Source organism: Paenibacillus sp. J2L1-98 (genome assembly GCF_056269405.1).
In genome coordinates this window covers 633,946-691,616 of sequence record NZ_JBWDNW010000001.1, presented here as the reverse complement: position 1 = coordinate 691,616, position 57,671 = coordinate 633,946, and the positions used below count along the sequence as shown (strand labels likewise).

The 57,671-nt window shown below is 49.8% G+C and carries 50 protein-coding genes and 1 pseudogene (2 of these 51 only partly in view); 45 read left to right on the top strand and 6 right to left on the bottom strand.

What is annotated here, in order from left to right; genetic code table 11:
* On the bottom strand, positions 1-470 hold the beginning of the coding sequence (gene arfA / locus AC0YNZ_RS03250) for an arabinosylfuranosidase ArfA (RefSeq protein WP_475825228.1). It extends 1,042 nt beyond the left edge of the window; only the first 470 of its 1,512 coding nucleotides appear in the window; it begins with the start codon at positions 468-470; the stop codon falls past the left edge of the window.
* A gap of 157 nt (positions 471-627) precedes the next feature.
* Here arfA and AC0YNZ_RS03245 point away from each other — a divergent pair, with 157 nt between their 5' ends.
* The 7 genes from AC0YNZ_RS03245 (at position 628) to lacZ (ending at position 11,374) form a co-directional block, all read left to right on the top strand.
* Positions 628-1,530 (top strand): ArsR/SmtB family transcription factor, encoded by a 903-nt coding sequence (locus AC0YNZ_RS03245; protein WP_475825227.1) that lies wholly within the window; start codon positions 628-630, stop codon positions 1,528-1,530.
* Between the two features lie 49 nt (positions 1,531-1,579).
* Positions 1,580-3,157, top strand: a complete 1,578-nt coding sequence (locus AC0YNZ_RS03240) for a response regulator transcription factor (protein WP_475825226.1) — start codon at positions 1,580-1,582, stop codon at positions 3,155-3,157.
* Positions 3,158-3,160: 3 nt separating this feature from the next.
* Entirely contained in the window at positions 3,161-4,936 is a 1,776-nt protein-coding gene (locus tag AC0YNZ_RS03235; RefSeq protein ID WP_475825225.1) for a cache domain-containing sensor histidine kinase, read from the top strand.
* A gap of 184 nt (positions 4,937-5,120) precedes the next feature.
* Positions 5,121-6,422, top strand: a complete 1,302-nt coding sequence (locus tag AC0YNZ_RS03230) for an ABC transporter substrate-binding protein (protein ID WP_475825224.1) — start codon at positions 5,121-5,123, stop codon at positions 6,420-6,422.
* 185 nt (positions 6,423-6,607) lie between these two features.
* A complete protein-coding gene (locus AC0YNZ_RS03225; RefSeq protein WP_475825501.1) occupies positions 6,608-7,441 on the top strand; it encodes a carbohydrate ABC transporter permease in 834 nt (277 codons plus the stop codon).
* Positions 7,441-8,265: a carbohydrate ABC transporter permease gene (locus AC0YNZ_RS03220; RefSeq protein WP_475825223.1), complete on the top strand. Its 825-nt coding sequence runs from the start codon at positions 7,441-7,443 to the stop codon at positions 8,263-8,265. The genes AC0YNZ_RS03225 and AC0YNZ_RS03220 overlap by 1 nt, the downstream gene beginning before the upstream one ends.
* Before the next feature lie 76 nt (positions 8,266-8,341).
* Positions 8,342-11,374: a beta-galactosidase, LacZ type gene (lacZ, locus tag AC0YNZ_RS03215; RefSeq protein ID WP_475825222.1), complete on the top strand. Its 3,033-nt coding sequence runs from the start codon at positions 8,342-8,344 to the stop codon at positions 11,372-11,374.
* A gap of 74 nt (positions 11,375-11,448) precedes the next feature.
* On the opposite strand, the gene AC0YNZ_RS03210 is transcribed toward lacZ, so the two are convergent.
* Together AC0YNZ_RS03210 and pdxR are read right to left on the bottom strand one after the other, a co-directional pair.
* The gene (locus AC0YNZ_RS03210; RefSeq protein ID WP_475825221.1) at positions 11,449-11,583 is read right to left on the bottom strand and encodes a hypothetical protein; all 135 of its coding nucleotides are present in this window, start codon (positions 11,581-11,583) and stop codon (positions 11,449-11,451) included.
* A gap of 23 nt (positions 11,584-11,606) precedes the next feature.
* A complete protein-coding gene (pdxR, locus tag AC0YNZ_RS03205; RefSeq protein ID WP_475825220.1) occupies positions 11,607-13,037 on the bottom strand; it encodes a MocR-like pyridoxine biosynthesis transcription factor PdxR in 1,431 nt (476 codons plus the stop codon).
* 241 nt (positions 13,038-13,278) lie between these two features.
* Between pdxR and AC0YNZ_RS03200 the strand changes: the two genes are divergently transcribed.
* Positions 13,279-14,106, top strand: a complete 828-nt coding sequence (locus AC0YNZ_RS03200; protein ID WP_475825500.1) for a uroporphyrinogen-III synthase — start codon at positions 13,279-13,281, stop codon at positions 14,104-14,106.
* A 21-nt stretch (positions 14,107-14,127) separates the two neighbouring features.
* Here the strand turns inward: AC0YNZ_RS03200 and AC0YNZ_RS03195 are convergent, their stop codons facing one another.
* On the bottom strand, positions 14,128-14,442 hold the full coding sequence (locus AC0YNZ_RS03195; RefSeq protein WP_475825219.1) for a hypothetical protein: 315 nt from the start codon (positions 14,440-14,442) through the stop codon (positions 14,128-14,130).
* Between the two features lie 119 nt (positions 14,443-14,561).
* On the opposite strand from AC0YNZ_RS03195, the gene AC0YNZ_RS03190 reads away from it, so the two are divergent.
* The 7 genes from AC0YNZ_RS03190 (at position 14,562) to AC0YNZ_RS03160 (ending at position 20,642) form a co-directional block, all read left to right on the top strand.
* Positions 14,562-14,873: a Dabb family protein gene (locus AC0YNZ_RS03190; RefSeq protein ID WP_475825218.1), complete on the top strand. Its 312-nt coding sequence runs from the start codon at positions 14,562-14,564 to the stop codon at positions 14,871-14,873.
* A gap of 119 nt (positions 14,874-14,992) precedes the next feature.
* Complete coding sequence (gene nikR / locus AC0YNZ_RS03185) at positions 14,993-15,442, top strand: nickel-responsive transcriptional regulator NikR (RefSeq protein ID WP_475825217.1); 450 nt, start codon at positions 14,993-14,995, stop codon at positions 15,440-15,442.
* A 162-nt stretch (positions 15,443-15,604) separates the two neighbouring features.
* Complete coding sequence (locus tag AC0YNZ_RS03180) at positions 15,605-17,218, top strand: ABC transporter substrate-binding protein (RefSeq protein WP_475825216.1); 1,614 nt, start codon at positions 15,605-15,607, stop codon at positions 17,216-17,218.
* A gap of 22 nt (positions 17,219-17,240) precedes the next feature.
* Complete coding sequence (locus AC0YNZ_RS03175; RefSeq protein ID WP_475825215.1) at positions 17,241-18,236, top strand: ABC transporter permease; 996 nt, start codon at positions 17,241-17,243, stop codon at positions 18,234-18,236.
* On the top strand, positions 18,233-19,093 hold the full coding sequence (locus AC0YNZ_RS03170) for an ABC transporter permease (protein ID WP_475825214.1): 861 nt from the start codon (positions 18,233-18,235) through the stop codon (positions 19,091-19,093). The genes AC0YNZ_RS03175 and AC0YNZ_RS03170 overlap by 4 nt, the downstream gene beginning before the upstream one ends.
* 36 nt (positions 19,094-19,129) lie before the next feature.
* Positions 19,130-20,053, top strand: coding sequence for an oligopeptide/dipeptide ABC transporter ATP-binding protein (locus tag AC0YNZ_RS03165; protein WP_475825213.1), 924 nt, complete (start codon positions 19,130-19,132; stop codon positions 20,051-20,053).
* Entirely contained in the window at positions 20,043-20,642 is a 600-nt protein-coding gene (locus AC0YNZ_RS03160; protein WP_475825212.1) for an ABC transporter ATP-binding protein, read from the top strand. Before AC0YNZ_RS03165 ends, AC0YNZ_RS03160 begins: the two co-directional genes overlap by 11 nt.
* 14 nt (positions 20,643-20,656) lie before the next feature.
* Here AC0YNZ_RS03160 and AC0YNZ_RS03155 read toward each other — a convergent pair whose 3' ends face one another.
* The gene (locus tag AC0YNZ_RS03155; RefSeq protein ID WP_475825499.1) at positions 20,657-21,499 is read right to left on the bottom strand and encodes a helix-turn-helix transcriptional regulator; all 843 of its coding nucleotides are present in this window, start codon (positions 21,497-21,499) and stop codon (positions 20,657-20,659) included.
* A 127-nt stretch (positions 21,500-21,626) separates the two neighbouring features.
* On the opposite strand from AC0YNZ_RS03155, the gene fabF reads away from it, so the two are divergent.
* From fabF to AC0YNZ_RS03125, 6 genes and pseudogenes are all read left to right on the top strand, one after another.
* Positions 21,627-22,871, top strand: a complete 1,245-nt coding sequence (gene fabF / locus AC0YNZ_RS03150; protein WP_475825211.1) for a beta-ketoacyl-ACP synthase II — start codon at positions 21,627-21,629, stop codon at positions 22,869-22,871.
* A 147-nt stretch (positions 22,872-23,018) separates the two neighbouring features.
* Complete coding sequence (locus AC0YNZ_RS03145; RefSeq protein ID WP_475825210.1) at positions 23,019-23,744, top strand: AraC family transcriptional regulator; 726 nt, start codon at positions 23,019-23,021, stop codon at positions 23,742-23,744.
* A gap of 1 nt (position 23,745) precedes the next feature.
* Positions 23,746-24,339: an ABC transporter substrate-binding protein gene (locus AC0YNZ_RS03140; protein WP_475825209.1), complete on the top strand. Its 594-nt coding sequence runs from the start codon at positions 23,746-23,748 to the stop codon at positions 24,337-24,339.
* Positions 24,340-24,507: 168 nt separating this feature from the next.
* Positions 24,508-24,981 (top strand): annotated as a pseudogene (locus tag AC0YNZ_RS03135) (FecCD family ABC transporter permease); the annotation flags it as partial.
* Between the two features lie 207 nt (positions 24,982-25,188).
* Entirely contained in the window at positions 25,189-26,268 is a 1,080-nt protein-coding gene (locus AC0YNZ_RS03130) for an AI-2E family transporter (protein ID WP_475825208.1), read from the top strand.
* 95 nt (positions 26,269-26,363) lie between these two features.
* Positions 26,364-27,194, top strand: coding sequence for a uroporphyrinogen-III synthase (locus tag AC0YNZ_RS03125; RefSeq protein WP_475825207.1), 831 nt, complete (start codon positions 26,364-26,366; stop codon positions 27,192-27,194).
* A 530-nt stretch (positions 27,195-27,724) separates the two neighbouring features.
* On the opposite strand, the gene AC0YNZ_RS03120 is transcribed toward AC0YNZ_RS03125, so the two are convergent.
* Positions 27,725-28,606 (bottom strand): helix-turn-helix domain-containing protein, encoded by an 882-nt coding sequence (locus AC0YNZ_RS03120; protein WP_475825206.1) that lies wholly within the window; start codon positions 28,604-28,606, stop codon positions 27,725-27,727.
* A gap of 160 nt (positions 28,607-28,766) precedes the next feature.
* Here AC0YNZ_RS03120 and AC0YNZ_RS03115 point away from each other — a divergent pair, with 160 nt between their 5' ends.
* The 24 genes from AC0YNZ_RS03115 to rsfS form a co-directional block, all read left to right on the top strand.
* Positions 28,767-29,846 (top strand): Gfo/Idh/MocA family protein, encoded by a 1,080-nt coding sequence (locus AC0YNZ_RS03115; protein ID WP_475825205.1) that lies wholly within the window; start codon positions 28,767-28,769, stop codon positions 29,844-29,846.
* Positions 29,847-29,874: 28 nt separating this feature from the next.
* Positions 29,875-30,717: a sugar phosphate isomerase/epimerase family protein gene (locus AC0YNZ_RS03110; protein WP_475825204.1), complete on the top strand. Its 843-nt coding sequence runs from the start codon at positions 29,875-29,877 to the stop codon at positions 30,715-30,717.
* Positions 30,718-30,981: 264 nt separating this feature from the next.
* Positions 30,982-33,372 (top strand): glycoside hydrolase family 95 protein, encoded by a 2,391-nt coding sequence (locus tag AC0YNZ_RS03105; protein WP_475825203.1) that lies wholly within the window; start codon positions 30,982-30,984, stop codon positions 33,370-33,372.
* Positions 33,372-36,200 (top strand): glycoside hydrolase family 3 C-terminal domain-containing protein, encoded by a 2,829-nt coding sequence (locus AC0YNZ_RS03100; RefSeq protein WP_475825202.1) that lies wholly within the window; start codon positions 33,372-33,374, stop codon positions 36,198-36,200. The genes AC0YNZ_RS03105 and AC0YNZ_RS03100 overlap by 1 nt, the downstream gene beginning before the upstream one ends.
* Before the next feature lie 156 nt (positions 36,201-36,356).
* A complete protein-coding gene (locus AC0YNZ_RS03095) occupies positions 36,357-36,707 on the top strand; it encodes a hypothetical protein (protein ID WP_475825201.1) in 351 nt (116 codons plus the stop codon).
* A gap of 177 nt (positions 36,708-36,884) precedes the next feature.
* Positions 36,885-38,687, top strand: a complete 1,803-nt coding sequence (locus tag AC0YNZ_RS03090) for a cache domain-containing sensor histidine kinase (protein WP_475825200.1) — start codon at positions 36,885-36,887, stop codon at positions 38,685-38,687.
* A 1-nt stretch (position 38,688) separates the two neighbouring features.
* The gene (locus tag AC0YNZ_RS03085) at positions 38,689-40,236 is read left to right on the top strand and encodes a response regulator transcription factor (protein WP_475825498.1); all 1,548 of its coding nucleotides are present in this window, start codon (positions 38,689-38,691) and stop codon (positions 40,234-40,236) included.
* A gap of 300 nt (positions 40,237-40,536) precedes the next feature.
* On the top strand, positions 40,537-41,496 hold the full coding sequence (locus tag AC0YNZ_RS03080; RefSeq protein WP_475825199.1) for an ABC transporter permease: 960 nt from the start codon (positions 40,537-40,539) through the stop codon (positions 41,494-41,496).
* A gap of 12 nt (positions 41,497-41,508) precedes the next feature.
* Positions 41,509-42,402: a carbohydrate ABC transporter permease gene (locus AC0YNZ_RS03075; protein WP_475825198.1), complete on the top strand. Its 894-nt coding sequence runs from the start codon at positions 41,509-41,511 to the stop codon at positions 42,400-42,402.
* 74 nt (positions 42,403-42,476) lie between these two features.
* Positions 42,477-44,186, top strand: a complete 1,710-nt coding sequence (locus AC0YNZ_RS03070) for an ABC transporter substrate-binding protein (protein WP_475825197.1) — start codon at positions 42,477-42,479, stop codon at positions 44,184-44,186.
* An 85-nt stretch (positions 44,187-44,271) separates the two neighbouring features.
* On the top strand, positions 44,272-46,296 hold the full coding sequence (locus tag AC0YNZ_RS03065; protein WP_475825196.1) for a beta-galactosidase: 2,025 nt from the start codon (positions 44,272-44,274) through the stop codon (positions 46,294-46,296).
* 351 nt (positions 46,297-46,647) lie between these two features.
* On the top strand, positions 46,648-47,139 hold the full coding sequence (gene spoVAC / locus AC0YNZ_RS03060; RefSeq protein WP_110769349.1) for a stage V sporulation protein AC: 492 nt from the start codon (positions 46,648-46,650) through the stop codon (positions 47,137-47,139).
* Position 47,140: 1 nt separating this feature from the next.
* Entirely contained in the window at positions 47,141-48,154 is a 1,014-nt protein-coding gene (gene spoVAD, locus AC0YNZ_RS03055; protein ID WP_475825195.1) for a stage V sporulation protein AD, read from the top strand.
* A 4-nt stretch (positions 48,155-48,158) separates the two neighbouring features.
* On the top strand, positions 48,159-48,509 hold the full coding sequence (gene spoVAE, locus AC0YNZ_RS03050; RefSeq protein ID WP_110769347.1) for a stage V sporulation protein AE: 351 nt from the start codon (positions 48,159-48,161) through the stop codon (positions 48,507-48,509).
* Between the two features lie 140 nt (positions 48,510-48,649).
* Complete coding sequence (locus AC0YNZ_RS03045) at positions 48,650-49,606, top strand: AAA family ATPase (protein ID WP_475825194.1); 957 nt, start codon at positions 48,650-48,652, stop codon at positions 49,604-49,606.
* 4 nt (positions 49,607-49,610) lie between these two features.
* Positions 49,611-50,858, top strand: a complete 1,248-nt coding sequence (locus tag AC0YNZ_RS03040; protein ID WP_475825193.1) for a DUF58 domain-containing protein — start codon at positions 49,611-49,613, stop codon at positions 50,856-50,858.
* On the top strand, positions 50,855-53,107 hold the full coding sequence (locus AC0YNZ_RS03035) for a DUF4129 domain-containing transglutaminase family protein (protein ID WP_475825192.1): 2,253 nt from the start codon (positions 50,855-50,857) through the stop codon (positions 53,105-53,107). Before AC0YNZ_RS03040 ends, AC0YNZ_RS03035 begins: the two co-directional genes overlap by 4 nt.
* Positions 53,108-53,236: 129 nt before the next feature.
* A complete protein-coding gene (locus tag AC0YNZ_RS03030) occupies positions 53,237-53,761 on the top strand; it encodes a YqeG family HAD IIIA-type phosphatase (RefSeq protein WP_110769343.1) in 525 nt (174 codons plus the stop codon).
* On the top strand, positions 53,758-54,885 hold the full coding sequence (gene yqeH, locus AC0YNZ_RS03025; RefSeq protein WP_110769342.1) for a ribosome biogenesis GTPase YqeH: 1,128 nt from the start codon (positions 53,758-53,760) through the stop codon (positions 54,883-54,885). The genes AC0YNZ_RS03030 and yqeH overlap by 4 nt, the downstream gene beginning before the upstream one ends.
* 37 nt (positions 54,886-54,922) lie before the next feature.
* The gene (gene aroE / locus AC0YNZ_RS03020) at positions 54,923-55,783 is read left to right on the top strand and encodes a shikimate dehydrogenase (RefSeq protein ID WP_475825497.1); all 861 of its coding nucleotides are present in this window, start codon (positions 54,923-54,925) and stop codon (positions 55,781-55,783) included.
* Positions 55,784-55,846: 63 nt separating this feature from the next.
* Positions 55,847-56,152, top strand: coding sequence for a ribosome assembly RNA-binding protein YhbY (gene yhbY, locus AC0YNZ_RS03015; RefSeq protein WP_056632661.1), 306 nt, complete (start codon positions 55,847-55,849; stop codon positions 56,150-56,152).
* Positions 56,153-56,286: 134 nt separating this feature from the next.
* Positions 56,287-56,859, top strand: coding sequence for a nicotinate-nucleotide adenylyltransferase (gene nadD, locus AC0YNZ_RS03010; protein ID WP_475825496.1), 573 nt, complete (start codon positions 56,287-56,289; stop codon positions 56,857-56,859).
* Positions 56,849-57,403, top strand: a complete 555-nt coding sequence (gene yqeK / locus AC0YNZ_RS03005; RefSeq protein ID WP_110769340.1) for a bis(5'-nucleosyl)-tetraphosphatase (symmetrical) YqeK — start codon at positions 56,849-56,851, stop codon at positions 57,401-57,403. Before nadD ends, yqeK begins: the two co-directional genes overlap by 11 nt.
* A gap of 21 nt (positions 57,404-57,424) precedes the next feature.
* On the top strand, positions 57,425-57,671 hold the 5' portion of the coding sequence (rsfS, locus tag AC0YNZ_RS03000) for a ribosome silencing factor (protein ID WP_110769339.1). 101 nt of this gene lie beyond the right edge of the window; only the first 247 of its 348 coding nucleotides appear in the window; its start codon is at positions 57,425-57,427; the stop codon falls past the right edge of the window.

The window sequence follows — 57,671 nt, the reverse complement described above, 5'->3', positions numbered from 1 at the left end:
GAAATACGCAGATCGCTGTAGTAAGAACCGGACGGATGGTTACAATATTCAACGAGATTTCTAGCCGCATCAACGCCGCGCGTACCCAGATTGACGGCCATCATGACCTCTGAGCCGACCAGCTTCGCCCAATCCGCGAATTCATTTGTCCCCACCTCATTCGTTTCCGTGGTCCACCATGCGAGATCGAGCAGTCGTTTCCGCTCCGCTTTAGGACCAACGCCATCCTCCCAATTATAGCCGGATACGAAATTTCCGCCCGGATAACGGATGATCGGAACATTCAAGGAACGAATCGCTTCCAGCGCATCGCGGCGGAAGCCGTTCTCATCTGCCGTGGGGTGACCCGGCTCGTAAATACCCCCGTAAACAGCGCGGCCCAAATGCTCGATAAAGGAGCCGTAGAGTCTAGGATCCACCGCCGAGACGGTAAAATTTTTATCGATAAGCATCGTTGATCGCATAGACATAGAATAAAATCCTCCTAATTGAATTAATGGATAAATTAATTCAAAATTGTTGAAATCATATATTATATTTATCATAATAGATAAATACATGCAACACGAAGAAAACGAAAATCGCAGAATTAACTAAATTACTAATTGTAGAAGCGGGTGTGCAAAAATGTATTTATCGACTGATGCGGAATCGCTGCGCGTATATGAGGCGCTGGCGAGTGAGGTGCGCTTGCAAATTATTGATTTATTATATACAAAGGAGATGCATATTAAAGAGCTGGCGTCTACACTATATTTAAGCAGCGCCATTGTGAGTACGCATGTGAACAAGCTGCAAAAAGCAGGGCTCGTCAGCTATAAAATGAAAAGGATCAACGGCGGAACCTATAAATTTTGTTCGCTGACTACTGAATATCTCCAAATCAAATTATCCCGTACGGCAGCTGCGGCAAGAAAGTACGTTGAGGTTTCAGTGCCTGTCGGCCACTATACCGATTTCGAAGCAGCTCCAACCTGCGGAATCGCAACGACCGAGAAGATGATCGGCCATTATGACAATCCGATTTATTTTTTGGATCCCGAACGTGTTCATGCAGGCATCTTGTGGTTTGCCAGAGGGTTTGTCGAATATAAAATACCGAACTATTTATTTAAGGATCAATCGGTGCAGGAAATCGAAATCTCCTTGGAGATCGGTTCCGAAGCGCCGCATATCGATGAAAATTGGCCTTCGGATATTCAGTTTACGATCAATGACCGGCTGCTTGGCGTATGGACAAGCCCGGGCGATTTCGGCCGGATGAGAGGCCGTTTGTCGCCAGACTGGTGGCATAGCGACGTCAATCAGTACGGTTTGATGAAGGTGCTGCGAATAAATGAAAACGGGACCTTCATTGATGGCCAGCAAATTTCAGGGATTACGATAAAGGATGTGCCTTGGAACAGCACGCAGTGGACGTTTCGTATCAGCGCGGAGGACATTGCACGCGGCCGGGGAGGGCTTACCCTGTACGGAAAAGGCTTTGGCAATTATGATCAAGACATCGTAATTCGCAGCTATTATGAGTAAGGGGTTCCTGTAGGAACATGTAAAGTATTATTATAGCGGAGGTTAAGAAATGGCAATTTCTTGTCGCGTTCTTATTGTAGATGATGAATTATTAGTCCGGCAGGGCATTAAGCATTTGCTGAACTGGGAGCATGAGGGATTTCAGATCGTGGGAGAGGCTTCAAACGGCAAGGAGGCGCTGGAGCAAATCGAGCGTTTGGAGCCGCATATCGTGATTACCGATATCGTGATGCCTGTGATGGGCGGAGAGGAGCTGACCCGTGCTGTTAAGGCGTGCTTCCCGGAGATCGAAGTGATCATTTTAAGCAGCTTCGGGGAATTTGATTACGTGAGGTCGACCTTCCAAAGCGGAGTAGTGGATTATATATTAAAGCCTAAGCTTGAAGCTGTGCAGCTGCTCGAAATTTTGAAGCGAACCGCCCGGAAAATTCCTTCCTTGAAGCTTGTCGAATCGAACGACGATGGCAGCATCTCCATTAAGCTTGTCATCGATAAGCTGATATCCGGCTATGAGGTCGATGCTGAAAGTTCAGTAATCGCAGAAGCTTTTCCCTATAGCAGCTTCTGCCTGTTTGGAGCTGATTTGAAGCAGCTGCCGGGAAAAAGCAAGGATGACCACGCCTCGTCGCAGTGGCTCGATAAAATGTCCGCAGCGCTCGATGATGGCTTGGAGCAAGCGGTTTGTTTTCCTGTTCCGACTGAACCTGGCATGGCTGCCGTCCTTGTCAACCTGGACAAAAGTGAAATGGATCGTTTGACAGGTATTGCCCGAAAGCTTGCTACAAGTTCGAAGGAGCAGCTGCCAGAGATCGGCTGGACGATCGGCGAGGCATTCACCGATTTGAGGCAGCTGGGGACGAATTTTAAGGAAAGCTTCCTGAAAATAAACGCATACCGCTACTTTCTGCCTGCATCCACTCCATTAATTGTTCATGGCGAGCTGCCTGCAGCCTCGGATGAGGAATTGAAATTTAATATGAATCGGTTTACAGAACTCATGAGCAGGCGGCAGTTCGAAGAGGCGTTTGACGAACTGCGGCAATACGTGCACCGCTCCTCCAGCCAATATAAAACGGATGTATATGCATTTAAATCTTTTTTGGGAAACATTATTTTTAATATTACGATTATGTTAGCCCGCCACGACATGGAAATGAAGAAGCTGGAGGAAGCTAAATATGCTTACTTCAAATCCATTAGTGAATCAAAGCATGTCAGCGGGGCCATATCGCTTCTCGAGACGTTTATAAATGAAGCAAACACTGTTATTGAGACGAAAAGGACAGCCGGCGGCAATCCGAATATGGCGCTGCTGCTTGATTATATCCGACAGCATTATGCCGAGCCGCTCAGCCTGACGGAAATTGCGAAACATTTTCACTTTAATCCGTCGTATTTGTCGAGCTATTTCGCTTCGCATAATCCGGAAGGGTTTAGTGAGTATTTGAACAAGATCAGGGTGGAGAAGGCAGCGGAGCTTCTGCAGCAGGAAACGGCGTCCATCTCCGAAATCAGCGGCATGGTCGGCTATTCGGATCACAGTTATTTTACGAAGGTATTCAAGAAATTAACAGGCTTGTCGCCGAGCCATTACCGAAAACAATACTTGGGCATGAAGAGGGATTAGGCAATGAGACGCATATTAGACAAATTTAAATATCACGGCCTTTTTATTAAAATGTTTATCGTCACGCTGGTAAGCATTATTTCGGTAGCGCTGCTCACGACTTTCGTCACGATTCAAATGTCGGAGAGGCTGTTCATGAATACGTTCAGCATTACGAACTCCAAGATCATCAGCCAAATTCAAGCGAATTTCGAGGCGTTTAACAATGCCATCGTTACGGCTTCGAATAATGTGCGGCAGAACGGTACGTTAAAAAGCTTTCTGACAGAGCCGGATACGGACACGCTCTCCTCGCTACACAGCTATTATGAGGCTATCCAGCAGATGAAGCGGATCCAGTCCAATGTGGCTGCCTATCCGGTAACGATTACCATAATGGGCATAAATAAGAAAAGCCACTCAACAGACAGCTATTACTGGCCGAATTCACTGGAGAAGCTGAGAGGCAGCAAGCTGACCGCAAATACGCTTAACGAGCCCAAAAGGCTTATGTATCAATTGGATAAAGAAAATATAACCGGTTCTCCCGAGGAGGATCCGGTTATTGTTGCATCCAAAGCGTTGATGGAACGAACGAGCGGAAATCAATATGGCGTTCTTTATTTTGCGATAAGGGAAAGCGACTTTAAACGGTTTTATTCAAGCTTCACAAGCAGCGGCAACGACGTCGTCATTTTGGACCGGTCGGGCGTCGTTGTATCAAGCAACCGTCATGAGCTAATCGGCAAAGAAGAGCAAGCTCTGCTAGGCTATGCCAAACAGATTGAACAACAAAAATTAAGCTTCAAAGAAGTAAGCGTAATGGGGAAAAGCAGTCTGGTGCTCTCTGAATACCTGCCAGTTTATGACTTTTACCTCGTCAATCTCATTGATAAGCAGGAAGTGCTGAGCGATATGGTCGATTTCAGTACCGTTGCGCTTATTTGTATTGCCATCGTGATTGCCGCACTTATTATCGTTTTTCTCATCTCCAGACGATTGACGAAATCATTGACTTTGTTAGCCAGACAAATGTCCCGCATTACGAAAAACAATTTCCATAACTATACAACCGTTTCGGGAAGCTATGAGATCAAGGAGCTCGGAAAGGCATACAACTATATGCTTGATGAGCTGAACGAATATATGAAGAAGCTGATTCAGACGCAGAAGGACCAGCGCAACGCAGAGCTCTCGGCCTTGCAAATGCAGATCAATCCGCATTTTCTGTACAATACGCTTGCCTCCGTCAAGATATTGGTGCAGCAGGGCAATAAGGAAAAAGCAGGGGCAACCATTAATGCGCTTATCTCGCTTCTGCAAAATACGGTAAGCAATATTAGCGAGACAATCACCGTAGCGCAGGAGCTCGTAAATTTAAAAAACTACGTTTTTATTAATCATGTTCGCTATGGAGAGCAGATTACAGTTAATTATTTTATTTCCGGCGATTGTTACGGTTATCACATTCCTAAGCTTATCATTCAGCCTTTCATTGAAAATGCCTTCTTCCATGCGTTCCAGGAACGAAATGAAGGTTATATTTATGTGCTCATATCACGTGAGGAAAATGCGCTAGTATGCGAGGTGGTCGACAACGGCGTAGGGATGAAGGGCTACGGTCTTGAAAATGCCCCTCACAGCTCGATCGGCACAAGCCATTTCTTCTCCGGAATCGGCATCCGAAACGTACATGACCGTCTAACGCTGCTTTATGGAGAGGAATTCGGCGTTACGATTGTAAGCGATGTTGGCGAGGGGACTAGAGTGAAGATCAGGCTTCCGCTGCTTCGAACCTAAAAAAAGTACCAATAAACAAATTAAGTTCTAATTACATAAAGAAAACTGGAAAGGTAACAATAGAATGACAAATCAACACAAATATATTGCTAACGAATCATTTTAACGGGTTGCTATAATGAAAAACGTTAGCAGGCAATCGCTTTCAACAAAGAGCTTACATTACTTAAGGGGGTTGAATGTTGTGAAAAAACTACTCGCTGTTATGCTGGCAAGCTTCGTGCTCCTGACGGCATGCGCAACCAAAGAAAACAATGCGCCGAATAATGGCGGCAAGGCCGCTGAAGAAACGAAGGAAATTACCGTATGGGCATGGGACAAAGTATTTAATATCGGTGCCATGGAACGTGCAAGCGAAGCTTACAAGGCAAAAAATCCGGATTCCGACTTGAAAATCAACATAGTGGAAAATGCGCAGGCTGATATTATTCAAAAATTGAACGCAGGTTTGAACGCAGGCACGACAAAAAGCTTGCCGACAATCGTATTGATCGAAGATTACCGCGCTCAAAGCTTTTTGCAGGCTTATCCGGACGCATTCTTCGAATTAACGGATTTCATTAATCCGGCTGATTTCGCCGATTACAAAATCGGACCGACAAGCGTGGACGGCAAGCAATACGGCGTACCTTTCGATTCCGGCGTAGCCGGCTTGTATGTGAGAAGAGATTACTTGGAAGAAGCAGGCTATAAGGTTGATGATCTGCAGGATATTGACTGGAAGAAGTTTATCGAAATCGGTAAAGCTGTGAAAGCTAAAACAGGCAAAGCGCTGCTTACACAAGATCCGAACGACCTTGGCCTGGTTCGAATGATGATTCAATCGGCTGGTTCTTGGTATTTGAAGGATGACGGCACAACGCCTAACCTGGCGGGTAACGAAGCGCTTAAGGAAGCGTTCGAAACGTATAAAGAGCTTATGGGCGCAGATATTGTGAAGGTTACATCTGATTGGAGCCAATTCGTGGGCGCATTCAACAGCGGAGAAGTCGCAGCTGTTCCTACCGGCAACTGGATTACGGCTTCCGTTAAAGCGGAAGCGTCGCAGTCCGGCAAATGGGCTGTCGTACCTTTCCCTAAGCTGGCGAACAACCCGAACTCAGTGCATGCATCTAATCTTGGAGGCAGCTCGTGGTATGTCATGAACGTTGACGGCAAAGAAGCGGCGGCAGATTTCCTGAAACAAACCTTCGGTTCCGACGTTGACCTTTATCAGAAACTTGTGACGGAAATCGGCGCGATCGGTACGTTAAAAGCGGCTGCTGCAGGAGATGCTTATAAGAAAGCTGATGAATTTTTCGGCGGACAAAAGGTGATTGAAGATTTCGCCAAATGGACGGAGCAAATCCCGAAAGTAAACTACGGCATGCATACGTACGCGGTTGAAGATATTCTCGTTGTAGAAATGCAGAACTATTTAGGCGGCAAAGATATCGATGCTGTGTTAAGTGACGCTCAAGCGCAAGCTGAAACACAAGTTAAATAAATCAGATTATACGGCAACTAAATAAAACCTGGGGCTTCTCCTTCTTCTGAATGGTAAGGTACATCCAACTGCAGGAGTTGGAGGAGTCTCCAAGGTTTTATTTCCGTAAAGAAAGGGGTTAGGCTACCGTGAAAGCAGCGAGGCCTGGCGTAAATATTCGCACGAGAGCTAACTTGACCGGTTGGATGTTCGTCATCCTGGCGGTTGTCATGATTGCGGCGTTCTATTTCTATCCGATGATTCAAGCGCTTCTATTATCGTTCAAATCCGGTAAGGGAATGAATTTGAAGTTTACCGGCTTAGATAACTACGTTCGGCTGTTCAGCGATAAAACGTTTCTGACTGCGGTTAAGAACACGTTTGTTTATTTGATTATCCAAGTGCCTATCATGATTGTTTTGGCAATGTTTATATCCGTACTATTGAACGACAGCAATTTGAAATTTAAAGGATTTTTCCGTACGGCGATTTTCCTGCCGGCCGTTACCTCGCTCGTTGCCTATTCCGTCATCTTTAAATATTTGTTTGCTACGGAAGGTCTCGTAAATAAACTGTTGATTAATCTTCATCTGTTATCAAGCCCGATTGAGTGGATCACCGATCCGTTCTGGGCGAAAGTGACAGTTATTATTGCAATCACATGGCGCTGGACAGGCTATAACATGATTTTCTATCTGTCCGCGCTTCAAAATATCGATCACTCGATTTACGAGGCCGCGAAGATCGACGGCGCCTCGTCTACGAGACAATTTTTCGGCATTACGGTGCCGCTGCTTAAGCCAATTATTTTGTTTACGTCGATTACATCGACAATCGGTACGCTGCAGCTGTTTGACGAAGTCGTTAACATTACGAAGGGCGGACCGGGGAATGCGTCGATGTCCATTTCGCAATATATTTACAACCTTTCCTTCAAATATTCGGCTGATTTCGGCTATGCGGCAACGGTGTCGTATTCGATCGTGATCATGATCATCATATTGGCGTTCGTACAGTTTAAAGCGGCAGGTGAAAAATAATGGATAAATTAAAACGGGTCTTTGTTTATATTTTTCTAAGCGCTGCTGCGTTCGTTTCCATATTTCCTTTTCTATGGATGATTGTCAGCGCTACGAATAAATCGGCTGACGTTACCAAAGGCAGATTGCTTCCAGGCAGCCAGCTCATCGAAAATATAAATAACTTGTTCACCACGGTAGACATTGTGCCGGCATTGCTGAACTCGGCAAAAATTTCGATTTCAACGACTGTGCTGGCCATGGTCATTGCCTCCTTAGCCGGCTACGGCTTTGAAATATATAGGAGCAAGGCGAAGGATGTTGTGTTTACCATTTTGCTGCTCTCGATGATGATCCCTTTCGCGGCTATCATGGTACCGCTCTATCAAATGTTCGGAAGTCTGTCGCAGGCGATCCCGTTTATCGGCCTCGACACGCTGTCCGGCGTTGTACTGCCGACCTTTACAACGGCGTTTCTCATTTTCTTCTTCCGTCAAAATACGAAAATGTTTCCGCGGGAGCTGCTCGAGGCAGGCCGCATTGACGGTCTGAACGAAATCAGTCTTTTCTTCCGAATATTCATGCCTACGATGAAAACGACATATGCTGCAGCCGGCATCATTACTTTCATGTCAAGCTGGAACAACTATTTATGGCCGCTCATCGTGCTGCAATCGCCGGAGAAAAAAACGATTCCGATGCTGATTTCAAACTTAGGCTCCAGCTACTCGCCGGACTATGCTCTTATCATGACGGCGATCGTTATTTCCACATTTCCGACTGCGCTGGTATTCTTCCTCATGCAGAAGCATTTTGTGGCGGGGATGACAGGCTCAGTGAAATAAGTATTAGGCAAGTCAGGTGGCTGCGCGCTTCGAGCGCAGCCACCTGACTTTTAAATAACTTTAAGGGGAATATGTAATGAATAGAATAAAGCCGAATATAAGCTGGCTCGCCGATGTGAGCATATTTGCTGTGAACCGGTTGCCTGCGCACTCCGATCACCGCTATTACGAATCATTAGAGGAAGCGGAAGCGTCTGCGCCCATGGCACTGCGCCATGACCTGAACGGAAGTTGGAAATTCAGCTATTCCGTTAAGCCTGCTGACCGTCCCGATCGGTTCCACCAGCCGGATTACGATTGTGATGGCTGGAGAGATATCGAAGTTCCCGGACATATACAGCTGCAGGGATATGGCAAGCCCCAGTACGTAAATACGATGTATCCATGGGACGGGCATAACGACATTCGTCCGCCTGCTATTCCAGAGGACCATAATCCGGTCGGCAGCTATGTCAAGTATTTTAAGGTGCCGGATAATATGCTCGGCAGACCTGTATTTGTATCATTTCAAGGCGTGGAATCGGCCTTTTATTTGTGGCTGAACGGCGAATTCGTAGGCTACAGCGAGGACAGCTTTACGCCAGCGGAATTTGATCTTTCGCCGTACTTACAGGAAGGCGAGAATAAGCTTGCTGTAGAGGTATATCAACGGAGCACGGGCAGCTGGTTGGAGGATCAGGATTTCTGGCGTTTCTCGGGCATTTTCCGCGACGTTTATTTGTATACCGTCCCGGGCGTGCACGTTCGCGACCTATTTGTGCATGCCGAACTGGATAAAGCTTATTCAAACGGCAGCCTGCGCGCGGATCTGAAGCTGGCGGGACAGCTGCCATCCAGCGTTAAGCTCGAATTGAAGGATGCCGAAGGGCAAACCGTTGCGGCTGCTGAATCGGAGCCGTCAGGTAGCGATAAATTGTCATTGTTCATCGATGCGGGCAAAGTGAAGCCATGGAGCGCAGAGAAACCCTATTTATATACGCTGTATATTACGGTCTATGATCAAGAAGGCAAGCTAGTCGAAGCGGTTCCGCAGAAGGTCGGTTTCCGTAAGTTTGAAATGATTAACAAAGTCATGCACCTCAACGGAAAGCGCATCGTATTCAAGGGCGTAAACCGTCATGAATTTAACAGCCGCAGAGGACGGGCGATAACGAAGGAAGATATGCTGTGGGACATTGCCACGCTTAAGCGCAACAATTTGAACGCTGTCCGAACATCTCATTATCCGAATCAATCGTACTGGTATGAGCTGTGCGATATTTACGGCATATACGTGATTGATGAGATGAACCTGGAAACGCACGGCTCTTGGCAGAAGATGGGGGCGGTTGAACCGTCGTGGAACATTCCGGCAAATAAGCCGGAATGGCAGCCTATTGTGATGGACCGGGCGATTTCGATGATAGAGCGCGACAAGAACCACCCATCGATTCTCATTTGGTCGGTCGGTAACGAAGCGTATGCGGGCGAAGTGCTGTTAAACGTATCGAACTATTTCCGTGAGACTGATCCCAGCCGGCTTGTTCATTATGAAGGCGTATTCCATAACCGCAAGTATAACGACACTAGCGATATGGAAAGCCGCATGTATGCTAAGCCTGCCGATATTGAGGAATATTTGAACGATAACCCGCAGAAGCCTTATATCAGCTGCGAATATATGCACGCGATGGGCAATTCGGTAGGAGGCATGCATAAGTATACGGAGCTGGAGCAGAAATACGCGATGTATCAGGGCGGCTTTATCTGGGACTATATCGATCAGGTCATTGTGAAGAAGGACCGTTACGGCAAAGAGTTTCTCGCCTACGGCGGCGATTTCGGCGATCGCGCGACCGATTACAACTTCTGTACGAACGGTATTGTTTACGCGGACCGCAAGGAATCTCCGAAGATGCAGGAGGTTAAGTACCTCTACCAGAACATCAAGCTTATTCCCGACCGCCAAGGCGTGAAGGTCATAAATGAAAACCTGTTCGAAGGTACGGATGCTTATGATCTGGTTATTGCGCTTCATCATGAGGGCAAAGAGATTTTCCGGCGCAGCACGGGCATTGATGTAGCAGCGCAAAGCGAGGCATACATGCCTCTAGCGCTTCCGGCTGTTGATGAGCCTGGCGAATATGCCCTGCATGCTTCGCTTTGTTTGAAAGAGAGCAATTTATGGGCGGCATCCGGATATGAAATTTCGTTCGGGCAATACGTGTATCAAATAGAAGGACGTGCTGCATCCGCGAAGCCGGAAGGAACGCTTCGTGTAGTGGAGGGCGACGTTAACATAGGCGTTCACGGCCGAGACTTCAGCGTCATGTTCTCGAAGCAGGCGGGAACTTTGATTTCGTTGAACTATGCGGGCAGAGAGATGATCGCCATACCGCCGGCTCCGTTATTCTGGCGTGCGACAACGGATAACGATAAGGGCTTCTCGCTCGGCTTTGATTCCGGCGCTTGGTTCGCAGCCAGTTTAACGCGCAAATGCACCGGTGTTGATCTGGAGGAGCAGGCAGGAAGCGCCACCGTTACGTTCCGTTACAAGCTCAGCATCAGCGCGGATGTGCTTGTGACCGTTGCATATATGGTGCTTGCTGACGGCAGCTTGAAAGTGAAATCGCGTTACGAGGGTGCAGAAGGGCTGCCGAAGCTGCCGATTTTTGCACTATCGTTCAAGGTGCCGGCAGATTATTGCCATTTGGATTGGTATGCGATGGGACCGGAGGAAAACTATATCGACCGTGCGTTCGGAGCGAGGCTGGGCGCGTTCAAAAATAACGCCGCGGACAATGTATCAGCATATGTCGTGCCTCAGGAATCGGGTAACCGGACGGGCGTACGCCGCGTGAGCATTACCGATGACAGCGGCCGCGGGATTCGCATTACTGCACCTGCGGCGCAGCCGGTAGAATGCAACATTTCACCTTACACGGCATTCGAGCTGGAAAGTGCTTCTCATCATTATGAGCTGCCGAGTGTGCACTATACCGTTGTCACAGTAGCGGGCAGGCAGATGGGCGTTGGCGGTGATGACAGCTGGGGAGCGCCAGTGCATGATGAGTATCTGATCCAAGCCGATCAAGAGATGTCATTTGAATTTAACATTCATCGCATTTAATGAAGAAGAATGTGAAATAGTTTCCATAAAAAAAGCAGGGCTAATGCCCCGCTTTTTTTATTTTAAATAAACAATCAATGGGAATCGTTCATCCGCTTCAATAATTGATCCTGAATGCGATCATCGTCTCTTACAATTCCTGCTCCAGCCAGCAGGATATAAATGATGCCGCCAAAAAACAGCACGCTTAAAATAATAATATAAGTCACAGCTTCACTCTCCTTTCTCATCATCAAAATCGGTTTAAGGCTTGCGCGAATGCCGATATTCCAGCTTGGATTTCGTCATGCTTAGGTTTCGCATAGCTAAACCGTATGAAACCCTGCTCCGAGCCGTATACGCTTCCGGGTACGAATACGACGCCTCTTTTTATCGATTCCTCCAGCAATTTCGCATCGTCAATCGTTTGATTGATTTTGCACCACAAATTCAGTCCGCCCTGCGGCAGGACAAAGCTTAGTCTTTCCTGCAGCGTATCCCTTAAGGTGTGTACCATGATTTGCTGCTTCTGAAATAAAGCTTGGCGCAATTGCAGCAGATGCCGGTCGAAATGCCCGGAAGTAATGAGCCGTTCTGCGACCCATTGCGACAGGATGCTGAGGCCGAAATCCATCTGCTGCCTTGCGTCGGTTAACCGGTCAATGACCGATTTGGGGGCTACCATCCAACCGATTCTTAGCCCGGATGCGGCTATTTTTGACAGGGAGCCTATATAGAGCACGCTGCCGTCTGTATCCATCGATTTGAGAGGAGCGGGGACGCTGCCGTCAAAGGCCGTTAAGCTGAACGGATCATCCTCCACGACCGGAATACGCAGGTCCGCAGTAATCTTCAGCAGCTTCTTTCTTTTTGACTTACTGAGCGTGGTGCCGGTTGGATTCTGATAGTTTGGAGTCAAGAAGACCATCCGTATGCGATGCTGCCGATAGAGGCTCGTAATATCGTCCGGCTCGATGCCATCCTCATGGACAGGCAGCCGAAAAATACGCAAGCCAGCCGACTGGAACATCGGCAAGGAATAGCTGTACGAGGGATCTTCAATCGCAACAGCATCGCCTGGCGATAAGAGGCATTGCGTAATTAAATATAAGGACTGCTGCGAGCCGGATGTGATAAGCACCGATGACTCGGTCGTTTGAATGCCGTTATACTGCTTGAGAGATTCCACTAGCGATTTTCTTAATGGAGAATAGCCCTGCGGATCATCATAACCCAGATGCTCATGAAACGGCTGTTCCCGTAAAATACGATGGACGATTTCGTTCGGAAATAGATCGGATGACAGCTCGCCGCTCGCCATATTAATGATCGAAGCGTCGTTTTGCGTAACGTCCCGAATGCGTCTCATAAGCGGGAGATTGGGCAGAAACGTGCCGCCCTCCGTATATTGCCGCCAATTCGGCGTATTCGTAGGCGAAATCCCCCATTTGGTCAAACTGACGCGGGTTCCGCTGCCAACCGTGCTCTCGACTAATCCGGATGCGCGCAATTCTTCATAAGCTTGGATGACGGTGCTGCGGTTTACGCCGAGCCGCTCCGCCAATTTGCGTTCGGAAGGCAGGATGCTGCCGGGAGGAAGCACCGCATAGGAGATGTCTCGCTCGATGTGCTCGACAATTTGCTGATATAAGGGCTTTTGAGCTGAACGGTCGGGTTTCCACATTGCCTATCAACACCTTTTTTGCGAATAATTCCGAGTGGGTATGATCATACGTTAACCGTACCGGATTAGGCTTAATATGTACAGATCCAATTGGAAGTATGATTGACCCTCCAATTTGAATGCGCAGGAAAAGGGCGATGATTGAATGGAGGGTTCAATTGTTCCCGGATTGGTCGGTTCCGCGGCTGCTCAGGGCATCTATGATAGTCTCATAAAAGAAAGGAATGGTGGCTTAGCATTTATGGGAACAGCAGCATTGACCGGAAAACGAATTGTCATCGCCGGTTCGCAAAAAACGAATGAAATGAGCGTCATTATAGCCAAACAGGGGGGTTCACCGCTTGTACGCTCTCTTCAAGGATTAACGGTTTTTGATGAGAGCTTGCTTGCTGAGCCTTTGCGGCAGCTTGCTTTCGAGGGAGCGGATTGGATTATTTTGACTACGGGAATCGGCGCGGAGAGCTTGGTTAAAGCATCGGAAAAGTTAGCCATTCGCGAAGCGCTGTTGGCTGCGTTCTCACAGTCGAAAATAGCGAGCAGAGGCTATAAAACGACCGCTTTTCTAAAGAGAAACGGACTTCAAGCGGTTGTAAACGATGAGGATGGAACGATATTAAGTCTAATGCGGAATCTGGAAACGAGAAATTTCGATGGCGAGCGGGTATGGATTCAGCTTCATGGCGAGCCGGCGCCTGAGCTTGAGCAATTTTTGCGGCAGAAGGGGGCTTCGCTTGTCCAATCGGTGCTGCCATACAGGCATACGCCTCCGGCTATCAACACGTTAGAGCAGCTGCTCTCCGAGCTCGAAAGAGGCGCAGTCGATACGGTATGCTTCACGACAGGTGTACAGGTCAACTATTTGTTTCGGTATGCTCTGGAGCAAGGCCGTGTACAAGCATTGCTGCAAGCGTTCAACGGCCCAGCGTTAGCAGCCGCTGTCGGCAAAGTGACGGCGCAGGCTTTGAAGGAGTATGGCGTAGATCGGATGATCGTTCCCGAAACGGAACGAATGGGCGCGATGATCATCGCGATTTCGCAATATTACGAACGGATGAAATCAGAAAGATAAGAGCGAGATGCGGATGGCAAGCTAATCGTATTTTTCATCGTCAATTCTCATTATTTTATCCACGATGAACTCCGCTTCGGTTTCGAAGTTCAACAGCAGCGGTGCCGGGAGCCTGTCTAAAATATCGACGATCATCGGCAGTTCGAGAAATTGGTCGACGGTCTCAGGCTGTGGCTGCAGCTCCGTATAAGCCCACTCTCTCACCGCATCAATAAAGGTATAAAATGACGCTTCGAATTGATCGGCCGAACCCTCCGCCTCGTCAAGCTCAGATACGGACATTGCTTTCCAATTTCTTAAGGTTATGTCCAAAGCCTTCTTCACCTGCTCATTCATCGTCATTTCTCCTTCCATGATTTTTTGTTTTGATTGCATCGATTATAACATGATGGCGGAAGTCCGTGATATGATGGGAAGAAATAACGCTTGGGCAGCCAAAAGGAGAATGAAATAACATGTACGAGCATCTTGTATCCTTTAAATTTAAAGAGAAGCTATCCGACAGCAAAGAAAAAGAACTACTGGACGTTCTATATGCGCTGCCAGCAGCAATTCCGGGAATTGCGGATTTAACGGCCGGCTGCAATGAAACGACGGAAACAGGCAATATTCAAGGCTACACGCTTGGACTCAGGGTCACATTCACCGATCGACAGTCCTTGCTCGCATACGGTCCGCATCCTGCGCATCAAAACTTCGTGAGCATGCTGGACGGGCTCCTCGATAACGTGATCGTCATCGACTATCCCATTCAGAACAAGCAGTAGCCATCTTTAGCATGAAATGAATGACGAACGGATGCTACTCTGATGAAGTGGCTTGGTCATTCTCACGCTTTCCCTGTTGTGGTACAATTTGATGAAAATGATGCGGATTGGGTGAGTACATGGCTGACAAGGATGAATTGGTCCGGTTTGGAGTATCCTTCCCGGCGCCGTTAATCGATCAATTTGATCGGTATATTGATGAGCAAGGCTATACGAACCGTTCGGAGGCGATTCGTGATTTGGCACGGCGAGCATTACTGGAGCCAGCCCGCATGAGCGGTCAGGAGCATGTTGCAGGAACGATTGTCCTCGTATACGACCATCATGTGAGCGATCTTCCGATCGTCCTGATGGAGGTACAGCATCGCTTCCATCATGACATCATCTCCAACATGCATGTCCATTTGAATCACGGCCAATGCTTAGAGGTGATCGTCGTGAGGGGTCAGCTTTCCCGGCTTCGGTCGCTTCATCAGCAAATTCAAGCGCAGAAGGGTGTCATTTACGCCGAGCTCTCGGTTACATACGCGGACAAACATGAGCATGATTCGGAGCATAAGCATGTCTGAAACGAATGTGCTTATAGCCAAATTCCGAAAGACTATTCAACAGGTCAATGATGACCATGCGGGATAGTCTCTTTTTGTTATGTTGTTGGAAAGGAAATAGAGAAAAACTGGTGAAAATGCTTGGATATCGTGTTACAATATCACATACTCGTGTTACGAAAAATGACACAGACAGGAGGGGTCGGATTGAAATCATTTTCTATAGGCATCACTAATGCGATCATCGTTCTGCTAATCGTATCCGGCTGCGCTGCAGCAAAGCCGGATAGCAGTCATGCGAATACAGATGAGCTGCTGGTTGCTATTGGCTCAGAGCCCGAGACGGGGTTCGATCCGACGAGGGGCTGGGGACGCTATGGTTCTCCGCTGTTTCAGAGCACACTGCTAAAGCGTGACGATGATCTGAATATCGTAAATGATCTGGCAACAGGCTACGAGGTCAGCGAGGACGGAAAGGTTTGGACGGTTAAGCTCCGGGAAGACGTGAAGTTCTCCGATGGGGAGCCGCTCACCGCCGAGGATGTGAAATTTACGTTCGACACGACGGCCGCGAGTGGAGCTGCCATTGATTTTACGAATCTGGCGAGCGTTGAGACCGGACAGAACGAAGTTATTTTCCAGCTGAAGAAGCCCGAGTCAACCTTTATTTATTCTCTCATTACGACGGGCATCGTACCTAAGCATGCATACAGCAGCACCTACGCAGAGCATCCAATCGGCTCGGGTCCTTATAAATTCGTGCAATGGGATCGCGGGCAGCAATTAATCGTAGAAGTGAATGCGAATTATTACGGGAAAAAGCCTTATTTTCAAAAGCTGACCTTCCTTTTCTTGAACGAGGATGCTGCTTTCGCGGCCGCAAAGGCGGGCAGTGTCGATATTTCTTATCTGCCATCGGCTTTTAGCAAGCAGAAGGTTGCAGGAATGCGGCTTGAAGCGGTGAAGTCGGTCGATAATCGCGGCATCGCATTCCCGTACGTGAAGAGTGGCGGGAAGACGGAGGAAGGCTATCCTATCGGCAATGATGTTACTGCAGATGAGGCGATACGCAAGGCGATCAACCTCGTGATCGACCGTCAGCAATTGGTCGACGGCATTTTGGAAGGGTATGGATCACCGGCTTTTACGGCTAACGACGGCCTTCCATGGTGGAACGAGGCGACCAGCTTCAAGGATAATGATGCCGATGCCGCAGCGAAAATATTGGCGGATGGCGGCTGGTCGGACAGCGATAACGATGGCATTCTCGAGAAAGGCGCATTGAAAGCGGAGTTTACGCTGCTTTATCCGTCAGGGGATGTAACGCGTCAATCGCTCGCTTTGGCAGCTGCCGATATGGTTCAAGCAGCTGGCATTCATATGAACGTTGAGGGGAAGAGCTGGGATGAGATCGAAAAGCTGATGCACGCTGATGCGGTACTTCTAGGCTGGGGCAGCCATGATCCGCTGGAAATGTATAACCTATACAGCAGTGCCTTTGGCGGCGTTGACTACTACAATACAGGCTATTACAGCAATCCGTCCGTCGATAAATGGTTCGAGCAGGCGCTCTCTGCCCGTTCGGAAGAGGAGTCGCTGACTTATTGGAAAAAAGCGCAGTGGGATGGACAAACGGGACTTAGCATGAAAGGCGATGCGCCTTGGGCTTGGCTTGTCAATATCGATCATCTTTATTTAGTGAGGGACGGCCTCAGCATTGGAAAGCAGCGCATACAGCCGCATGGTCATGGATGGCCGATAACGGACAATATCGAGAGCTGGGGCTGGGACGAGTAGCGATCGGGAAGAGGTTTTTTAGATGATACAAGGATTAACCGTTTTTATCGGAAAAAAGGCCATTCGCTTGTTCGCGCTGCTGGCCTCGGTCAGTATAATTACATTTGCGCTTGTCAGCTTGTCGCCGATTGACCCGGTTCAATCGTACATCGGCGCGGACGTCATGCGCGTCGGTGCGGAGCAAAGACAGGAAATCGCCGCCTATTGGGGGCTTGAGCGGCCATTTGCAGAACGGTTTTTGAAATGGGCGGCAGCGCTGCTTCATGGCGATATGGGAACGTCGATGATCTACCGCGAGGCAGTCAGCAAGGTGATTGCTGAACGGTTCATGCATTCCGCTTTGCTAATGGCGTTCGCGTGGGTGCTGTCAGGCGTGATTGGATTCACAGCGGGTGTGGCGGCGGCATGGAGAAAGGATTCATGGCTTGACCGGCTAATCAAAAGCTATTGTTATACGCTCGCATCGACGCCTGCGTTCTGGATCGGTTTGCTGCTTATGATGATTTTTGCGGTATGGCTGGGCTGGCTGCCGGTTGGGCTTGGCGTCCCCGCTGGCATGCTGGCGGGAAGCGTAACCGCTGCCGATCAATTCCGTCATATGATTTTGCCGGCAGTTACGCTTAGCGTTGCGGGCATTGCGCCCATCGCGCTGCATACGCGGCAGAAGCTAATTGAGGTATTGGATAGCGACTATATTTTGTTTGCTAAGGCAAGAGGAGAGAGGGGAATGGGCTTGCTGCTCAGACACGGTCTGCGAAATATCGCTCTGCCGGCCATAACGCTGCAGTTCGCTTCATTCGGCGAATTGTTCGGCGGCACGGTGCTCACGGAGCAGGTGTTCTCTTATCCCGGGCTGGGACAAGCGACGGTAGAGTCGGGCCTTAGAGGCGATGTGCCGCTGCTAATGGGCCTGGTGCTGTGCAGCACGCTGTTTGTGTTTACCGGGAATGTTTTGGCTGATTTCTTCTATCGGATGGTTGATCCAAGGCTCCGTCAGGGGAAGGAGGGGCGAGGATGAGCAGGCTTATTTCAATGCAGCAAAAAGGCTGCTCTGGGCGTTCAAACGAACGGCGGCGAGCGCTTGCTTCCGCAGCGGGGGCGGGCATCCTGCTCGTTAGCATTGGACTCGGCAGCTGGCTGCTAGGCACGGCTGGGCTTTCCGTTCAGCTGGACAGCCGGAATTTGCCGCCTTCGCCTGCCCATTTGTTTGGAACGGACTGGCTCGGCAGAGATATGCTACCCCGCACGGTAAAGGGACTTGCTTTAAGCATACAGGTGGGACTGCTCGGTTCGGCCTGCAGCGTGTTAATAGCTGCGATCATGGGCCTGATGGCGGCAGCGTTTGGCAAAACGGCTGATCGTATCATCACATGGACGATCGATGTTTTTTTAAGCGTCCCCCATCTGGTCATGCTGATATTAATTGCCTTCGTATGCGGGGGCGGTCTGAAAGGAATCGCGTTCGGCATCATGCTCACCCATTGGCCCAGCCTTGCCCGCATCATTCGCGCGGAGGCGCTTCAGCTGATGTCGGCGGAATATGTGCTTGTGTCAAGGAAGCTTGGGAAGTCGCGCTACTTTATAGCTACGCGCCATCTGGCGCCTCACTTGTTTCCGCAATTGCTGGTAGGTTTTCTGATTCTGTTTCCCCATGCCGTTCTGCATGAGGCGGCGATCACGTTTCTAGGTCTCGGCATGTCGCCGCATCAGCCTGCCATCGGAATCATACTCTCCGAATCGATGCGTTATTTATCGACAGGCATGTGGTGGCTGGCCGTATTTCCGGGCTTAGGCTTGCTGGTGACGGTACGGGCGTTCGATAAGCTGGGCAATCATCTAAGGCAGCTTGTTGATCCGCGGAATGCCCAGCTTTAACAAAACGATAATCTACGACTGGAAGGAGGAGCCAATATGCCTCTGCTAGAGGTCAGCAAACTATCCATTTCCTTCATTCAATATGCGAAAGGCAGTCTTCAGCAAAAGATTACAATCGTGGAGGGGCTTGATTTTGCAATAAATGAGGGTGAAATTGTAGCCGTCGTCGGAGCAAGCGGATCGGGAAAAAGCTTGCTCGCTCACGCGATTATGGGCATTCTTCCGAAAAATGTTTCGATGACAGGAAGCATCTTATACGGCGGCGAGCCGCTTGACGAGGCTAAGTTGAAGCTTTACCGGGGAAAGGAAATGGCACTCGTTCCGCAATCCGTCAGTTTTTTGGACCCCTTGATGAGGGTAGGCAAGCAGCTGCGTACGCAGGCGGACGGAGCTGAACAGCTCAAGGAGCGTGAAGGCTTATTCGCACGCTTTCAATTAGGCAAGCATGTGGAGCGGCTTTTCCCGTTCCAGCTCTCCGGCGGCATGGCGCGCAAGGTGCTCGTCTCGACAGCGGCGCTTCAAAGGTCCCGGCTCATTATTGCAGATGAGCCGACGCCCGGCATGCATCCGGCAGATGTCGCGGAGGCTTTGGACAGCTTCAAGCAGCTGGCCGAAGGAGGCTGTGCGGTCTTGTTCATCACGCATGATATTGAGGCGGCAATCCGCATCGCGGATAAGGTAGCTGTATTTTATGCGGGGACGGCTGTCGAGCTCGCTCCTGCAAGCGATTTTCAGGGGGACGGCGAGCGGCTTCGGCACCCGTACAGCCGGGCTTTATGGCGTGCGCTGCCGCAGAACGGGTTTGAACCGATTGCCGGAACGCAGCCTGCAAGTAGATCGGATCTACAAGGCTGCCTTTTTGCCGAGCGCTGCCGTTCCGCTGAGGAGCAATGCGGCAACAGCAGGCCAGAGCCCCGCGAAATGCGGGGAGGAATCGTGAGGTGCGTCAATGCGACTTGAAGGAAGGAATCTCGGCTGGCGGTACCCGGGTGGTCCATGGCTGTTCAACGGTTTCAGTATCACGCTTCAGGCTGGTGAAACGGTTGGTCTTATCGGACCGAGCGGGAGCGGAAAAACATCATTGGGGCGTATTTTAGCGGGCTATATGAAGCCTATCGTGGGAGAGGTGTCGGCTTTGGGCCGCAATAAGCGGGAATCAAACTACGATCCTGTTCAAATGATTTTCCAACACCCGGAACACGCGGTTAATCCGCGATGGCGAATGGCAAGAACGATCACGGAGGGATGGACCCCGGATGCTGCGCTTCTGGCGGCGCTTGGCATCCATGAGGAATGGCTGCAGCGTTATCCGAACGAATTGTCCGGAGGAGAGCTGCAGCGCTGCTGCATAGCCAGAGCGCTGGGCCCGGAAACCAAATTTCTGATCGCGGACGAAATGACGACGATGCTGGACGCAATCACACAAGCCCAAATCTGGCATACGGTGCAGGGTATCGTTCGCGCGCGTCAAATCGGCCTGCTCGTTATTAGTCATGACCATGCTCTCATTAACAAAATTTGCAATCGGACGCTTAAATTGAACGAATAGCGAGCAATAGTTTTTCAGTCTTGCCGTTCCATTAAACGCCGCAGCTTGGTTTCTGTGGAAGTCTCAGGCGCTGGCGTATATACGCTGCAGCGCAGGTCTGTACTGCCCTGCACCTGTAAGGAAGTAAGGTGGAACAGCATCTTCCCTACCTTCGCATGGCGAAATTCAAGCAGAACATCGGGAGCCGAGCTAACCTGGCTTTGCTCCCAAAGGTATTGAAACTCCGGATGGCCCTCCTTCATTTCCTCAATAAACCGCTCGTACCATTCATCCTGAACATATTGACCGTAATAAGCCCGGAAGATAGCTAGAAACCCGCCTACGAAATGGTCCCAATTGCCTGCAAGCCGCCGAAATTCCTTCCGCGAAAACAACAGCTGAATCATGTTCCGCTGCTCGGCCGGAATTTGCTCGAAATCCATAAACACATGCGAGGCCGCTTGGTTCCAGCCGACAATCTGGCAGCGCCGATCGGATATGATAGTCGGGCAAAAGCGCAGCTCCTGTAATATCCGCTGTAAGGATGGCGTAATCTCAAAGTTCTCTTCGTTCATTTGAACAGCGCCGTGACCGGACTCGAGTGCGAGCGCGTATAAATATTTCCGCTCGTCGTCATTCATTTGCAGCGCTGCCGCTACGCAGTCGAGGACGGAGGCCGATACTTTAATGTCTCTGCCCTGCTCGAGCCAGGTGTACCAAGTGGGACTGACGCCGGCAAGCTGAGCGACCTCCTCACGTCTAAGGCCCGGCGTTCTTCGGCGGGTGCCGGAAGGAAAGCCTGCGTCACCCGGCATGATTTTGGCCCGCTTCGATTTTAAGAAGGTTGATAGAGCTTGCAATCTCGTTTCCCGGTTTATCATAGAATCCATCCTCGAACGATCATTATAGTGGTACCCATTATACTATAATAAACAACAACTTGTAATAGGATAACAACTATGACAAACTACACTTCATCAAGGCAATCGTGAAGGGGGATTAACGATGGAACGGGTCGTTATTACAGGGATGGGCGTCATTTCGCCGCTAGGAAACGATGTGGAGCAATTTTGGAATCGGATGGTTAAGGGAGAGTCGGGCATTTCAGTGATTGATGCTTTCGATACGTCTAGACATAAAGCAAAAATAGCAGGCATTGTTGCAGATTTTGACGCGGATGCGCGCTTTGGACGCAAAGAGGCTCGGCGCATGGATCGATTCAGCCAATTTGCTATAGCGGCAGCCGAACAAGCTTTGGAGGATGCGGCGCTCTCACTTGAGCAGACCGATCGTGAGCGCGTTGGCGTCTATGTCGGATCCGGCATCGGCGGCATACAAACCTTGCTTGATCAAGCCGAAGTGCTTCGCGAACGCGGTCCTGATCGGGTTAGCCCGACGCTGGTCCCCATGATGATCGCGAACATGGCTGCGGCGATGATCAGTATCCGGTTCGGTATACAGGGTCCGTCGATGTCGCCGGTTACGGCATGCTCAATTGGAAATACGGCGATTGGGGAGGCGTGGAGGCTCATCCGCTCCGGCAGCGCGGATGTCGTTATCGCAGGAGGAGCAGAGGCAGCCATTACGGATATCTCTCTTGCCAGCTTCGGAAATGCTACCTCGATATCGACGCGGAACGACGCGCCTGCCCTTGCAAGCCGGCCGTTTGATGCGGGGCGGGACGGATTCGTCATGGCCGAGGGGGCAGGTATTCTCGTATTGGAATCACTATCCCATGCTTTGGGCAGAGGCGCCCGCATTCATGCGGAGGTGATCGGCTACGGAGCAAGCTCCGATGCCTATCACATGGTTGCCACTCATCCGGACGGAATTGGCGCTTATCAAGCGATGAAGCATGCTCTGCGCGAAGCCGGCCTTCACCAAGGCCAGATTGATCTGATCAGCGCTCATGCCACCAGCACAGAAATCGGCGACCGGTCAGAGACAGCGGCGGTCAAAAAACTGTTCGGCGAGCTGGCGTACCGTATTCCGGTGACGGCAAACAAATCGATGACGGGGCATATGCTCGGCGCAGCAGGCGGAGCGGAGGCGATAGCATTAGTGAAAACGATACAGGAGGGGATTATTCCCCCGACGATAAACCAAGAGGAGCCCGATCCGGTTTGCGATCTTGATTATGTGCCGAACAAAGCGCGCGAGGCGAATATCGAAATCGGAATGTCCAATTCCTTTGGCTTTGGCGGTCATAATGCGGTTATTATTTTGAAGAAATATGAAGCCTGCGTTTAAGGAATATAAAAGAAGCCTCTGATCAAGCCGGACAACCAGCCGAAAATCATTGAAATAATATCGTATTTTCATTAAAATTGATAATGATTTTCACTAGTTGCTGGTGTCAGCAGCAATGAAGAAGCAGCTGGAAGGGGCGGGGCTGAAATGAGCACGCTTGAACATAATAAATGGTTACATGACATCATTTTTGAAATTGAGCAAGCAGGCAAAAGCGTGGAGGCGCCTGTCTGGGCTGATGGTGCAAATCCGTTAGCCCATCACACGCTGCTATACATCGCAAAGGGCGAAGGCGATCTTATTATCAACGGACATTTAAGCAAAATAGAGCGAGATTCGCTGTATGTCCTGGCACTCGGCTCGACCGTGCAGCTTCGGCTATTGTCAGGCGCTCATACCGAGCTTTATTGGGTTGCATTTGATTGGTTCCGTTTGACCGAGAAATCAGAAGCAGGGAGAGCCTATATCCGCGAGATAACATTTCCGCTGCAAGGTAAGCTTCGGGTAGGCGGAAGCCAGTTTAAACGCTCCTTTTATTTGCTTGCGTCGGAAGCGGATGACGAGCGGTTTACAAGGAAGAAGGAGCTCCTCCGTCAGCAGTATTTATACGATTTGCTTGACGGCCTGCTTCGCCATGCCGAGCCGTCTCTACCTGACGTAATGGAAGAACGTCTTAGAATGACGATCGAATATATGAATAACCATTACCGGGAAGAGATAAGGGTGAACAAGCTGGCTGAACTTGCCCAGCTGCATCCTTCCTACTACTCGCAAGTATTTAAACGGTCCATGGATAAAACCCCCGTATCCTATTTAACTCATTTGCGAATGAACAAAGCGAAGGAAATGCTGCTTATGACCATGCAAGGATAATGTGCTGACTAAAGCGAAGGCGCATATTAATGATATCGCTCCTATCGTTCCATTCCCTTGGGCTAGCAAGGATATATTCACGCATCTGTTGGATATTGCTGAACTGGTGGATAGGAAGCAGGCGGCGGGTAATTGGATGGACAGCTACGAGCGCAAGGCGGAACGCGTTCGGAAGAAGGTTCATGCGGCTATAGGCGGCGCAACGGTCGCGATATGCGCGGCCCGAAAAAATGATCTCAGAATGTATGGCGCCCGGAACATCGGGCATGTCTTTTATAGATCGTTACAATTAGAATGGCCTGAACGAATAAGAAAAGCGCAAGAGCCTCATCCGATCGGCACAGGCTTCAATTGGTTATCGATTGCGCCTGACGAGATCAAACATTATGAATCGGATTATTTGTTTATGGCATTTGAGACGGAGCATGACCGGCAGCGGGCGATGGAGCTTATTCGTTCGAATGCCAACTGGATGAAGCATCCTGCCGTTAAAAGCAACAGGCTTTATTTTTTGGATTGGGACAAGTGGATCGTGTATGCCCCTTATGTTATTAACCAACAATTAGAAGAGATAGAGCGGCTGCTGTGCAAATAGTATCCGCTCCGGTCTTCGATCTACGATTTATCCATGGACGAATCTTGAATTATGTCATGTACGAAAAAAGAGGGTGAGCTATAATAAATTGATGATAATGATTATCGATATTATTATTTAAGGGAGGACATCTTTAATTAGAAGGCTATGAAATGGAATAAAACATGGATGACAGGCTTATGGTTCGCAGCCGCTTTCGCAGCGCTGCTGATGTCTATATTTTTGGCTATATCGTATGGTGCAAAGCAATTGACCCTTGAGGCGGTGTGGGCAGCCGTCTTTTCTTACGATCCGGATATAACCGCACATCAAATCGTGCATGAATATAGACTTCCGCGCGTTCTTGGCGCAGTAGTAACCGGAATGGCTTTCGCCGTCGCCGGAGCGGTCATGCAGGGCGTGACGCGCAATCCGATGGCGGATGCCGGCATTCTCGGAGTTAATGCGGGGGCGGCCTTCGTCGTCGCGCTTTGCTTTGCGTTCCTGCCGGGGTTGTCTTACACCCAGCTTATACTGATGTCCTTCATTGGGGCGGCGCTTAGCACGCTGTGCATCGTACTGCTGGGATCGGCGACGCAGGGAGGGCTTCATTCGTTAAGATTGACAATTGCCGGCGCTGTCGTAGCTGCGATCCTTCATTCCTTTGAGATCTCGTGAACATTGCTCACGATAAGCTGTAAATGGAAGACCGTTACAGGGTGAATGACACCCTGTAGCGGTCTTTTTTTTGCTATCAAAGTTTCATTTCTACAAGCAGCGGTTAAAAGGAACGTACCTAGTCAACTTGCTGCGGCAGGGGAGTGCCCTGTCTTGTCTTATAACTGAAATTACAGTGAAGAAGGTGAACGGATGGCGAAGCTTAATCGATTTATAAAAGGGTGCATGATGATCATTTTGGTGCTGATCATCATTTATTTGGGATCTCTCGTCGATTTTATATTCAAGCCCGTGCTTTCGTTTTTCAGCATGATTATCGTTCCATTAATGCTTTCAGGTTTCTTCTATTACTTGCTGCGTCCGCTCATCAATGCAATGGAACGTCGAAAGTTCAATCGCACCTTGGCCATTTTGCTCATTTATTTGGCCTTCAGCATCGTTGTTGTTGGCTTTAGCATCGGGGTTTGGCCTTCCTTGAGAACGCAATTGATGAATTTGGTTGAAAATGCGCCTGATCTGTTCACATCGTTAAGCGTGCAAGTGGGAAAGCTTGAGCATAATGGCGTTGTATCCTCTTTTTTGCCCAAGGATGTTAATCCAATCTCAAAGCTGGCGGACTATTTGAACAAAGGTTATACTGTGCTTTCGGATTATATTTCCGGACTGCTTGCGTTCTTCTCTAATTTCGCGATCGTGCTCATTACGTTCCCGATTCTCCTGTTTTATATGCTGAAGGAGGGCGGGAAGTTTGGGGAACAGGTCGTCAGCTTTATTCCGAAGCGGTTTCGTCGTGACGGAACGGAGGTTATGGATGAAATCGATCGTATGCTTAGCAGTTTTATCGTTGGACGGGTAATCGTGAATATGGCGCTCGGCGTATTGATGTATGCAGGCTTTCTTATCATCGATTTGCCATATGCGCTTTTGCTGACTGTTGTGGCGCTCATCTTGAATTTCATACCGTTTATCGGATCGTTCCTGTCTTCGGTGCCCATTGTCATTATCGGCTTCATCGAAGCTCCGTCTACCGCGGTATGGTCGATCGTCATCATTACGCTCGCTCAGCAAATTCAGGATAATCTGATTGCTCCATACGTTCTCGGCAAGCAGCTCGATATTCATCCGCTGACGACCATTATTTTGGTGCTCGTTGGCGGAGACATAGCAGGGATTCTTGGTATTCTGCTCATCATTCCGGTTTATATGATCTTAAAAATCATTTACTGCAGAGTGTACGAGCTATTTTTCAAGCAGTCATGGGAAAATATATAACATAAATCTGACATTTGGGGTGCGAATTTGTGCTCCTTCTGTTATAATGACGTCGACTAAGGCAAATTTACCGAAAGTACGGTGGCTGGAAAATTATGAGTACAAACGTGATGAAGGATAAACGAATTGTCATTGCCGGATCTCGGAAAACGGATGAGATGAGCATGATCATAGAAAAAAGAGGCGGAATTCCAATCATCCGCTCGCTTCAAGGTTTAACGATGTTCGAAGAGGATTTGCTGGAAGAGCCGCTGCGGAGATTCGCAGAGCAGGGCGCGGACTGGATCATTTTGACGACTGGGCTTGGATCTGAAAGCTTGGTGGGCGCGGCCGACAAGCTGGGAGTTGGGCAAGCTGTGCTGGAGCGCATGTCCCAAGCGAAAATTGCGGCAAGAGGCTATAAAACCTCTGCTTTCCTCAAACGGACGGGTCTTCAGGCGGTTGTTAGCGACGATGACGGGACGATGCAGGGATTGATGGACAACCTTTCTGCCTATAATTTTGAAGGGCAGCGGGTATGGATACAGCTGCACGGGGAACCGGCGCCGGAGCTGACTCGCTTTCTTGAAAATAAAGGTGCGGTACACGTAGAATCGGTGCTGCCTTACAGACATGTTCCGCCGGCACAAGCAACGCTCGATCTGTTGATGACTGAGCTTGTTGAAGGCTCGGTAGACACGGTTTGCTTCACGACTGCGGTGCAGGTGCATTATTTGTTCAAGTATGCGATCGAGTCGGGGCGTAAGGAGCAGCTTCTGAATGCTTTCGAGCAGCATGCTGTTGCAGCTGCAGTCGGTAAGGTAACAGCCGTTGCTTTGAAGGAATACGGCGTGAAGCGGATCGTCGTTCCGGAGATAGAGAGAATGGGTGCTTTGATTATCGAAATCGTACGTTTTTACGAGAGTGTTGAAGGTAATGAAATATAGGCCGCTGGACGTTATTAAGCATGACGGTGACATTTGGTTAAGCAGAATGGACAAAAAAGTGATTAAGCGGCTTATGAAGCTGCTTAATCACTTTTTTTGTTGTCACCCTCATTCTGTGCTGCCATCGGATCGGAAGGGTAAAGCAAGCAATTAAGCCAAGCGGGTCAAGGCTTACATGGTATTCACTGCAGGCTGGAAGCATATTGATAATAATGAAGAGCGATGCTGCTTTTTATCCGATGCGTTCGGAGGGCGATTTTTTCTCACTAGGACAATTTCCGCGTTGTCCCCATACACATACAATAATGGTGTATAGCCTAATCGGAGCTGGAAGGGGAGTATCGCTGTGAGTAAGCGGACCTTAATGATTATTTCGCTTGTTATTTACGCTTTGCTAGCCATTTTATTTGTGGTTTTGTCCATTTTCCACTAACACATAACAGAGCAGGGGCTGCCTCCCGAGTAGAATCATCTACCGGGGGCAGCCCTTGTCATTTGGATTCGATTGGAGCGCTGCTGTTGTCTGTCGGCTATCGGCTGAGCGTCTCCTGACTTAGCTTCATTTTCCGGTAATCCTTCGGCACGACGCCCTTCGTCTCGCGGAAAATACGGGAAAACGTTTTGTAGGAGCCGTAGCCGACCTCAAGCGCAATTTCGGCAATACTCATTTCCGTTGAGACGAGCAGGCTGCAGGCGTGCCGCAAGCGCAAATCATGCAGGAAATGAACGAAGGTCTGTCCGGTCGTCTGCTTAATGACTTCGCTGATTCGCGAGACGCTCAGTGAGAAAAGGCTTGCGAGGTCGGAAAGCGCAAGCTCATCCTGATAATGGCGATGAATATAATGGATGATCGGCCAAACGGAGGCATTCGACTTGGAACCGGATGTCGATACGGCGTCGGTAGGCGCGGTCTTCCGGCGGTAACGGTCGAAGAAGGCTAATATTTCCTTCAGTCTCACCTGCAGCATTGTGCGGCGCCACAGCTCCTGCCCCTTATACTCGTTATACATATCTTCTATTAAATGCTTCATGCGTACGTTGTCCGTGTCGTTCAGCTGAACGAAGGAAGGCAGCGCATTCTGAGCGATTAAGTCCATTAAACCGGCCCCTTGGCCTGGCTCCATCAACAAATCCATACTGAAATTGCAATTGTATAAAACTAAGGTACTGCCCGGCTCCGTAAAAAGCTCATGGACCTGATAAGGCAGCACGAATGTAAACGTGCCTGGCAGCATTTGATGCATGGCATCATTGATCGATTCGGAGCCTCTTCCTTCTACCACATAAGAAAACTCCAAAAAGTCATGACGATGCGGACGGAAGCCATGGTAAAGACGGTTCAGGCTAATATGGAGGGGAGAGGATGTGTTCATATTTGGATACGTTTTCAAATATTCGGGTATATAAGTCATGAAATAGTGGATTCCTCCGAAAAACTGAGACTTTTATCGAAAAACAAGCACGATTTCTCATCCCGTTTATTCTAACATAAATAACGAGATGAAGCGTTAGCTAAAGCGAATGCTTGCGAAGCAAAATTTTGCTTCACCAAACTTGTCGGGAGGTTTTCCAATGTCCATTGAAAATAAAATTAGAATAGGCATTATCGGTGCGGGCAATATCGGAAATGTTCATGCAAGGGAGTTTTCCAAGCTGGGCGACGAGTGCGTCATTACAGCTATTGCCGATGCGTATTTACCGCTAGCCGAGGAGAGAGCGAAGCAGTACGGGATCGCGAGCGTTGCCGGTTCGCCGGAAGAGCTGATCCAGCGCTCAGACGTGGACGCCGTAATTATAGGGGTTCCTAACCAATTCCATGCACCGCTTGCGGTACAGGCCTTAGCTGCCGGCAAGCATGTACTGCTCGAGAAGCCGATGGGCATAAACGGCGATGCGGCGAGACAAATTTTGAAGGCGAGCCAGGCTTCCGACCGCATAGTCATGGTTGGTCATCAGATGCGCTGGGAATCGGTGCCGATGCAAATTAAAGAGCAAATCGACCGCGGGGAGCTTGGCAAAATATATACGGCAAAAACCGGCTGGTATCGTCGCAAAGGCATCCCGGGCTGGGGCACTTGGTTTACTCAAATGGATCAGTCGGGCGGCGGCCCGCTTATCGATATCGGCGTTCATATGCTTGACCTTGCGCTGTACTTGATGGGCAATCCGAAGCCGGTATCCGTATATGGCGCAACCTATGCGGAGTTTGGTCCAAGCCGTAAAGGTATTGGAACTTGGGGCAAGCCGAATTGGAACGGGACTTACGATGTAGAAGATTTGGCAACCGCCTTGATCAAAATGGAAGACGGCAGCTCGCTTTCGCTTGAAGTTAGCTGGGCTGTTCACATGGATACGGACAATACGCCGTTCATTCATTTGATGGGTTCGGAAGGCGGAGCAAGCTACCGCGGCGCGGAGGGTAAGCTGCTTACGGAGAAATTCGATCGTCCGATTGAAACGGTGCTGCGCAAAGCCGACAACGATGAGGGTGAACGCGCACGACTGAGCCGTCACTTCCTGGAATGTATCCGTGAAGGCAAACAGCCGATTACTTCCGCTCTTACCGGCTTGACCAACAATCTTGTGTTGGATGCTATTTATGAATCATCCCGTACAGGTAATGAAGTGAAGCTGGATTGGAATTTAAACTAAAGCAGTGACAGAATAAGGAGGCAACAGTATGTTGAGAGGATTAACCGGCGCAGGGCTTGGCCGCATTGAAAGCGATGAGCGTTTCATCGAGCTCGCTGGCGAATATGGTTTTCAAGCTGTAGATTTGGATGCCGGATCGCTGATTAACCGTCATGGCGTCCAAAAAGCACGTGAGCTGCTTGCAAAGAACGGCGTGGTGATCGGCTCGATCGGTCTTCCGGTAGAATGGAGAACGACGGAAGAAGCGTTTCTTGAAGGACTGGAGAAGCTGGCGGGAGCAGCTGCAGCTGCAGCTGCGCTTGGCTGTACGAGCTGCTGCACGTATATTTTGCCTTCCACGGATTTGAAGGCAGCCCGCTTTATGGCTCTTGCAACGCGGAGATTACGTACCTGCGCGCAAATTCTTGGCGCTTACGGCATTCGTCTCGGACTCGAATTTGTTGGTCCCCACCATTTGCGCACGCGCTGGGCGAATCCGTTTATTTGGACGCCTGAGGAGACGCTGGAATGGATCGATGCGATCGGCGAGAGCAACGTAGGGCTGTTGTTCGATGCGTATCATTGGTACACGAACGGGTTGACTATTGCCGATATCGAAGCGCTTCGCGCTGATCAGATCGTGCATGTGCATATTAATGACGCGCCAGACGTGCCTGTAGAGGAAGCGCTTGATAACGGCCGCATTTATCCGGGTGAAGGCGTAATTGATTTGGTTGGCTTCCTTAAGGCGCTCGATAAAATCGGTTACAAGGGAGCTGTATCGCAGGAAATATTAACGGCGGAGGCACCATTGCAATCGCCGGAAGAGCTTGTTCTTCGTTCCAAAGCTGGCTTTGACAAAGTGTTTGGTGAAGCAGGTCTTAATCGTTAAACGTTAGTTACGCTTCTGCACGGCAGGCGATCTTGGTCGGAATTTCAAAAATGGTTGAGCGCTAAGTAGAGCGTGCTCAACCATTTTTTTTGTTCTACCGCAGCTTAATGTAACCGAAAAAAACGATTTCTGCGAACAACCGCTAATTTTCATATGAATTTACACGAAATCTGATGGGTACTGTACGAGAAGACTATTCCGTTAAGATGGATAATAAATGTTTTTTCGATCATATGACGAGAGCGATAACAGGAGACTGACAATATGGCAAACAGGGAAGAGCAGCTACATTCGTGGAACCTTTGGTATAAGCAGCCGGCTTCAAGATGGGAAGAAGCGCTGCCGCTTGGCAATGGCCGATTAGGCGGCATGGTATTCGGCGGCGCGGATAAAGAACGCATTCAATTAAATGAAGATACGCTGTGGTCGGGCTTTCCGCGCGATACGAACAATTACGAGGCTTTACGCTATTTAAAGCAGGCTCGGGAATTGATCGCGCAGAAGCGTTTTGTGGAGGCGGAAAAGCTGGTCGAGGCGAAAATGCTGGGAACAAACACCGAATCGTATCAGCCGATGGGCGATTTGTATATTGAGCAGCATTTCGGGCAGAACAACGGCCGCCCGAATCACTATATCCGCAAACTTGATATCGATGCAGGCATTGCCGCTGCCCGCTTTCAATCCGGCGAAACGAGCTATTACCGCGAGACATTTGTGAGCGCAGTCGATCAAGTGCTTTGCACGAGATATGCAGCGGATGGAAACGGACTGCTGGAGCTCACGGCAACGCTGCAAGCGTCGGTGCAATTTGAGCTTGCGCATGACGGAAGCGCGGCTATCGTGCTGCACGGACGCTGTCCGATCCATGTCGCGGACAATTATATGGGCGATCATCCGAAAGCCGTGCAGTACGAGGACAACCGCGGCATTACGTTTCAAATAAAGCTGCAGGTGATCACAGACGGAGGTGAAGTTTCTGTAAGCGGCGATCAGCAATTAAAGATTCGCGGCGCCCGCTCGGCAACATTCCTGTTAAGCGCGGCGACAAGCTTTGAGCGATTTGACCGCCACCCGGCGAAAAGCGGCGACGAGCTTCGCAAGCAGAACAATCATGTGCTTGAAAGCGCTCAATCCCATAGCTATGAGCAGCTCCGTGAGCGCCATATTCAGGATCACCGCCAACTATTCCGGCGTGTGCAGATTGAATTGGGTCTGACGCCTAATGCCCTATTGCCGACAGACGAGCGGCTTGAAGCATATAAGCGAGGCGAGCAGGACCCGCAGCTGGAAGCTTTGTATTTCCAGTATGGCCGCTATCTGCTTATGGCGAGCTCGCGTCCCGGGACGCAGCCGGCTAATTTGCAGGGCATATGGAATGACCGGGTGCAGCCGCCCTGGAACAGCGATTATACGACGAATATCAATACGCAAATGAACTATTGGCCGGCAGAGCTTGGCAATTTGAGCGAATGCCACGAGCCGCTGTTCCGGCTGATTGAGGAGCTTAGCGAGTCAGGTTCGCGTACGGCTGCTATTCATTACAACAGCGAAGGATGGGTTGCGCATCACAACGTCGACTTATGGCGGACGTCAACTCCGACTGCCGGTCATCCAAGCTGGGCATTTTGGCCGCTTGGCGGCGTATGGCTGACGCAGCATTTGTGGGAGCATTATTTATATAATCCGAACGAAGCCTTTTTAAGGGAGAAAGCTTATCCTCTGATGAAGGGCGCAGCGTTATTTTGCTTGGACTGGCTGCAGGAGAACGAGGACGGGCTGCTCATGACATCGCCTTCTACCTCGCCGGAAAATAAGTTTCTGACCGCTCACGGCGAAGCGGGCAGCGTGGCAGAATCTTCTGCCATGGATATCACGTTAATCGGCGAGCTGTTTGAGCATTGTTTAACCGCGGCGAGCCTGCTGCAGCTCAATGAGCCATTTCTTGAGCGGTTAGAAGCAGCAAAGCGCAAGCTTCCGCCGCTGCAAATCGCGCCAAACGGTTTACTGCAGGAATGGCATGAGCAATTTGCGGAGCATGAGCCGGGCCATCGCCATGTATCGCATTTATACGGCTTATATCCGGGAACGTCTATTAATCGGGAAGCGACGCCTGAGTTGGTCGAAGCGGCACGGCTGTCGCTAGAGAGCCGCATAAAAAACGGCGGCGGCCATACGGGCTGGAGCTGCGCGTGGCTGATTAACCTCTACGCGCGGCTGCAGGATTCAGAGTCCTCTTATCGCTTTATTCACACGCTGCTCGCGCGCTCGACGCATCCGAATTTGTTCGATGATCATCCGCCGTTTCAAATCGACGGAAACTTTGGAGGAACGGCGGGCATAGGCGAGCTGCTGCTGCAAAGCCATTTGAACGGCATTGAACTTCTGCCGGCGCTGCCGGCCGCTTGGCCGAGCGGCTATATGAAGGGCCTGAAAGCAAGAGGCGGCTTCGTTGTCGATATCGAATGGGCAGACGGCAAGCTGACCTCAGGACGCATTCATTCTACGCATGGCAGGGTTTGCCGCCTGCGTTCCAAGAGCGCGATCACGGTCCAAGCTTCGGACGGCACAATGATTGACGCATCGGTGCCCTTTGCAACGAACAAGAACGAATGGTACAGCATTTTACCGTCAACCAAAGAAGGGGAGAAACCATAATGACGACAGACACCATTTTTCCGTTTAGAAATACCGGGCTTCCGCTTGAAGAGCGGGTAACCGACCTCGTCTCGCGGTTTACGCTTGATGAGAAAATTGATTCCATGGTCCAATATCAGCCTGCAATTGAGAGATTAGGCGTCAAGCCTTATAAGCATGGAACCGAAGCGGCGCATGGTATGGCATGGCTGGGCGAAGCAACTACGTTCCCGCAGCCGGTCGGCCTTGGTTGTACTTGGAACCCTGTACTGCTGAAGGAGGTAGGCTCTGTTATCGGCGACGAGGCGCGCGTCTATTTCCAGCGCAATCCTGCCGTTAACGGCTTGACGCTATGGGCGCCGACCGTTGATATGGAGCGTGATCCGCGCTGGGGCCGGACAGAGGAAGCTTACGGCGAAGATCCGAAGCTGACGGGCGAGCTGACAGCCTCGCTCGTGCAGGGCATTCAAGGCGATCACCCGCTTTACTTTAAAGCGGTGGCGACCTTGAAGCATTTTATCGGCAATAACAATGAAATTAACCGCGGCAGCTGCTCTGCGAGCATCGATCCGCGTAACATGAAGGAATATTATCAAGCGGCGTTTAAGCCGGCCTTCGTTAAGGGCGGCGCGCATTCGATGATGACCTCGTATAACTCCGTAAACGGTACGCCGACCATTTTGCATGAGGATGTAAACAAAGTGGTGAAAGAGGAGTGGGGCATGAACGGCTTCATCGTTAGCGATGCGGGCGATTTGCTCGGTATCGTCAACGATCATCATTATTATGATTCGTATAAGGACGCAGTTGCGCATGCCATTAAAGCGGGTATCGACAGCATTACCGACGATAAAGAGAAATCCTGCGCTGCGATTCGCGAAGCTTTGGCCGAGGGACTGCTCTCGGAGCGGGATTTGGACAAAGCGCTCATTAACACGTTCCGCGTACGCTTCCGTTTGGGCGAATTCGATCCGGCGGATCACAATCCTTACGCAAACGTACCGGAATCGAAGCTTTGCGCGCCGGAGCACGGTCAACTGTCGCTGCAAGCGGCTAGGGAATCCATTGTCTTATTAAAAAATGAAAACAACGCTCTGCCTTTAAACAAGGAGAAACTAAACAGCGCTGCCGTCATCGGACCGCTGGCTGATGTGGTATACCGCGACTGGTATTCCGGCTCGCTTCCTTATAAAGTTACGCCGCTTGAAGGCATTATGAGCAAGCTGGCCGGCAAATCCGTTTCGTACAGCAGCGGCAATGACCGCGTTGTGCTGAGATCGGCCGCGAATGGCAAAGCGCTGCTGGGATCTGCGGACAATGAAGGCCGTCTGCAGGCTGGCGAGCCGGAAGAAGCCGGTGAAACGTTTGAGGTAGCTGATTGGGGCTGGGGGAGTTATACGCTTGAGAGCACAGCTTCCGGGAAACTGCTTACGAGCGCGGATGACGAAAATATTGCCGTGGCCGCGAGTGAAGCGTTCGGCTGGTATGTGAAGGAAGTGTTCAAGCTTGACGAGCAATCGAATCATCAATTGGCGATACGGACGTGGAACGGCAAGCTGGTAACAGCTCCGAACGGCGGAGCCGGTTCGCTTCAGGTTGCAGAAGCGGACACGATCGGGGCGAACGAGCTGTTTACGAAGGATATTATTACGGACGGCATCGCGGAAGCGGTAGCGGCAGCGAAGGCAGCCGAAACCGCAATCGTATTCGTCGGCAATAATCCGCTTATTAACGGCAAAGAAGAAATCGATCGTCCAGGTCTTGATCTTGCGGCAAGGCAGAATGAATTGATTAGCGCCGTATTCGCGGCTAACCCGAACACGGTCGTTGTCGTAATCGGCAGCTATCCGTTCACGCTAAACGCAGTTAACGAGCAAATTCCGGCGGTCGTTTACTTGTCGCATGCGGGACAAGAGCTTGGCAACGCAATTGCAGATGTACTATTCGGCGATTACTCGCCGGCGGGACGGCTGAACATGACATGGTACAAATCGGAGGAGCAGCTGACGGATCTGATGGACTATGACATTATGAAAGGCAAAAGAACGTATCTGTACTTTGACGGCGAACCGTTGTATCCGTTCGGTTACGGTCTTAGCTACGGTTCGTTCCGCTATAGTGCGCTTGAGATAACGAATAATGCGACCAGCATTGAAGGCAGTGTAACCGTTCAGCTTCAAGTGACGAACGAATCGGCCGTTGCCGCAGATGAGGTCGTACAATTATATGTGAGCACGGAAGGCTCCCGCGTACAGCGTCCGCTCAAGAAGCTGGCCGGCTTTACGCGTATTGCCCTGCAGCCGGGAGAGACGAAGAACGTACAACTTATCGTGCCGGCCGAAGAACTTGCCGTTTGGGATGTGACGCGTGACCGGTTCTGCCTTGAGGCTGCCGATTATACGTTTGCTGCAGGCGGTTCATCTGCCGATGCCAAGGTGTCGGCCACGATCACAATAGATGGAGAGACCATTCCTCTCCGCAACCTGTCGCTGAAAACGCGCGCGGAGAACTACGATGATTATGCCCATGTCTATTTGGATGAAAGCAAGGAAGGCGGTACGGCGGTGCGGCTGTCGCAATCCGAAGGCTGGATAAAATTTGCGGACATCGATTGGTCGAACGGCATCGGCGTTTTCGAGGCACGCGTTAGCGGAAGCGGGCAGGGCGGCGAACTTTCGCTCCTGATCGGCAGCTCCGCGGGAACGGTTATCGGCTCCTGCTCGGTTGCCGCAAGCGGGGAGCAGCAATGGGAAACCGTGCGTATCGAACTCCCTAATATCAAGCCGGATGGCGATTTGATTATCGGCTTAACGGGAAGCGTGAAGCTGAGCTGGTTCCGCATTCAATAATTACATTAGATCCGGAAGTTTCACGCGGAGCTGGCTTCAAGGCTGTCAATAAAGCCTTGAGCAGCTCCGTTTTTTTGTGCGGCTGCGGTTGCTTTTTAACGAATAGGGCATTATTCTGAAGATTACCAATGATCTTCGGGAGAGGTGCTAGTCATATTGGAGAACGAAATTGAGATCGACCTGTACAAGGATTGGATTGATACGGTGAAGGAAGTTTTTCGGGGCTCTGGACATCCGCTGCCGGATACGATCAGCGACTGGGAGGCGGCCTTTGCCTACTTTTCGCAGACAGCGCAATCCGATGAAGAGGCAGAGCAGAAACTTGAGGCTAATGAAGAGCGCCTTTCTTCGATGCAGCAAATTATTCTGGATCATTTTGAGGACGTTATTCTTCCGGATATTCGCAGCAGGACGGGTTATTCAGGCAGCCGCTTTGTCTTCAAATGGCTGTACAACAAAGGTGAGCATGTCATTGAACAGCATTCATCGTACCGCATACCGCTCTAATTGGAGCGGTATTTCTTTGCAAGAAAATAAGCATGAGCAGGCATGTCTAATTTCTATATGATAATAAATCGAATAAATCATGTATGAATGCGTTCATACCCGTTTTATAATATAGGATGCTTCAAAAATATAAGCAAAAAAGTAAACGCTTTCCTTGGTGAAGGAGGGGCAGCCTATATGCTGGTGAGCATCAGAGCGCTTGCACACAAAATGAACAATGTTAGAATAAAGCAAAAACTTATGTTTTCATTCATCCTCGTCGTATTCGTGCCTGTGCTTATCGTGGGCATATTTCTGACCGCCGCTTTTCGCCAAAATGTTCTCGATCAAGCGACCCAGCAAATTACGAATAACGTGGAAAGGATCAAGAAGCAGACGTTGGACATTATACGAATGCCAATCGAGATTTCGGACAAGCTGCTCGTAGACAGCCGATTAACGAATGTAGTAAATACGCAATACAACTCCACCTTCGAGGTGGTAAAAGCGTTTTGGGATTATCGCGAGTTTCGGAATTACATTCAGCTGTACAGCGAAGTATTCAATATTCGCTTCTACACGACAAACATGACGATACTGGACAATTGGGAATTTCTCAAAGTCACCGATTCCATTGCGGAAACACCTTGGTATAAGTCAGCGATGGGACAGGACGGCATCCATTGGGCGTACATACCCGATGAAACGAAGAACAACCGGAATTATTTGAGCCTAATTCGTAAAATTACGTTTCCTACCTATCAGACAAACGGCGTGCTGGTCATAAGCGTTAACCAAAACGAGCTGAATGCGATGATTAGCCGGGAGCCGTTCGACACGATGATTATCGATGAAAGCGGCTATATCATCGCGGCAAAAAATCCTAAATGGGTAGGCAAGAACATATCAGAATTGGACTTTGCCAGTCAATTAACGAATAAAGCGGAAGGTACTTACGAGTTTAAATACGATGGCAAGCCTTCCAAAATCGTCGTAGAGGGCCTGCTTCCCGAATCAAGCCGCAACGGTCTCAAGATCGTTTCGGTATTTACGATCGACAGTATTGTTAGCGGAGCCAATCGCATAAGCTTGCTCGGTTTCAGCATCATTATGCTAAGCCTTGTTATCGCATTCGTATTGATTTATATTTTCTCCGCGATTTTAGCAAAGCGGATGCTCGTACTGAACAAGGATTTGAATAAGGTCGCGATGGGCGATTTGAACGTTATCTCCCATGTGACGGGCAATGACGAGATCGGTATCCTGTCCAAGCAATTTAACAACATGGTTGTCAGCATACGCGGCTTGATGGACGAGGTTGCGGAGTCGCACAAGCGGCAAGCCCGGCTGGAGCTTAGGCAAAAAGAGATAAAGCTGAAGATGATGGCAAGCCAAATCAATCCGCATTTTCTGTTTAATGCGCTCGAATCAATCCGCATGAAGGCCCATATTAAGGGCGAGACCGAAATATCTTCGATCGTAAGAATGCTTGGCAAAATGATCCGTCGGAATTTAGAGGTCGGCACGCGGAAAATCGCCCTCAAGGACGAGCTCGAAATCGTGCGCTGCTATTTGGAAATTCAAAAATTCAGATACGGGAACGATCGCTTGACCTTCCGCCTGGATATCGATGAGTCCGGACAGGACATTGAAATCCCGCCGCTTATTATTCAGCCGCTCATTGAGAATGCGGTCGTGCACGGGCTTGAAAATATAGCAGAGGGCGGCTTTGTTTCGTTAACGACGCAGGTGAGCGATCGTATACTCCGCGTAGAGGTTGCCGATAATGGGGTAGGAATTAGCGAAGACAAAATCAATCAAATTCATGAAGCGCTTAACGATATGGAAGAAGAGGAAGAGTACCGGATCGGACTGCGCAATGTTCATCAGCGGCTGGTCATGATCTATGGGGACGGTTACGGCTTGACGATTAAGAGCGAGCTGGGGTCGGGTACAACAATTTTTTTTGAAATTCCGTTAGGGGGTCATCCATTTGCATAAAGTGCTAATTGTCGACGATGAACCGATGATTCGGGAAGGTCTGCAAACGTTAGTCGATTGGAGCAAATACGGCTTTAGCGTCGCGGGAATTGCGTCGAACGGCCGGGAGGCGGTGGAGAAGCATGCGGCGCTCGGTCCCGATTTGATTTTAATCGATATTCGTATGCCTGGGATGGACGGGCTTCAAGCGATAGAAGAAATAAGAAAGACGGATACGGTCTGCCATTTCTTAATTTTGAGCGGATATGCCGAGTTCGATTATGCAAAGAAAGCGATCGCGCATAATGTGGATGGTTATATATTGAAGCCGATTGATGAGGATGAGCTGGAGAGCTATGTCGAACGAATAGGCACACAGCTCAAAAAACAATCCGAGCAGCAGCTGAATACGGAGCAAACGACGGTGCTCTTGCGCGAGGAGATGCTTCAGCAGCTCGCCTCCGGAAAGCTTGATCCGGACCTGGCAGGCAGTCAGGAGCTGCATTCGCTGCTTGGCGCGCCGGCGAAATATTATCAGCTGCTATTAATCGAGCTCTACAGCAGGGAGCATTCCCTCACGATGAATGCTACCCTTAAGAAGAAGCTGGCGGATATTATCGAGAAGAAGCAGCTCGGCTGGGTTTTTACTGCTGAGCCTTATGTAGGGGTATTGCTAAAGGATTATTTGCTGCAGAACGGCTCGCGTGAGCAGATGAAGCTGTGGATCGAAGAATGCTGCGGTACGCGAGTGAGATTCGCAGCCGCAGCAAGCGAGCCGGTTCGCGAGCCCTTGGAGCTGCAAAAATGGTCGCCTGCCGTGCGCAGCTTGTTAAAACAGCGCTTCATGCTGCAAGGACAGCATATTCATTCGGCATCTTTAGAAGGAATCGCTAAGCAAGCGGAAACGGGGCAGAGCGATGAGCTATCCATCGACAGCCTTGCTCAGAAGCTATATTACATGCTGGATATCGGAAGCAGAGAAGGCCTAATAAAGGCGCTGGACGAGGCTTCCGGTCAAATTTGCGCGCAAGACTCATCGGAGCAAGCCGTTAAGTCGAGCTGGGCGCAGCTGGTTACGATCGTGCTGAACAAAGCGGCTATTTCTAATCCGCAGGTTTCCGTACAGGAGGATTTATCGATGATTACGGCTCTTTATCTTGCGCATCATTATAATGAGATGATCGATCAGCTTCAGAAGCGGCTAACGGATTTGGCAGCGAAGATCGGCAAATCGGACAACTTGTCCGTCATGAAGCAAATGACTGATTTCATAGAGCGACACTACAGCGAGAACATTAAGCTGGAGACGCTGGCGGATCTCTTCAATTATAACAGCGGGTACCTGGGCAAAATGTTCAAAAATTTTACGGGGGAGCATTTCAACACCTATTTGGATCAAGTCCGCATTCAACATGCCATCGAGCTGCTGCAGGAGGGACTTAAGGTTCATCAGGTGTCAGAGCGGGTCGGCTATGCGAACGTCGATTACTTCCACAGCAAATTCAAAAAGTATAAGGGTGTTTCACCCTCTTCCTTTAAGAGCGTTGCAGGGAAATCGTCCTCGGAATAAGGTAAGGAAATCAAGCTTTAAATCGAATAGCTAGCAATAGAAATGACGTTTATATCGCCGGGCTAATAGAGCCTTATGCAATATAACGTCATTTCTTGTTATGTTCAGATTATAACCAATGGTAATGAAAGCGCTTGAAAGTGCGTATTTTGATATGATTTTAGGTCTAATTTATCGGGTGCAAGGGACAGGACTCTATCGTTTATGATTAGTACAGATAAGAGAGGGTAAGCTACACATACGAACAGGAAGCTTACGAAACCGTTTTTGCAGGGTGCAAAAACTTTAGGAGGAGCAGCGATGAAACCGCTAACAGACGTTACCCCGGGAGCAGGGCCGACAAACAAAAGGAACCGATTTTGGTTCAAAGCTTTCCAGCAGCGTTACTTGTACATGATGTCACTTCCATTCATCATCTGGATATTCATATTCAGTTATGTACCGGTATGGGGCTGGTTAACCGCCTTTCAAAATTACAAACCGAAAAACGCTATTTTGGATCAGAAGTGGGTTGGACTCGATAATTTCATTGAATTATTCCAAGACGAAAGATTTTACATCGTATTGCGAAACACGCTTGCCATGAGCACGATGGGACTGGTTGTCGGCTTTACGGTTCCGGTCATCTTCGCGCTATTGCTAAATGAGATGAGAGGACAATTTTTCAAGCGTTCGGTTCAAACGATTTCGTATTTGCCGCACTTCGTTTCATGGGTTGTCGTTGCCGGACTCGTGTCGAAGATGCTTTCGACAGACGGCGGGGCCGTTAACCAGTTGCTGATGTGGCTTAACATCACCGACGCGCCGATCCAGTTTATGGCCAAGGGCAGCTGGTTCTGGGGGATCGTAACGGCATCGGATTTGTGGAAGGAAATGGGCTGGAACTCCATTATATTTTTAGCCGCAATGGCTGGTATCGATCCTGAGCTTTATGAAGCATCAACTGTAGACGGCGCAGGCAGATTCCGTAAAATGTGGCATATCACGCTGCCGGGGATTCGGACAACCTTTATGGTACTGTTCATCCTGTCGATCGGTCATCTCGTAAGCATCGGCTTTGAAAAACAGTTTTTGCTAGGCAATCCTCTCGTATCCGATTTTTCTGAGGTGCTCGATCTGTATGCGCTCAAGTACGGTATTCAAATGAGCCGATATTCGTATGGTACGGCAATCGGTATATTTAACTCCGTAGTCAGCATCCTATTAGTGTTTATCGCGAACGGCATATACAAACGGGTTACTAAAGAATCAATCATATAGGAGGTACGTCATATGCAAGGAACGATTAGACGAAGTACAGGCGATAAAGTATTCGATACATTTATCTATATATTCATGGCGGTCGTAGCTATTGTTACGTTATATCCGTTCTTAAATGTACTGGCGATATCATTCAACGATTCGGTGGATACGGTAAGAGGCGGTTTAACGATATACCCTCGTGAATTTACGTTGAAAAACTATGAGACGATTTTCGGTTTCGATGGATTGCTGGTAGGCTTTAAAAACTCCGTTATTCGTACGGTGCTTGGTACATTGATCGGCGTTGTGTCGGCATCCATGATGGCTTACACGTTAAGCCGTCCCGATTTCCAGGCGAGAAGATGGATGTCGGTCGTATTCGCCCTTACGATGTACTTCTCAGGCGGTCTTATTCCCGGCTTCCTGCTCATGAAAAGCCTGGGCTTAGTCGGTACTTTTGCGGTTTACATCATTCCAGCTATTTTGAGCGTTTGGAACGTGTTCGTCGTCCGCTCATACATTGACGGGCTTCCTTACGCGCTTCAAGAATCAGCCAAAATCGACGGCGCGAATGATTGGACGATATTTTGGAAAATCATTCTTCCGCTCTGCCAGCCCGTACTCGCGACAATCGCCTTGTTTATCGCGGTCGGACACTGGAATTCGTGGTTTGACACTTACTTGTTCAATAACAGAAGCGCTGAGAATACGACGCTTCAGTACGAGCTGATGAAGGTGCTTCTATCGACGCAGACGGGCAGCAATTATCGCGACCCGAACGCGCAGCAATCGATTGCTGCGGTTTCGCCCGAGTCTATTAAAATGGCGATTACGATCGTCGTAACGGTGCCGATTCTTATGGTGTATCCGTTTCTGCAAAAGTACTTCGTCAAAGGCATGACGCTTGGCGCAGTAAAAAGCTAATTATGGTAATAGCAGGTTTCCTGTTATATACATGTTCATCAGACGCACAAGAAAAAAAGGGAGGCTTTCAAGCAATGAAAAGAAAGATGCAAATGGCTCTGAGCTTGATGTTGGCACTTGTATTCGTATTCGTCACAGCATGCAGCAATTCGAATAATGAAGGCGGCACGAACACCGGAACGGCAAATGGCGCAACGAATGCGGCAAATGAACCGGAAAATGTGGAGCCGATTACAATCCGTATGGCATCCGGCGATAACAACCCGAACTGGGACGATATGCAGTCCGAAGTAGGTAAAGTGATTCTTGAAAAAACAGGAATTACAATCAAACAAGAATTCCCTGTCGGCGGTACAGATTCCGATATGTTCGCGCTTATGGTAGCGAGCGATGAGTATCCGGATATTGTTATGCCAAAAGGCAGCGCAGGCAAACTGGTTGATGCCGGCGCACTGATCGACCTGCGTCCATTGATCGAGGAATACGGTCCAAACCTGAAAAAGGTTTATGGCGAATATTTCAACCGTCTCCGCTGGAGCGAGGATGATGATGCAATCTACACACTTCCACAAGCTGGCGTAGGCCAAACCTACTTTGAAGCAGGCGGCGGTTTCCAACTGCAGCACCAAGTGCTTGAAGCAGCCGGCTACCCGGAAATCAAAACGGTTCAAGACTATGAAGCAGCGATAAAAGCTTACATCGAGAAAAATCCTAAAACGGCAGACGGCCAACCAACGATCGGGATGTCGCTTAACGGCGGCGAGTGGCAAATTCTAATTTCCGTAACGAACCCGGCGACCATTGCAACCGGCGCTCCGGATGATGGCGAATTTTCCATCAACCAAGATACGCATGAATCGATCTTGCACTACCAGCGGCCTGAAGAAAGAGAATACTTTCGCTGGCTGAACCATATGAACGATATCGGCTTGCTTGACAAAGAAAGCTTCGTACAAAAATACGATCAATACAAAGCGAAAATCGCATCCGGCCGCGTTCTTGGTCTGATTGACCAAAACTGGGATTACGGCGATGCGGAGAACGCGTTGAAAGCTGAAGGTAAGTTTAGCTCGACATACGCTCGTTTCCCTGTAACATTGAACGATAAGTACCAAGATCACTCCTTCCAAGGAACGGGTTACATTGGGGGCTTCGGAATTGGTATCACGAAAGATGCTAAAGACCCTGTTCGTTTAATTAAATTCCTTGATTACCTTGCCTCCGATGAAGGCCAAGTACTTGTCAACTGGGGTATCGAAGGCAAGCACTACAATGTAGTAGACGGCAAACGCGTCATTCCTGCTGACGTTCAAGCACAAAAATCAAACGATAACAACACATTCAAGAAAACAACGGGTATCGGCAACTACTTGCTGTCCGCCCGTTACGGCGACGGCGTGAAGGATCCGTCCGGAAACTACTACACGACGACATTCCCTGAGCAAATTCAAACGGCTTACTCTGCAGAAGACAAGAAAACGCTTGCCGCTTACGGCGCAACAACGTACAAAGATCTGTGGCCTGCAGACGATGCATTCCCAGAGCGTAAATACGGAGCAGCTTGGACGCTTCCTTTCGAAACGGGTTCGCAAGCAAACGTTATTTTCCAAAAAACGCAAGATATTATGAAGAAACGTATCCCGGAAGCGATTCTTGCTAAACCGGCTGATTTCGATAAAGTTTACGATGCATTCTTGAAGGATCTTGAAGATGCAGACGTAGCGAAATTGAATGCCGAGTTTACAAAAATGGTACAGGACCGCGTAGAGCTTTGGTCGAAATAAGACTAGCAAAAGCAGGGAGGAAGAGAGCTCATTTCATGGGCTCTCTTCCCTCGTTATAAATCATTGAAGGGAGAACGGCATTATTATGATCCATCAAAAGCTTCCAAAAATTTGGTACGGAGGAGATTACAACCCCGAGCAGTGGAACGACGAGATCATGGAAGAGGATCTTCGCATGTTCAAGCTTGCGGACATCGACGTTGCTACAGTTAATGTGTTCTCATGGGCCCGCATACAGCCAAACGAAGATACGTATGATTTTGACGAGTTGGACAAAATAATAGACAGATTGCATCGCGATCATATATCTGTCTGCTTGGCGACAAGCACAGGCGCTCATCCGGCATGGATGGCCAAACGATATCCGGATGTCACGCGTGTCGATTACGACGGCCGCAAGCGGAAATTTGGCGGACGTCATAATTCCTGCCCCAGCAGTTCAACATACCGCAAATACGCGAAGCTGATCGCAGGCAAATTAGCGGAGCGGTATAAGGATCACCCTGCGCTTGTCGCTTGGCATATTTCCAACGAATACGGCGGTTATTGCTACTGCGATAACTGTGCCGACGCTTTCCGGGCATGGCTGGAAAAACGCTACGGCTCGATTGAGCAATTGAATAAAGCCTGGTATACGAGCTTTTGGGGCCATACCTTCTATGAATGGGATGAAATCGTTCCGCCGAACGCGCTGAGCGAGGAGTGGGGCGGCAACAGAACCAACTTCCAAAGCATTTCGCTTGATTACCGCAGATTCCAATCGGATGCTCTGCTGGATTGCTACTTAATAGAATACGACGAGATCCGGAAGTATTCCCCTAACATCCAAATAACGACTAACCTGATGGGCACATACCCGGAGCTCGATTATTTTAAGTGGGCGAAGCATCTCGACGTCGTTTCCTGGGATAATTACCCATCCATCGATACTCCTGTTAGTTTTACAGCGATGACCCATGCATTAATGCGCGGCTTGAAGAGCGGGCAGCCTTTCATGCTCATGGAGCAAACGCCAAGCCAGCAAAACTGGCAGGCTTACAATGCACTTAAGCGTCCGGGCGTCATGCGGCTGTGGAGCTACCAGGCTGTAGCGCATGGCGCGGATACGGTTATGTTCTTCCAGCTGCGCCGCTCGATCGGCGCATGCGAGAAATATCACGGCGCCGTCATTGAGCACGCTGGTCATGAGCATACCCGCGTATTCCGCGAATGCGCGGAGCTGGGACATGAGCTTACCCGTCTTTCGGATAAGCTGCTCGATTCGCGCATTGACGCGAAAGCAGCTATCGTATTCGACTGGGAAAACAGGTGGGCAGTCGAATTGTCAAGCGGACCAAGCATCGCGCTCAAATATGTGGACGAGGTGCACAAATATTATGACGCGCTGTTCGAGCTGAATGTTCAAACCGATATGATTAGCGTGGAAGAGAACCTGGACCGATATGATCTTGTTATTGCTCCGGTTATGTATATGATTAAGCCGGGCTTTGCGGAGAAAGTTGAAGCGTTCGTAGAGCGCGGAGGCACGTTCATTACGACGTTCTTCAGCGGCATCGTAAATGAAAATGATCTTGTCACCACCGGCGGTTATCCGGGCAAGCTGCGCAAGGTTCTCGGTATTTGGGCTGAAGAAATCGATGCGCTGCTGCCAGGCCAGCAAAATCAAATGATCATGAGGAAGGCGGTCGGGGCGCTCAGCGGAACCTATACATGCAGCCTGCTGTGCGACCTGATTCACTCTGAAGGCGCTGAGGTCGTCGCGGAGTACGGCTCTGATTTCTACAAGGGGATGCCGGCTGTGACCGTCAATAAATTTGGCAAAGGAGAAGCTTGGTATTTGGCTTCAAGCCCTGACCGGCCATTTCTCCAGTCACTTATGGCGAATTTGTGCAAGGACAAAGGGATTGAGCCATTGCTTGCAGCTCCACCCGGCGTAGAGGTTACGCGCAGAAACAAAGACGGCAAATCGTTTACGTTTATTTTGAACCATAATACGGAAGCAGCCGGGCTGCAGCTTGGAGCTCAGCCGCGAACCGAGCTGCTCTCCGGCGGGACGGTTAGCGGCGCTTACAGCTTAGCAGCCAAAGGCGTTATGATAATCGAGCAGTAACATTTGCCTAATGAAATCGAACAGGATAAGCTTCCATGCTGGGTGTTTGGCATATGCTGTAGATAAATGCCCGGTATGAGGGGAGCAGCGCTTGTGTCGAAGAAGCAGCAACGCTATTTATTGAGCATACTCGTGCTCGTATTGTATGTACTGCTTGTCATTTTATTGTTAGCGATATTTTTTTGAGAAAAGGATTGTCCTTGACTAGCTGCTTAGTCAGAGGCAATCCTTTTTTTTGCTGGAATATTGCTTCCTGCTATTACAAATAATGAACGAGAAGAAAGCAAAACGGTTACGGAGCTTCGCGTTCGTACATATGGAGAAGCCGTAGCGGAAAAGGAGGTTGCAGCAATGGCTACTAAGAGCAAGAGCAAACATAACTACAAAAAAATGACGATGTCGCCGAAGGAATATCAGTCTTTCGCGAAAACGATGGAGCCGCCGCGATCGGTTCTCGGCAATTGCTTAAAGGCATTCGTTTTCGGCGGAGCGATCTGCGTGCTTGGACAAACCATTCAGGAGCTGTATGTGCATTTGATGGGAATGAGCGAGGAAGCGGCAAGCAATCCGACAGTTGCCACACTTATACTGATATCGGTTATTTTAACGAGCCTTGGCGTTTATGACAAAATCGCGCAATGGGCTGGAGCCGGTTCTGCCGTCCCCGTGACAGGGTTTGCGAACTCCATGTGTTCAGCTGCATTGGAGCACCGGAGCGAAGGTCTCGTTCTTGGCGTTGGCGCCAACATGTTTAAGCTGGCAGGCTCGGTTATCGTATTCGGAACGGTCGCCGCTTTCTTCGTTGGAATAGCCCATCTTATTCTTGGCACTGGAGGTCAGTAATATGCTGCGCGGGAAACAGACATGGTGGTTTGAGAGCCGCCCGGTTATTATCGGTGAAGCAACAGTGGTCGGACCTGATGAAGGGGATGGGCCTCTCGCTGCCGACTTTGATCTTGTCCACCCTGAGCTTGATATGCAGCAGAAAAGCTGGGAGAAGGCGGAACGGCTTCTCATTGAGCAGGCCTCGGAATTTGCCATTCAGAACGCCGGTATCGAGCGGGACCAGCTGCAATTTTTTATCGGCGGAGATTTAATGAACCAGATCATAAGCAACAGCTTTGCGGCGCGCTCGCTCGGTGTCCCTTATATCGGCGTGTTCGGCGCATGCTCGACCTCAATGGAGACGTTAGCGCTCGCCTCGATGCTTGTTAACTCCGGTGCGGCAAATCAGGTGCTAGCCGGAACGTGCAGCCATAACTGTACAGCGGAGAAACAGTTCCGTTACCCGACAGAATACGGCTCCCAGAAGCCGCCGACCGCACAATATACAGTCACCGGCGCGGGAGCTGCAGTCGTTGCCAATAAAGGCGAAGGTCCGGTAGTAGAATGCGCGACCATTGGCAAGGTTATTGATTTGGGAATTACAGACCCCTTTAATATGGGGGCGGCTATGGCTCCGGCAGCGGTTGATACGATCCAAGCCCATTTTAACGATACTGGCCGCTCGCCGGGCGATTATGATCTGATCGTAACGGGCGATTTAGCCGGCGTAGGGCATCCCATTGCGAAGGAGCTGCTGCTCAAAAACGGCGTGCCGATGAATGATACGGTGTTTGGCGATTGCGGCCTTATGGTATACGACGTACAGAAGCAGAAAGTACAGGCTGGCGGCAGCGGTTGCGGATGTTCAGCCGTCGTGACCTATGGGCATCTGCTTAAACGCATCAAAAAAGGCGAATTGAAACGGATTTTAGTTGTTGCAACAGGCGCATTGTTGTCTCCGCTATCGTTCCAGCAAGGCGAGAGTATTCCGTGCATAGCGCATGCGGTGGCAATTAGCGCAAAAGGAGGGTAACGGTATGATTTTTTTATGGGCTTTTCTAGTCGGCGGAGCGATATGCGTGCTCGGTCAGCTCATGTTCGATGTGTTCAAGCTGACGCCGGCGCATACGATGGCTACTTTAGTCGTAATTGGGGCGATTATTGACGGTTTCGATTTATACGAGCCTTTGATCAAATTCGCTGGAGCGGGAGCTACCGTTCCAATAACAAGCTTCGGCAATGCGCTTGTGCACGGAGCATTGACCGAGCTGCATGATCGAGGCTGGATCGGCGTAATATCCGGCATCTTCAAAGTGACAAGCGCCGGCATATCGGCGGCTATTATTTTTTCCTTTCTGGCAGCGCTCGTCGTCAGGCCGAAAGGATAACTTATAGAACGGACAAGCTGGAGGATCCTGTGGGATCTTCCAATTTTTTTTGTAGCGAAATAATTTGTGCACCGTAAAGGAAGTACTGTAAAATAGTACTATTGAACTTGAACTTTGGCGTTATTTCGGGAGGGAATGAAATGGATATTCGTCCTGCAGACATGCAATTATGCGCTACGATTCTACGAAACTTAGAAACTTGTATCCTTGGCAAACAGGAAGAAATCCAGAGACTGCTCATAGCTGTTATTGCAGGCGGACATGTACTTCTAGAAGACGTGCCGGGCACCGGCAAGACGCAATTAGTGAAAGCGCTGGCAAAATCAATAGGCGGCCAATTTCGCCGCATTCAATGTAATCCGGACCTGCTTCCAACCGATATTACGGGTGTTTCCATTTATCATCCCAAACAGGAAGCTTTTTTATTTCGCCCAGGTCCTGTAATGGCTAATATATTGTTGGCAGATGAAATTAACCGCGCTACAACGAAGACGCAATCTGCTTTGCTGGAGGCGATGGAGGAAGGGCATGTGACGGTTGATGGGGATACTTACGAGCTTCCCCGTCCGTTCGTTCTCCTTGCTACGCAAAATCCGATTGAGTTTGAAGGGACTTACACGCTGCCGGAGGCGCAGCTTGACCGGTTTATGATGAAGCTGTCGCTTGGCTACCCTAGTGAATCCGATGAGCAGCGGATGGTGCTATCTAATGAAGGAATACATCCGTCCGATCGAATTGAGCCCATGATAAACATAAAAGACATGATCCATATTCAGGATCAAGTGCTGCGGGTTCACATCGATGAAGCTGTAGGCAAATATTTGGTAAGTTTGATTAGGGGCACCAGAGAGCATTCAAATATTATGCTCGGTGCAAGTCCGCGTGCGGCGCTTGCGCTTGCGAGGGCTGCTAAAGCGAGCGCATATATCCAGCAGCGCCAGTTCGTTACGCCGGACGATGTGAAGGCGCTTGCTCCATACGTTCTCTCGCACAGACTCCTTCTCCGGACGGAAGCAAGAATGAACGGCCTCAAAGCGGAAGATATTATCTCGCAGGTGATCCAGTCTACGAAAGTGCCGGTTCGGCTGGAGCGTTAGTCTGATGACAGCTACCAAATCTACGAAGCTTCGTTGGCAGCTTGTCGCAATTATTTATTTGACCAGTCTTTTTTATTTATTATTTCAAGGCGGCAAAACCGCTGTGATGCTTTTTATGATATTAAATTTATTGCTTTTTTATTTGGTGCTGGGACGGTGGAGCGGTATCAACAAAGTATCGGGAAGCCGCACCTATACGGCGCTTGGCGCAACCGCACTCGATCAGAGCTTATCGGCGGGCAGCTCGCTGGATGTAAGCCTTCATGTCAAAATTCCAGGCTATTATCCTCTTCCATATGTCATCGTTAGAGATCAGCTGCAGCGTCATAATGGGCAAAGGGTCGCCTTCGAGACCTCTTTCGTGCCCAATTGGAAACGCAGCGGCCAGGTAACCTACCAAACGCAACCGCTTCAGCGCGGGGAATACCGGTTTACGAATACACAATGCATATCGTACGATGTGTTCGGCTTGTTCGAGCATTCGGGTGAGTTCGGCAGCGAGACCGTATTTAGCGTGCTGCCTCAGACGGTACCGCTAAGGCAATGGAATGGCGTCCAGCGCGGTATTCGCGGCCCTTATTCCCATGCGATCGCTTCCCGCTCGGCGAAGGAAACAACGCAAATTAACGGCGTTCGCGAATATTTGTACGGCGATCGTTTGTCGCGCGTGCATTGGAATGCGACAGCGAAGACCGGCGAGTGGAAATCAAAAGCGTTCGAGCGCGAATCGCTTCCGCGTACGGTTATCATCCTTGATCGTCATCCGGGCAGTTATAACGGCGAATTGGCGACGCGCTTCGAATTAGCGGTATCTGCCGCCGCTTCGCTGCTCGAAAACGGAATGAAGGACGATACGGCGATGGGCTTACTGTCCATTGGCGAGACGATGACCATGATTTCGCCTAAATCAGGCATAGAGCAGCGCAATTTGCTGATGAAGCATTTAACCTTTGTTGACGCTGACGCCGCGCGGCCGCTTTACTCTTCGCTGAAGCGGGCCGATTCTATGATGGAGCCTGGGAGCTTTGCCGTTATTATTACGCCCGAAACCGGCGCTGATGTGATCCGGAGCATGGAGTGGCTGTCCCGAAAAGGGATTAGGCCCTGCATGCTGCATATTTCGTCCCCGGCTGATAGGCTGAGCCATCAAGCTTCATGGAAGCATGTTATGCGCGAACGGGGCTGGCCGGTCTTCGAAATTCGTCAGCTGCAAGAGCTCCCAGCCGTACTGGAAGGGAGCGGGATAGCGTGAAACGGGTGTTGAAATCGATTGGCTTATATTTGTTAGCTGACTGGTATGAGAAGCTGAGATTTATTTTTATTGCCATTATTCTTTCGAATGCTATTTCCATCTTTGAAGGCTTCTGGTGGGATGAAACATACGCCATCGCCTATAACACATTAATTGCAGCTGCGGCAATCGATGTTTTGCTGCCGCTTCGCAGACTGTTTCTTAAGCTTTTGTTTCAAGGATCTGCCGCCATTTTTATTACAACCCAGCTAGCCAGAATGGATTGGATCGTGGCGAGACCGCAGCGCTGGCAGGAATGGATTTGGTGGCTTCAAGCGCATGCCGTACAGCTGCAACCGTTTATTTGGATCAGCGGGGCGCTGCTTCTGCTGCATGTATTGTTCGGCATATGGACGACTACGCGGATTCGCATGTTCGGGTTCGTTGGCGCAGGCATTCTGCTTCTGACGATAGCAGATTCCTTTACGCCGATCTGGCTTTGGGATGAAGTGGGCATGGTTGTATTTATAGGACTGCTATGGCTTGTTATGAGCCACCTGTCGCGGCTGCAGCGCAATCATCCGCACAGCTGGAAGGAACTCATCGAATATCCGCTTCAATTAATACTGCCGATTGCCCTCGTACTCGCCGTGCTAATGACAGTGGGGCTAAACATGCCGTCGTTAGCTCCGCTTCTGCAGGATCCTTATACGATCTGGAAGGAAGCAAAGGGAGAGAAGGTCCAGGTATTTCTTGGCGACAAAGGATCCGATCCATTATCGGAAGGCAGCGCCGGCAATGCAAGCTCAGGCTATAGTAGAAGCGATAAACAGCTTGGAGGCGGATTTGAGTATGACTATTCGCCGATGATGACGGTTTCGACCTCGCAGCGCAGCTATTGGCGCGGGGAGTCGAAAGCATTTTACACGGGAGAAGGATGGATGGATGTCGATGCCGAAGAAGACCGAAATGTGAATACCGGTATTCAGAAGGGTCAAATTTTTCCCGCAGAAGACGAGCCGCCGTTAGCAGGTACGATTAAGGTGGATCAAATCGTGACGATGATCCGCAAGGAAGTATATCCGGTTTTGTTCGCAGCCGCACCTATAACGAAGTTGAATTGGATCGACAATGATCAGGCTGCATTACCCACAGGCCTAGTATGGGAACCGGGATCGGGTGAGCTTAGGCTGCTGAACTGGTCGATGAAAAACCGCAAATATCCGCAAACCTATTCGGTTACCTCTTCCGTACCTGTTCTGGATGAGGAGCTTCTTAGAACGGCCAAAGCCGGATGGTCGGATGAAACTAAAGCTTCGCGCAACGCTTATTACTTGCAATTGCCGGATACATTGCCGGCGCGAGTTCGCGAATTGGCGGAAAAAGTAACTGCCGAAGCTGCAAATGACTATGACAGGGCGAAGCTGCTGGAAACGTACCTTAGGCTGAATTTTAATTACAATAACATGCCTGATGAATCGAAGCTTACGGGGTCGTCTGCCGATTTTGTTGATCAGTTTTTATTTGAGCTGAAGGAAGGCTATTGCGACTACTTCTCCACCTCGATGGCGGTAATGGCGCGAAGTCTTGGCCTGCCTGCCAGATGGGTGAAGGGCTTTGCTCCAGGTGTGCTTCCGGCTAGTGATTATGGGCCACCAGGCGAATTTATGGAGGATTTAAATCCGAGCGGAGCCGGCACCTACACGGTTCGGAATTCCGATGCCCACTCTTGGGTGGAAATTTACTTCGAAGGATTCGGCTGGATTCCATTCGAAGCTACGGCAGGCTTCACGTTTCCATACTCCGTCGCGGAGGAAGAAGAGGCTGCATTGCCTGATCTTGATCCAGATGCTGAGGAGGCAGCAGAGCCGGGGCAGGCAGAGAGCAATTCGAATGCGAAGCTTTGGGCTTGGGGCTCCATGACCTTGCTTATTGTATCCGCTGCGGCATGGATTATCGCACGTCGCGACAAGCTTATCGCATCGTGGCGCAAGCTTCGCCATGGTTCCTACACCTCAAATGACCGGATCGTTCTCGAGACGCAGAAGCTGCTTCGCATTTGCAAGAAACGCGGTATGGAGCGCGAGGAGCATGAGACGCTTCGGGAGGCCGTGCTGCGATGGTCGCAGAGCTCGAAGCGTTTGCGCGATGAGTTCAAGTCGGTGCTAGACGGGTTCGAGCAAGCGAAATATAGTCCGGTAATGGCCACATCCGAGGATGCGGATCGGTTTGTTGCGAAGGTAAGAACGTTAATCGATCAGTTAAGATGAGACAATACGCTTATATTTGATCAAATACCGCGGGCCTGTGAAAATGGCAGCGGTATTTTTTTGCAACAAATTTGGTTTGTATGGTATAGTTTCGTAAGATAGCAGGCAGAAAGCAGAGGGATATCGATTATGTTTGAACGGCTGTTGCCGCATATGCGCGTCAATACAGTTTATGAAATTAACTTAGATGAGCTGCATGCAAGAGGTGTTCGCGGCATCATTACGGATCTGGATAATACGCTCGTCGGTGCGAAGGAGGCGTTAGCAACGCCTGAGCTTGTGCAGTGGCTTGATTACGTGCGCTCACGGGGCTTTCAGGTTGTTATCGTATCTAATAATAATGAAACGCGTGTAGGGAAATTCGCGGCGCCGCTGAATATTCCATATATTCATGCCGCTCGCAAGCCGGCAGGCAAATCGTTCCGGAAAGCGCTTAGCGTGCTGAGGCTGTCTGCGGAGCATACTGTCGTTATCGGCGATCAAATGCTGACGGATGTGCTTGGCGGCAACCGGATGGGGCTGTACACCATTCTAGTTACGCCGATCGCACCTGCTGATGAAGGGATTATGACGCGGGTGAATCGCCGGATTGAACGGTTTGCATTAACGCGTTTGAGGAAAAAAGGGTTATGGTATGAGGGGGAAACAAAGTGAAGGAACAACAGCTTAGTCAGGCATCCGGTTCATGTGCGGGCTGCGGCGTGGCGCTGCAGACACAAAGTCCTGAACTGCCTGGATATTTGCCGAAAGCGGCTAACGGACGCGATGAGGTGATTTGCCAGCGATGCTTCCGCATTCGCAATTATAATGAAGCTTCATCCGTAGCGGTTGATCAGGATGATTTCTTAAGATTGCTCGGCAGCATTGGAAGCACGGATAGCCTCGTCGTGCACATTGTCGATTTGTACGATTTTGAGGGAAGTTTAATCTCCGGCCTGCAGCGTTTTGTCGGCAATAATCCGGTGCTGCTCGTCGTAAACAAGATCGATCTGCTGCCGAAAGCGATGAACGTCAACCGGCTTCGGAACTGGGTTCAGAAGCAGGCAAAGGAAGAGGGACTGCGCACGGTAGATGTCGTATTGTGCAGCGCGAAGCGGAATATGGGCTTCGAGCGGGTCATTGAAGCGCTAGAGCATTACCGAAACGGCCGCGACGTCTACGTGGTCGGCGCAACGAATGTCGGCAAGTCCACATTAATCAATCGACTTATTCGCGATTACAGCGACATGGAGCGCGAGCTTACGACATCCCGTTATCCGGGAACGACGCTTGATGCGGTTCATATTCCGCTTGAGGACGGAAAGGCGATTATCGATACGCCGGGTATCGTATATTCGACGCGGATGACGGAAGTCGTGCCGCGCAGCTTTCTTGGCTCCCTATTGCCGGACAAGCCGATTAAACCGCTCGTCTATCAATTGAATGCTGGACAGACGCTGTTTATCGGCAGCCTCGTCCGATTTGATTTTGTTGAGGGCGACCGCCAATCCTTTACGTTTTACGTATCCAATGCGCTTAATATGCACCGGACAAAGCTTGAACGCGCGGATGAGCTTTATGCGGATCACCGCGGACAACTGCTTGGCGGACCTACGCTTGAGGAGCTGGAGAACATCCCGGCGTGGACCAGACATTCACTTCGCGTGAAGCGCGGAGTGAATAAGGATGTGTTCATCTCCGGTCTCGGCTGGATTCAAGTAAACGGAACCGGCGGAGCTCTCATTGATATTTATGCGCCGAAAGGCGTTAAGGTCATGCTTCGCGATTCGATGATTTAAACACATGGCTTTGGAAGGGGAATTCACTGTGACGAATATGGGCGCAGGAAACCGGATCGACAGCAACACCCTTTTGTTCGGCGTAATTGGCAATCCGATTCGTCATTCAAAATCACCTATCATGATGAACCGCGCCTTTCGGGAAACGGGAATTAACGGCGTTTATGCCGCTTTTCACGTAACGGGCGACCGCATAGCTGATTTCGCGGCAGGGGTACGGGCAATGGGCATTCAAGGCGTCAATGTCACCATACCTCATAAGCTGGACATTATGTCCGTATTGGATGAGATCGACCCCGGTGCGCGAGCGATCGGTGCGGTTAATACGATCGTGAACGATGCAGGACGGCTCATCGGTTATAATACGGATGGTATCGGATATGTACGTTCTCTGAAGGAAGAAGCGGAGAACGAGCTTGCGGGCAAACGAATCGTCGTTATCGGCGCAGGCGGAGCGGCTCGCGGCATCGTATATGCCTTGACGAATGAGAAGCCTGCCCGCATCACGATAGCTAACCGTTCAGTAGATCGTGCCAAAGAGCTTGCGTCGTCGTTTCAAGACCTTGCGGAAATAGATGCGATCTCAAACGAAGAGCTGCAAGAGGCTTGCCGGCAAGCGGATATCGTTATTAACACGACATCCGTAGGGATGTTTCCGAATATTGACGAGACGCCTGTCGATGGGGACTGGCTGAAGCCTGGCGCGGTCGCAAGCGATTTAATATACAATCCGTTAAAAACAAAATTTTTGCAGCAGGCCGAGCAGCGCGGCTGCCGTATCCACGGCGGCCTCGGCATGTTCATCTATCAGGGCGCTTACGCCTTCGAATATTGGACAGGCCAGCCTGCACCGGTCGCAGCTATGCGGGAGACCGTGCTGGCGGCACTGCTTAGCTAACCCGGCTATTTTATAATTGTAATTAAACAGACGAAACATCGAGATGAAAGAAGGAACACATACATGCTTACAGGTAAACAAAAACGTTATTTAAGATCACTTGCCCACCATTTGACGCCTATTTTTCAGGTCGGCAAAGGCGGAACGAACGATCACCTTGTCCGTCACATCGAAGAGGCTATCGAGTCGCGCGAGCTCATTAAAGTATCCGTTCTCAACAACTGTCTTGATGACCCGAGGGAAATCGGAGCAGAGGTGGCAGCAGCAGCAGGTGCCGAGCTCGTTCAAGTCATCGGCAAAACGATCGTCCTCTACAAAGAATCCAAGGACAACAAACAAATCGAGCTTCCAAGTCCTGCCCGTAAATAATAATTAGGGCTTGGAGCTTTAGCTAAGGATTCGACATCTTGCGATAAAGGGCATACTAATTAGCGAATCGGCTAAGTTAGCCCATTTTTGCTCTATGTAAGGAGGAGCTGAGGCAAGTGAGTAAGATTGGTATTATGGGCGGAACCTTTGATCCCATCCATATCGGTCATTTGATCGCCGCGGAAACGGCGCGCGAGCAATGTGATTTGCATGAGGTATGGTTCATTCCGTCATACGGTCCTCCGCTCAAAGCGAGTGAACCTGGCGTTAGCGGACAGACACGCTACGAGATGGTGTGCGGTGCAATTGAAAGCAATCCGGCTTTTCGCGCATTGGACATTGAATTGCAGCGCGGCGGAGTAAGCTACTCCTTTGATACGATCAGGGAGCTGCAGAGACATTATCCGAATGATTCATTTTCCTACATTATTGGTTCAGACCGGATAAACGATCTGCCGCAATGGTATCAAATAGAGGAGCTTGCCGCTCGAATTACATTTATCGGATTAGAGCGTCCTTCCGATCCCGTCAACATCGCTGAGCTGCCGGTTTTTTTGCAGGAGCGAATAAAGCTGATTCATATGCCCGCAATCGACATTTCATCAACTGCAATAAGAAGCAGGGCGAGTGCGGGACTATCCGTTCAATATTTAGTGCCGGATTCCGTGAATAGCTTCATGAGGAGGTACAAGCTGTATGAATCGTGAGCAAATGATCGACAAGGTGAAGGCGGAGATGCCGGAGCGAAGATGGCTACATACGCAGGGAGTTATGGAAACTGCGGTCATTCTTGCTGAGAGATTCGGCGAGGATCCCGTTCGCGCCGAGCTTGCAGCCATTCTGCATGACGTAGCTAAATATTGGAAGGTAGAGCGGATGGAGAAGGTCATTCGTGATCAAGCATTACCGTCCGTACTGCTGGACTACGATAAGGAGCTATGGCATGCTCCCGTCGGGGCTTGGGTGGCAGAGCATGAATATGGCATATCGGATGCTGGGGTGCTGGATGCTATCCGGTACCATACTTCGGGGCGAAGAGGAATGACAAAGCTTGAGAAAATCGTATGTCTGGCTGACTATATGGAGCCTGGGCGGGATTTTCCGGGCGTGTCGAATATTCGCGAGCTAAGCGAGCAATTTTTGGACCAGGCGCTGCTCGCAGGCTTTAACTCTACGATTTCTTTCTTATTAGAAAAGGGGAAACGTATATTTCCGCTAACGATAGAAGCGCGAAATGATTTGTTGGAATAATATTTAACAGGAGGCTGAGCTATGGCGGTACATTCGGATGAATTGCTTCAAATCACGGTTGCAGCAGCGGAAGACAAGAAAGCGGGTCGGGTCGTTGCGTTGAATTTAAAAGAAATTTCCTTGGTGGCGGATTATTTCGTCATTTGCAGCGGTAACTCGGATACGCAGGTTCAGGCGATCGCGACCGAAATCCGCAAGCAGGCGGAGAAAAACGGAAACCGCGTACGCGGCATTGAAGGCATGGATTCGGCCAGATGGGTGCTGATCG

Coding starts and splice junctions, on each gene's coding strand:
- yqeK (WP_110769340.1), top strand. CDS start 56,849: ATGAATCGTGAGCAAATGATCGACAAGGTGAAGGCGGAGATGCCGGAG.
- spoVAE (WP_110769347.1), top strand. CDS start 48,159: ATGATTTTTTTATGGGCTTTTCTAGTCGGCGGAGCGATATGCGTGCTC.
- AC0YNZ_RS03125 (WP_475825207.1), top strand. CDS start 26,364: ATGAGTACAAACGTGATGAAGGATAAACGAATTGTCATTGCCGGATCT.
- AC0YNZ_RS03115 (WP_475825205.1), top strand. CDS start 28,767: ATGTCCATTGAAAATAAAATTAGAATAGGCATTATCGGTGCGGGCAAT.
- AC0YNZ_RS03110 (WP_475825204.1), top strand. CDS start 29,875: ATGTTGAGAGGATTAACCGGCGCAGGGCTTGGCCGCATTGAAAGCGAT.
- AC0YNZ_RS03145 (WP_475825210.1), top strand. CDS start 23,019: ATGAGCACGCTTGAACATAATAAATGGTTACATGACATCATTTTTGAA.
- nikR (WP_475825217.1), top strand. CDS start 14,993: ATGGCTGACAAGGATGAATTGGTCCGGTTTGGAGTATCCTTCCCGGCG.
- AC0YNZ_RS03065 (WP_475825196.1), top strand. CDS start 44,272: ATGATCCATCAAAAGCTTCCAAAAATTTGGTACGGAGGAGATTACAAC.
- AC0YNZ_RS03100 (WP_475825202.1), top strand. CDS start 33,372: ATGACGACAGACACCATTTTTCCGTTTAGAAATACCGGGCTTCCGCTT.
- AC0YNZ_RS03080 (WP_475825199.1), top strand. CDS start 40,537: ATGAAACCGCTAACAGACGTTACCCCGGGAGCAGGGCCGACAAACAAA.
- pdxR (WP_475825220.1), bottom strand. CDS start 13,037: ATGTGGAAACCCGACCGTTCAGCTCAAAAGCCCTTATATCAGCAAATT.
- AC0YNZ_RS03190 (WP_475825218.1), top strand. CDS start 14,562: ATGTACGAGCATCTTGTATCCTTTAAATTTAAAGAGAAGCTATCCGAC.
- AC0YNZ_RS03075 (WP_475825198.1), top strand. CDS start 41,509: ATGCAAGGAACGATTAGACGAAGTACAGGCGATAAAGTATTCGATACA.
- AC0YNZ_RS03045 (WP_475825194.1), top strand. CDS start 48,650: ATGGATATTCGTCCTGCAGACATGCAATTATGCGCTACGATTCTACGA.
- AC0YNZ_RS03090 (WP_475825200.1), top strand. CDS start 36,885: ATGCTGGTGAGCATCAGAGCGCTTGCACACAAAATGAACAATGTTAGA.
- AC0YNZ_RS03240 (WP_475825226.1), top strand. CDS start 1,580: ATGGCAATTTCTTGTCGCGTTCTTATTGTAGATGATGAATTATTAGTC.
- AC0YNZ_RS03220 (WP_475825223.1), top strand. CDS start 7,441: ATGGATAAATTAAAACGGGTCTTTGTTTATATTTTTCTAAGCGCTGCT.
- AC0YNZ_RS03165 (WP_475825213.1), top strand. CDS start 19,130: ATGCCTCTGCTAGAGGTCAGCAAACTATCCATTTCCTTCATTCAATAT.
- AC0YNZ_RS03070 (WP_475825197.1), top strand. CDS start 42,477: ATGAAAAGAAAGATGCAAATGGCTCTGAGCTTGATGTTGGCACTTGTA.
- spoVAD (WP_475825195.1), top strand. CDS start 47,141: ATGCTGCGCGGGAAACAGACATGGTGGTTTGAGAGCCGCCCGGTTATT.
- AC0YNZ_RS03130 (WP_475825208.1), top strand. CDS start 25,189: ATGGCGAAGCTTAATCGATTTATAAAAGGGTGCATGATGATCATTTTG.
- AC0YNZ_RS03235 (WP_475825225.1), top strand. CDS start 3,161: ATGAGACGCATATTAGACAAATTTAAATATCACGGCCTTTTTATTAAA.
- AC0YNZ_RS03160 (WP_475825212.1), top strand. CDS start 20,043: ATGCGACTTGAAGGAAGGAATCTCGGCTGGCGGTACCCGGGTGGTCCA.
- fabF (WP_475825211.1), top strand. CDS start 21,627: ATGGAACGGGTCGTTATTACAGGGATGGGCGTCATTTCGCCGCTAGGA.
- AC0YNZ_RS03175 (WP_475825215.1), top strand. CDS start 17,241: ATGATACAAGGATTAACCGTTTTTATCGGAAAAAAGGCCATTCGCTTG.
- AC0YNZ_RS03040 (WP_475825193.1), top strand. CDS start 49,611: ATGACAGCTACCAAATCTACGAAGCTTCGTTGGCAGCTTGTCGCAATT.
- AC0YNZ_RS03105 (WP_475825203.1), top strand. CDS start 30,982: ATGGCAAACAGGGAAGAGCAGCTACATTCGTGGAACCTTTGGTATAAG.
- yhbY (WP_056632661.1), top strand. CDS start 55,847: ATGCTTACAGGTAAACAAAAACGTTATTTAAGATCACTTGCCCACCAT.
- AC0YNZ_RS03200 (WP_475825500.1), top strand. CDS start 13,279: ATGGGAACAGCAGCATTGACCGGAAAACGAATTGTCATCGCCGGTTCG.
- lacZ (WP_475825222.1), top strand. CDS start 8,342: ATGAATAGAATAAAGCCGAATATAAGCTGGCTCGCCGATGTGAGCATA.
- AC0YNZ_RS03170 (WP_475825214.1), top strand. CDS start 18,233: ATGAGCAGGCTTATTTCAATGCAGCAAAAAGGCTGCTCTGGGCGTTCA.
- AC0YNZ_RS03195 (WP_475825219.1), bottom strand. CDS start 14,442: ATGAATGAGCAGGTGAAGAAGGCTTTGGACATAACCTTAAGAAATTGG.
- aroE (WP_475825497.1), top strand. CDS start 54,923: ATGGGCGCAGGAAACCGGATCGACAGCAACACCCTTTTGTTCGGCGTA.
- AC0YNZ_RS03180 (WP_475825216.1), top strand. CDS start 15,605: ATGACACAGACAGGAGGGGTCGGATTGAAATCATTTTCTATAGGCATC.
- AC0YNZ_RS03030 (WP_110769343.1), top strand. CDS start 53,237: ATGTTTGAACGGCTGTTGCCGCATATGCGCGTCAATACAGTTTATGAA.
- AC0YNZ_RS03120 (WP_475825206.1), bottom strand. CDS start 28,606: ATGACTTATATACCCGAATATTTGAAAACGTATCCAAATATGAACACA.
- AC0YNZ_RS03245 (WP_475825227.1), top strand. CDS start 628: ATGTATTTATCGACTGATGCGGAATCGCTGCGCGTATATGAGGCGCTG.
- spoVAC (WP_110769349.1), top strand. CDS start 46,648: ATGGCTACTAAGAGCAAGAGCAAACATAACTACAAAAAAATGACGATG.
- nadD (WP_475825496.1), top strand. CDS start 56,287: ATGGGCGGAACCTTTGATCCCATCCATATCGGTCATTTGATCGCCGCG.
- AC0YNZ_RS03225 (WP_475825501.1), top strand. CDS start 6,608: ATGTTCGTCATCCTGGCGGTTGTCATGATTGCGGCGTTCTATTTCTAT.